General features: G+C 44.4%; 59 protein-coding genes and 1 pseudogene (2 of these 60 running past the window's edge). 30 read left to right on the forward strand and 30 right to left on the reverse strand.

What is annotated here, in order from left to right; genetic code table 11:
* The 18 genes from DXC57_RS00775 to DXC57_RS00860 form a co-directional block, all read left to right on the forward strand.
* On the forward strand, positions 1-832 hold the 3' portion of the coding sequence (locus DXC57_RS00775; RefSeq protein ID WP_118650709.1) for a peptide ABC transporter substrate-binding protein. 830 nt of this gene lie to the left of the window's left edge; the window shows 832 of its 1,662 coding nt (coding positions 831-1,662); its start codon lies beyond the left edge, outside the window; its stop codon occupies positions 830-832.
* Between the two features lie 192 nt (positions 833-1,024).
* Positions 1,025-1,945 carry an ABC transporter permease gene (locus tag DXC57_RS00780; RefSeq protein WP_117795360.1) on the forward strand — a complete coding sequence of 307 codons (921 nt, stop codon included), beginning with the start codon at positions 1,025-1,027 and terminating at the stop codon, positions 1,943-1,945.
* An 8-nt stretch (positions 1,946-1,953) separates the two neighbouring features.
* Positions 1,954-2,964 carry an ABC transporter permease gene (locus tag DXC57_RS00785; protein ID WP_227589504.1) on the forward strand — a complete coding sequence of 337 codons (1,011 nt, stop codon included), beginning with the start codon at positions 1,954-1,956 and terminating at the stop codon, positions 2,962-2,964.
* 13 nt (positions 2,965-2,977) lie between these two features.
* Positions 2,978-4,069: an ABC transporter ATP-binding protein gene (locus tag DXC57_RS00790; RefSeq protein WP_118650711.1), complete on the forward strand. Its 1,092-nt coding sequence runs from the start codon at positions 2,978-2,980 to the stop codon at positions 4,067-4,069.
* Positions 4,053-5,027: an oligopeptide/dipeptide ABC transporter ATP-binding protein gene (locus DXC57_RS00795; RefSeq protein WP_118650713.1), complete on the forward strand. Its 975-nt coding sequence runs from the start codon at positions 4,053-4,055 to the stop codon at positions 5,025-5,027. Before DXC57_RS00790 ends, DXC57_RS00795 begins: the two co-directional genes overlap by 17 nt.
* Before the next feature lie 332 nt (positions 5,028-5,359).
* Positions 5,360-6,541 carry a MalY/PatB family protein gene (locus DXC57_RS00800; RefSeq protein ID WP_118650715.1) on the forward strand — a complete coding sequence of 394 codons (1,182 nt, stop codon included), beginning with the start codon at positions 5,360-5,362 and terminating at the stop codon, positions 6,539-6,541.
* 45 nt (positions 6,542-6,586) lie between these two features.
* On the forward strand, positions 6,587-7,150 hold the full coding sequence (locus tag DXC57_RS00805; protein ID WP_117795366.1) for a cupin domain-containing protein: 564 nt from the start codon (positions 6,587-6,589) through the stop codon (positions 7,148-7,150).
* A gap of 189 nt (positions 7,151-7,339) precedes the next feature.
* Positions 7,340-8,743 (forward strand): HlyD family efflux transporter periplasmic adaptor subunit, encoded by a 1,404-nt coding sequence (locus DXC57_RS00810; protein WP_118650717.1) that lies wholly within the window; start codon positions 7,340-7,342, stop codon positions 8,741-8,743.
* A 41-nt stretch (positions 8,744-8,784) separates the two neighbouring features.
* The gene (locus DXC57_RS00815) at positions 8,785-9,483 is read left to right on the forward strand and encodes a YggS family pyridoxal phosphate-dependent enzyme (RefSeq protein ID WP_118650719.1); all 699 of its coding nucleotides are present in this window, start codon (positions 8,785-8,787) and stop codon (positions 9,481-9,483) included.
* 4 nt (positions 9,484-9,487) lie between these two features.
* Positions 9,488-9,997: a cell division protein SepF gene (locus DXC57_RS00820; protein WP_022358650.1), complete on the forward strand. Its 510-nt coding sequence runs from the start codon at positions 9,488-9,490 to the stop codon at positions 9,995-9,997.
* Between the two features lie 149 nt (positions 9,998-10,146).
* The gene (locus DXC57_RS00825; protein ID WP_243101255.1) at positions 10,147-10,905 is read left to right on the forward strand and encodes a YlmH/Sll1252 family protein; all 759 of its coding nucleotides are present in this window, start codon (positions 10,147-10,149) and stop codon (positions 10,903-10,905) included.
* A 21-nt stretch (positions 10,906-10,926) separates the two neighbouring features.
* Positions 10,927-12,036 (forward strand): 3-dehydroquinate synthase, encoded by a 1,110-nt coding sequence (gene aroB / locus DXC57_RS00830; protein WP_117795370.1) that lies wholly within the window; start codon positions 10,927-10,929, stop codon positions 12,034-12,036.
* Positions 12,037-12,058: 22 nt separating this feature from the next.
* Positions 12,059-12,583: a signal peptidase II gene (gene lspA, locus DXC57_RS00835; protein WP_106999863.1), complete on the forward strand. Its 525-nt coding sequence runs from the start codon at positions 12,059-12,061 to the stop codon at positions 12,581-12,583.
* The gene (locus DXC57_RS00840; RefSeq protein WP_118650721.1) at positions 12,580-13,503 is read left to right on the forward strand and encodes an RluA family pseudouridine synthase; all 924 of its coding nucleotides are present in this window, start codon (positions 12,580-12,582) and stop codon (positions 13,501-13,503) included. The genes lspA and DXC57_RS00840 overlap by 4 nt, the downstream gene beginning before the upstream one ends.
* Before the next feature lie 161 nt (positions 13,504-13,664).
* A complete protein-coding gene (locus DXC57_RS00845) occupies positions 13,665-14,312 on the forward strand; it encodes a cytidylate kinase-like family protein (protein ID WP_118650723.1) in 648 nt (215 codons plus the stop codon).
* A 144-nt stretch (positions 14,313-14,456) separates the two neighbouring features.
* Positions 14,457-16,313 (forward strand): NlpC/P60 family protein, encoded by a 1,857-nt coding sequence (locus tag DXC57_RS00850; protein WP_118650725.1) that lies wholly within the window; start codon positions 14,457-14,459, stop codon positions 16,311-16,313.
* Positions 16,314-16,646: 333 nt separating this feature from the next.
* The gene (locus DXC57_RS00855; protein WP_022358643.1) at positions 16,647-17,486 is read left to right on the forward strand and encodes a tRNA 2-thiocytidine biosynthesis TtcA family protein; all 840 of its coding nucleotides are present in this window, start codon (positions 16,647-16,649) and stop codon (positions 17,484-17,486) included.
* Between the two features lies 1 nt (position 17,487).
* Positions 17,488-18,543, forward strand: coding sequence for a tyrosine-type recombinase/integrase (locus tag DXC57_RS00860; protein WP_022358642.1), 1,056 nt, complete (start codon positions 17,488-17,490; stop codon positions 18,541-18,543).
* Positions 18,544-18,798: 255 nt separating this feature from the next.
* Here DXC57_RS00860 and DXC57_RS00865 read toward each other — a convergent pair whose 3' ends face one another.
* The 7 genes and pseudogenes from DXC57_RS00865 to DXC57_RS00905 all read right to left on the reverse strand — a co-directional run.
* Positions 18,799-19,161 carry a helix-turn-helix transcriptional regulator gene (locus tag DXC57_RS00865; RefSeq protein ID WP_118293712.1) on the reverse strand — a complete coding sequence of 121 codons (363 nt, stop codon included), beginning with the start codon at positions 19,159-19,161 and terminating at the stop codon, positions 18,799-18,801.
* A 277-nt stretch (positions 19,162-19,438) separates the two neighbouring features.
* Positions 19,439-19,729: a DUF4491 family protein gene (locus DXC57_RS00870; protein ID WP_333491337.1), complete on the reverse strand. Its 291-nt coding sequence runs from the start codon at positions 19,727-19,729 to the stop codon at positions 19,439-19,441.
* Positions 19,730-19,901: 172 nt separating this feature from the next.
* On the reverse strand, positions 19,902-20,186 hold the full coding sequence (locus tag DXC57_RS00875) for an Ada metal-binding domain-containing protein (RefSeq protein ID WP_118650727.1): 285 nt from the start codon (positions 20,184-20,186) through the stop codon (positions 19,902-19,904).
* 539 nt (positions 20,187-20,725) lie between these two features.
* Positions 20,726-21,097, reverse strand: a complete 372-nt coding sequence (locus DXC57_RS00885) for a DUF2500 domain-containing protein (protein ID WP_118650729.1) — start codon at positions 21,095-21,097, stop codon at positions 20,726-20,728.
* Between the two features lie 288 nt (positions 21,098-21,385).
* On the reverse strand, positions 21,386-21,988 hold the full coding sequence (locus DXC57_RS00895; RefSeq protein ID WP_007888235.1) for a Type 1 glutamine amidotransferase-like domain-containing protein: 603 nt from the start codon (positions 21,986-21,988) through the stop codon (positions 21,386-21,388).
* Between the two features lie 270 nt (positions 21,989-22,258).
* On the reverse strand, positions 22,259-22,396 hold the full coding sequence (locus DXC57_RS15385) for a hypothetical protein (RefSeq protein WP_181986193.1): 138 nt from the start codon (positions 22,394-22,396) through the stop codon (positions 22,259-22,261).
* Positions 22,397-22,528: 132 nt separating this feature from the next.
* A pseudogene (locus tag DXC57_RS00905) lies at positions 22,529-22,729 on the reverse strand (helix-turn-helix transcriptional regulator); the annotation flags it as partial.
* A gap of 164 nt (positions 22,730-22,893) precedes the next feature.
* Between DXC57_RS00905 and DXC57_RS00915 the strand changes: the two are divergent.
* Positions 22,894-23,208 (forward strand): AraC family transcriptional regulator, encoded by a 315-nt coding sequence (locus tag DXC57_RS00915; protein WP_347501631.1) that lies wholly within the window; start codon positions 22,894-22,896, stop codon positions 23,206-23,208.
* Between the two features lie 366 nt (positions 23,209-23,574).
* On the opposite strand, the gene DXC57_RS00920 is transcribed toward DXC57_RS00915, so the two are convergent.
* From DXC57_RS00920 to DXC57_RS00970, 11 genes are all read right to left on the reverse strand, one after another.
* Entirely contained in the window at positions 23,575-24,006 is a 432-nt protein-coding gene (locus DXC57_RS00920; protein ID WP_022358626.1) for a secondary thiamine-phosphate synthase enzyme YjbQ, read from the reverse strand.
* The gene (locus DXC57_RS00925; RefSeq protein WP_022358627.1) at positions 23,996-24,862 is read right to left on the reverse strand and encodes an amidohydrolase family protein; all 867 of its coding nucleotides are present in this window, start codon (positions 24,860-24,862) and stop codon (positions 23,996-23,998) included. Before DXC57_RS00925 ends, DXC57_RS00920 begins: the two co-directional genes overlap by 11 nt.
* A 33-nt stretch (positions 24,863-24,895) precedes the next feature.
* Entirely contained in the window at positions 24,896-25,696 is an 801-nt protein-coding gene (locus DXC57_RS00930) for a PfkB family carbohydrate kinase (RefSeq protein ID WP_118491397.1), read from the reverse strand.
* 27 nt (positions 25,697-25,723) lie between these two features.
* Entirely contained in the window at positions 25,724-25,912 is a 189-nt protein-coding gene (locus DXC57_RS15820) for a hypothetical protein (RefSeq protein WP_279221060.1), read from the reverse strand.
* A 310-nt stretch (positions 25,913-26,222) separates the two neighbouring features.
* The gene (locus tag DXC57_RS00940) at positions 26,223-27,626 is read right to left on the reverse strand and encodes a glycosyltransferase (RefSeq protein WP_118650735.1); all 1,404 of its coding nucleotides are present in this window, start codon (positions 27,624-27,626) and stop codon (positions 26,223-26,225) included.
* Positions 27,623-28,453, reverse strand: a complete 831-nt coding sequence (locus tag DXC57_RS00945) for a HEAT repeat domain-containing protein (RefSeq protein WP_147354064.1) — start codon at positions 28,451-28,453, stop codon at positions 27,623-27,625. Before DXC57_RS00945 ends, DXC57_RS00940 begins: the two co-directional genes overlap by 4 nt.
* Before the next feature lie 257 nt (positions 28,454-28,710).
* The gene (locus DXC57_RS00950) at positions 28,711-30,885 is read right to left on the reverse strand and encodes a hypothetical protein (protein ID WP_118650739.1); all 2,175 of its coding nucleotides are present in this window, start codon (positions 30,883-30,885) and stop codon (positions 28,711-28,713) included.
* Positions 30,886-30,888: 3 nt separating this feature from the next.
* On the reverse strand, positions 30,889-32,370 hold the full coding sequence (locus DXC57_RS00955; protein ID WP_182457179.1) for a CotH kinase family protein: 1,482 nt from the start codon (positions 32,368-32,370) through the stop codon (positions 30,889-30,891).
* Between the two features lies 1 nt (position 32,371).
* Positions 32,372-33,049: a DUF4956 domain-containing protein gene (locus DXC57_RS00960; RefSeq protein ID WP_118467686.1), complete on the reverse strand. Its 678-nt coding sequence runs from the start codon at positions 33,047-33,049 to the stop codon at positions 32,372-32,374.
* A gap of 11 nt (positions 33,050-33,060) precedes the next feature.
* Positions 33,061-33,756: a polyphosphate polymerase domain-containing protein gene (locus tag DXC57_RS00965; protein ID WP_118538223.1), complete on the reverse strand. Its 696-nt coding sequence runs from the start codon at positions 33,754-33,756 to the stop codon at positions 33,061-33,063.
* Between the two features lie 242 nt (positions 33,757-33,998).
* A complete protein-coding gene (locus DXC57_RS00970) occupies positions 33,999-35,423 on the reverse strand; it encodes a GGDEF domain-containing protein (protein WP_118651302.1) in 1,425 nt (474 codons plus the stop codon).
* 707 nt (positions 35,424-36,130) lie between these two features.
* Between DXC57_RS00970 and cobI the strand changes: the two genes are divergently transcribed.
* Genes cobI through DXC57_RS00990 form a run of 4 tightly spaced genes read left to right on the forward strand, consistent with a single transcriptional unit; the run spans position 36,131 to position 38,972 of the window.
* A complete protein-coding gene (gene cobI, locus DXC57_RS00975; protein WP_207722913.1) occupies positions 36,131-36,826 on the forward strand; it encodes a precorrin-2 C(20)-methyltransferase in 696 nt (231 codons plus the stop codon).
* Positions 36,819-37,661, forward strand: a complete 843-nt coding sequence (locus DXC57_RS00980; protein WP_118467689.1) for an ABC transporter ATP-binding protein — start codon at positions 36,819-36,821, stop codon at positions 37,659-37,661. Before cobI ends, DXC57_RS00980 begins: the two co-directional genes overlap by 8 nt.
* Complete coding sequence (locus DXC57_RS00985) at positions 37,652-38,395, forward strand: ABC transporter permease (RefSeq protein ID WP_243021941.1); 744 nt, start codon at positions 37,652-37,654, stop codon at positions 38,393-38,395. Before DXC57_RS00980 ends, DXC57_RS00985 begins: the two co-directional genes overlap by 10 nt.
* Before the next feature lie 25 nt (positions 38,396-38,420).
* Positions 38,421-38,972 carry a hypothetical protein gene (locus tag DXC57_RS00990; RefSeq protein ID WP_118650743.1) on the forward strand — a complete coding sequence of 184 codons (552 nt, stop codon included), beginning with the start codon at positions 38,421-38,423 and terminating at the stop codon, positions 38,970-38,972.
* A 137-nt stretch (positions 38,973-39,109) separates the two neighbouring features.
* Here DXC57_RS00990 and DXC57_RS00995 read toward each other — a convergent pair whose 3' ends face one another.
* The 5 genes from DXC57_RS00995 to DXC57_RS01015 form a co-directional block, all read right to left on the reverse strand.
* Positions 39,110-41,359, reverse strand: coding sequence for an alpha-galactosidase (locus tag DXC57_RS00995; protein WP_118650745.1), 2,250 nt, complete (start codon positions 41,357-41,359; stop codon positions 39,110-39,112).
* A 183-nt stretch (positions 41,360-41,542) separates the two neighbouring features.
* Complete coding sequence (locus DXC57_RS01000) at positions 41,543-41,845, reverse strand: LysM peptidoglycan-binding domain-containing protein (RefSeq protein ID WP_022359414.1); 303 nt, start codon at positions 41,843-41,845, stop codon at positions 41,543-41,545.
* A 263-nt stretch (positions 41,846-42,108) separates the two neighbouring features.
* Positions 42,109-43,545, reverse strand: coding sequence for an amidohydrolase (locus DXC57_RS01005; RefSeq protein WP_118650747.1), 1,437 nt, complete (start codon positions 43,543-43,545; stop codon positions 42,109-42,111).
* A gap of 30 nt (positions 43,546-43,575) precedes the next feature.
* Positions 43,576-44,250, reverse strand: a complete 675-nt coding sequence (locus DXC57_RS01010) for a hypothetical protein (RefSeq protein WP_118650749.1) — start codon at positions 44,248-44,250, stop codon at positions 43,576-43,578.
* A gap of 12 nt (positions 44,251-44,262) precedes the next feature.
* On the reverse strand, positions 44,263-44,976 hold the full coding sequence (locus DXC57_RS01015) for a DUF5058 family protein (RefSeq protein ID WP_118650751.1): 714 nt from the start codon (positions 44,974-44,976) through the stop codon (positions 44,263-44,265).
* Between the two features lie 313 nt (positions 44,977-45,289).
* On the opposite strand from DXC57_RS01015, the gene DXC57_RS01020 reads away from it, so the two are divergent.
* The 3 genes from DXC57_RS01020 to lexA all read left to right on the forward strand — a co-directional run bounded on the left by DXC57_RS01020 (position 45,290) and on the right by lexA (position 48,528).
* Positions 45,290-46,273: a LysR family transcriptional regulator gene (locus DXC57_RS01020; RefSeq protein ID WP_118650753.1), complete on the forward strand. Its 984-nt coding sequence runs from the start codon at positions 45,290-45,292 to the stop codon at positions 46,271-46,273.
* Positions 46,274-46,813: 540 nt separating this feature from the next.
* A complete protein-coding gene (locus tag DXC57_RS01025) occupies positions 46,814-47,728 on the forward strand; it encodes a hypothetical protein (protein ID WP_118650755.1) in 915 nt (304 codons plus the stop codon).
* 182 nt (positions 47,729-47,910) lie between these two features.
* Positions 47,911-48,528: a transcriptional repressor LexA gene (lexA, locus tag DXC57_RS01030; RefSeq protein ID WP_022359416.1), complete on the forward strand. Its 618-nt coding sequence runs from the start codon at positions 47,911-47,913 to the stop codon at positions 48,526-48,528.
* A gap of 186 nt (positions 48,529-48,714) precedes the next feature.
* Here the strand turns inward: lexA and fliB are convergent, their stop codons facing one another.
* From fliB to DXC57_RS01050, 4 genes are all read right to left on the reverse strand, one after another.
* Complete coding sequence (fliB, locus tag DXC57_RS01035) at positions 48,715-49,869, reverse strand: flagellin lysine-N-methylase (RefSeq protein WP_118650757.1); 1,155 nt, start codon at positions 49,867-49,869, stop codon at positions 48,715-48,717.
* Positions 49,857-50,552 carry a TMEM165/GDT1 family protein gene (locus tag DXC57_RS01040; protein WP_118650759.1) on the reverse strand — a complete coding sequence of 232 codons (696 nt, stop codon included), beginning with the start codon at positions 50,550-50,552 and terminating at the stop codon, positions 49,857-49,859. The genes fliB and DXC57_RS01040 overlap by 13 nt, the downstream gene beginning before the upstream one ends.
* Before the next feature lie 372 nt (positions 50,553-50,924).
* Entirely contained in the window at positions 50,925-52,004 is a 1,080-nt protein-coding gene (locus DXC57_RS01045) for a HAMP domain-containing sensor histidine kinase (RefSeq protein WP_347501638.1), read from the reverse strand.
* Between the two features lie 74 nt (positions 52,005-52,078).
* The gene (locus tag DXC57_RS01050) at positions 52,079-52,759 is read right to left on the reverse strand and encodes a response regulator transcription factor (RefSeq protein WP_022024520.1); all 681 of its coding nucleotides are present in this window, start codon (positions 52,757-52,759) and stop codon (positions 52,079-52,081) included.
* Positions 52,760-52,852: 93 nt separating this feature from the next.
* Between DXC57_RS01050 and DXC57_RS15605 the strand changes: the two genes are divergently transcribed.
* The 4 genes from DXC57_RS15605 to DXC57_RS15390 are packed head-to-tail and all read left to right on the forward strand — an operon-like array spanning position 52,853 to position 55,007.
* On the forward strand, positions 52,853-52,996 hold the full coding sequence (locus DXC57_RS15605) for a CD1871A family CXXC motif-containing protein (protein ID WP_009263530.1): 144 nt from the start codon (positions 52,853-52,855) through the stop codon (positions 52,994-52,996).
* Positions 52,989-53,876, forward strand: coding sequence for a 4Fe-4S binding protein (locus DXC57_RS01060; protein ID WP_118650765.1), 888 nt, complete (start codon positions 52,989-52,991; stop codon positions 53,874-53,876). The genes DXC57_RS15605 and DXC57_RS01060 overlap by 8 nt, the downstream gene beginning before the upstream one ends.
* A gap of 41 nt (positions 53,877-53,917) precedes the next feature.
* Positions 53,918-54,820, forward strand: coding sequence for a TlpA disulfide reductase family protein (locus DXC57_RS01065; RefSeq protein WP_118650767.1), 903 nt, complete (start codon positions 53,918-53,920; stop codon positions 54,818-54,820).
* 28 nt (positions 54,821-54,848) lie between these two features.
* Entirely contained in the window at positions 54,849-55,007 is a 159-nt protein-coding gene (locus DXC57_RS15390) for a hypothetical protein (protein WP_182457181.1), read from the forward strand.
* A gap of 43 nt (positions 55,008-55,050) precedes the next feature.
* Here DXC57_RS15390 and DXC57_RS01070 read toward each other — a convergent pair whose 3' ends face one another.
* The 3 genes in view from DXC57_RS01070 to DXC57_RS01080 are tightly spaced (at most 15 nt apart) and all read right to left on the reverse strand, a layout consistent with a single transcriptional unit that may run on beyond the window.
* Positions 55,051-55,530 carry a very short patch repair endonuclease gene (locus DXC57_RS01070; RefSeq protein ID WP_118650769.1) on the reverse strand — a complete coding sequence of 160 codons (480 nt, stop codon included), beginning with the start codon at positions 55,528-55,530 and terminating at the stop codon, positions 55,051-55,053.
* Between the two features lie 15 nt (positions 55,531-55,545).
* Positions 55,546-57,243, reverse strand: coding sequence for an ATP-binding domain-containing protein (locus DXC57_RS01075; RefSeq protein WP_118650771.1), 1,698 nt, complete (start codon positions 57,241-57,243; stop codon positions 55,546-55,548).
* Between the two features lies 1 nt (position 57,244).
* On the reverse strand, positions 57,245-57,671 hold the 3' portion of the coding sequence (locus DXC57_RS01080) for a DUF1998 domain-containing protein (RefSeq protein ID WP_118650773.1). The gene runs 1,925 nt beyond the window's last position; only the last 427 of its 2,352 coding nucleotides appear in the window; its start codon lies off the right edge, out of view; it ends in the stop codon at positions 57,245-57,247.

Consider the following 57,671-nt stretch of genomic DNA (forward strand, 5'->3'; position numbering starts at 1 on the left):
TCTGGCAGAGGTTCCGACCGAGCTGGCAGCGCAGTATGAAGGCAAGACACAGTCCTACTACAGCGGCGCAGATGATTATGCGGCACTGAACCACCGGAATAAATATCTGGCAAACAAGAACCTGCGTCTGGCGATGAACTACGCAGTCAACCGTGAAGAATACATTCTTCTGACCCACAATGGTTTATATCAGGCTAACCAGAGATATGTGCTTCCGCAGGTTCGCGGTGTGGACGGCGAGTACGGCACCGAGTATCCGTTAGAGGCATTCCCGCTTCAGGGTGATATGGATAAGGCAAAAGAGTATCTGGATACGGCATTATCTGAATTAGGTCTTTCCAGTGCTTCTGATATTTCCCTGAAACTGGTTGTATCCGATTCTGACACAGCGAAGAAAGAGGCAGAGGTTGTTGCAAACCAGTGGAAGAACAACCTGGGTATCAACGTAGATATCAACATGGTTCCGTATGCAACGAGGAACGCACTTCTGGTTCCGGACAGTGATGAGTATGATATTATCATGAGCGGCTGGGCACCGGATTACTCTGACCCGTACAGCTACCTGGAGCTCTGGTACAGCACCTCCGGCTACAACTACTTAAATTACCACAGTGATGAATACGATAAGTATATCGACGCTTCCAAGACAACTTCCGGTAAAGAGCGTATGGACAATCTGTTCAATGCAGAGAAGACACTCCTGGAAGATGGCGCACTGGTACCGCTTCAGTTAAGAGAAGTTCCGTATATGGTATCTGACCGTGTACAGAATCTGGGCGCATACTTTGTTGGACTGAACTATGACTATATGTATGTGGACATCACAAAATAATCCATCATCCATCCAAAACGTATTGAAAAACGTTAGAAGATGATTGAAGTACCTGCGCTTCAGAATCCGGCAGCTACCGGATTTATGAAGCGCAGTACATATCCGGTGGCTGCTTGGCGGATGAATGAGCCGTAACCGGCGGCCGGAACAACCGGATTTGGGATGTTCCCGTAGTTAAAGGAGCGTGAACCTATGAAAAAATATATACTGAAGCGGGTGGGAATATCCATTGTGACGGTGTTTGTTCTCGTATCCGTTGTATTTTTCCTGGCAAGGCTGATGCCGGGCGGACCGTTCAATGATCCGAAAATGTCAGCAACCGCAAAGGCCAATTTAAGTGCCTACTACGGATTCGATAAACCTTTACTCCAGCAGTATCTGACATATCTGAATAATCTGATTCATGGAAATTTCGGTTTTTCTACCAAATATCCGAGCCGTACCGTCAATGACCTGTTAGCAGGCGCATTTCCGTATTCGGCAGACCTTGGTATCCGCGCATTATGTTTTGCGATTTCCTTTGGTCTTGTATTTGGTATTATTTCTGCATTAAACCGTGGCAATAAAATTGATTTAATTTTTGTAATTGTAGCTGTATTTGGTACAAGTGTCCCGGACTTTATCATGGGCGCGCTGCTGCAGCACTTCTTTGCAGTCAAATGGGGGCTGTTCCCGATCGCGCAGTACAAGGGCTTCGCCTACACGATCCTGCCGTCGATCGGATTAGGATTCTACACGATGGCATCCGTCTCGCGTATCATGCGTGCGAGTATGCTGGAGGTAGTCCAGCAGGATTACATCAAGACGGCGCGCTCGAAGGGCATTTCCAAGTTCCGTGTGACCTGGAAGCATCAGATCCGGAACGCGATCATGCCGGTTGTCACGATCCTCGGCCCGACGGTAGCAGCCGTTCTGACCGGTACATTCGTTATTGAGTCCCTGTTTGCGATTCCTGGCATGGGTAAATATTATGTTGAGAGTGTGCAGAACAACGATTACTCCCTGATCCTTGGCATGACGGCGTTTTACGGCACATTCCTTGTATTCTGCAACATGGTAGTTGATATTTTGTATGGTGTGATCGACCCGAGAGTGCGGATCGGTGGAAAGTAGGTGGCAGTATGGGTGAGATGAAAATGAAAGATGGAAATGTGCTGCCTTCTGAGAATTCCGGCGCAGCAGCGGGTACATCCGAAAACCTGACAGATGGACGCACGATTACCCGCGACAAGTTTGAGATGGTAGGTAAAAATATTGAAAAAATGGAATCGATCTCCCGACCAAGCCTGACCTTCTGGCAGGAGGCGTGGAGACGAATCCGGACGAACAAGGCGGCATATTTCAGTCTGATTCTGTTGATTGCATATGGACTGTTAGCGATCTTTGCACCGATGTTCAGCCACTACGGATTTGACCAGCAGGATGCCTACTCGATGAGCAAAGGGATTTCAGCAGCTCATTGGCTGGGAACCGACTCTCTGGGGCGTGACCTCTGGGTACGTGTCTGGATGGGCGCACGTGTTTCTTTGACAATCGGTCTTCTGGCAGCCCTTTTAAATACTGTAATTGGTACGGTGCTGGGCGGTTTCTGCGGCTATTATGGCGGCAAGTTTGATATGATCGTCATGCGTATCATCGATGTTATTTATGGTATCCCATCCCTGATCGTCTGTATTTTGGTTATGGTAGTATTAGGCTCCGGCGTTAAGAGCTTAATCATTGCAATGGTTATTGTTGGATGGACGGGAACCTGCCGTTTTACCAGAGGCGAAGTATACCGCTTGAAAGAGCAGGATTTCGTACTGGCAGCCCGCGTCATGGGCGAGTCGGCGTTCACCATCATCGTGCGTGAGATCATCCCGAATATCATGGGGCTTCTGATCACAAACCTGACAATGGCAATTCCGAGCGCCATCTTCCAGGAGGCGTTCTTGAGTTATATCGGTCTCGGCATTTCCCCGCCGCAGGCAAGCTGGGGCGTTCTGGCAAAAGAGGGAACCCGTATGATGACGGCAGCGCCGCATATGCTGTACGTGCCGGCATTCTTTATCTGTACAACTGTACTGGCGCTCAACCAGCTCGGAAATGGTCTGCGGGATGCATTTGACCCGAGATTGAGAGGAACGGAATAGGAGGTAGGAGACAATGGCTAAAAATATACTGGAAATCAAGAATCTGACCTTCTCGTTCCATACATACGGCGGCGTGGTAAAATCCGTCCGGGATGTCAGTTTTAATGTACGCGAAGGCGAGATTCTTGGAATTGTAGGCGAGAGCGGATGCGGCAAGAGCGTTACCTCCCAGTGCATTTTAAAGCTCAACCCGGAGCCGCCGGGATTTTTTGAGGGCGGTTCGATCAAATATAGAGGCGAGGAGATCATCACCAAGACAGACCGCGAGATGCGGAAAATTCGCGGTGTGGAGATTGGATTTATCTTTCAGGATCCGATGACCTCGTTAAACCCGACCATGACGGTTGGAAAACAGATCGAGGAGGTTTTTGTCGGACGGAAGGGGATGACCCGGGCAGAAGTCAGGGAACGGGCGCTGGAGATCCTGCGTCTGGTCGGCATTAATGAGCCGGAGCGCCGTTATAAACAGTATCCACATGAGCTGTCCGGCGGTATGAAGCAGCGTGTCATGATCGCGATCGCGCTGGTCGGCAAGCCGAGCATCATCATCGCGGATGAGCCGACGACCTCGCTGGACGTAACGATCGAGGCACAGATCCTGGATCTTCTGAAGGAACTGCGCGATAAGATGAACACCTCGATTATCCTGATTACCCATGATCTCGGAGTTATCGCCAAGATGTGCGACCGCGTGCTTGTTATGTATGGCGGCAAGGTGGCTGAAAAAGGAACGGTTGATGAGATCTTCTATGAGACGGCACATCCGTACACGGCAGGTCTCATCAAATCAATCGCTACGCTGGATACCTCCAAGAATCAGAGGCTGGTGCCCATCGACGGAACACCGCCGGATTTGTTCGCACCGCCGAAGGGATGCCCGTTTGCAGCGCGCTGTGAGTTTGCGATGAAGGTCTGTTATGAAGAACAGCCGGAATTTCACAGGCTTTCAGACGAACATATCTGTGCATGCTGGCTGCAGCATGAGTATGCGCCGAAGGTGGATATCATGAAGGGACTGACTGAGGCGCAGAAACAGGAAGAAGAGGAAAATGTTGCGGCTCTGCCGGAAGAGAAACGGAGGGGACACCATGGCAAAACGAATTGATAGGAGCACACCCCTGTTCCAGGTCACGGATCTCTGCCAGTATTTCAACGTCGGCAGGGGAAAAGTGCTGAAAGCAGTTGATCACGTGCATTTTACGATTTATAAAGGGGAAACGTTGGGACTGGTAGGTGAGAGCGGATGCGGCAAGTCCACGACGGGACGGTGCCTGGTAAAGCTGTATGAGCCGGCAGCAGGCACGATCACCTATAAAGGAAAAGATATTTTTAAATACACCCGTGAAGAGGAAAAAGCATTCCGCAAGAATGTGCAGATGATCTTCCAGAATCCGCATTCTTCCCTGAACCCGCGTATGACGGTCAAGGATATCATCGGTTCCGGCATGAAACTGCATGGACTGGCGACGGACAAGGATGTGGATCAGAAGGTAGAGGCGATCCTGAAGCGCGTCGGTCTGAACCGCGACCATATGTCCCGTTTCCCGCATGAGTTCTCCGGCGGTCAGAAACAGAGAATTGGTATTGCCAGGGCATTAGCGGTCGAACCGGAGTTTGTGATCTGCGACGAGCCAATCTCCGCACTGGATGTTTCAATCCAGGCGCAGGTTTTAAATATGTTAAAGGAACTGCAGGAAGAAATGGGACTGACCTATCTCTTCATCGCACATGACTTGAGCGTCGTCAAATACATTTCCGACCGTGTTATCGTTATGTATCTGGGAACGATGGTTGAATTTGCCGATTCCGAAGAGCTGTATGCACATCCGCTGCATCCGTACACGCAGGTGCTTCTGTCCTCGATTCCGGTTGCGGATCCGAGGCTGGTGCGTGAGAAGAAGCGTATCATGGTTAAGGGCGAGATTCCAAGCCCGATCAACCCGAAGGACTGCTGCCGTTTTGCCGAGAGATGTCCGTATGCGACGGAGGAGTGCAGGGCGAAGCTGCCGGAACTCCGGGAAGTGACGCCGGGGCATTTTGTGGCTTGTCATATGGTAAAGTAAATTAAATAGATTCGTGAAGGCGTCGAAGCTGACGGGGACAGGACAGCCTGGCTTCTCAGACTTATCATTGTTCGCTTGCTTTCGCTACAGATGCTCGCCTGATGCGGACTTACATCTGCCTCATTCGGACATCTGTGCTCAAAATGCGTACAATTTGATAAGCTGAAAGCCAGACCGCCCTGTCCTCGTCAGCTTCTTAGTTTTTTGGCTAATTGAGGGAGTAATTGTAGACATTGATCGCCGACTGGTGTAAAATATTAGTTAGAATTTTTTTAAAATTATGGCTGAATTTGGAAAATTTTAACGATATATAACAGAAAGGTGGATTTTCTATGCAGTACGATTTTGATACACCGATCGATCGGACCCATACTTGGTCGATCAAGCATGATTTTAAGAAAGAAAATGGGAAAGCGGATGATATTCTGCCGCTCTGGGTGGCGGATATGGATTTTCGATCGCCGGACAGCGTGGTTGAAGCGCTGAAAAAGGCAGTAGATCACGGGATTTTCGGTTACAGCCGGGCAGATGAGTCGTACTTTGATGCGGTGGCAGCGTGGTATCAGAAACGCCATCATCTGACTCTGCAGCCGGAGTGGATGACCTGCACGCCAGGTATCGTGTTTGCACTCTCGATCGCAGTGCGGGCTTTTACCCAGGAGGGCGATGCGGTGTTGATCCAGCCGCCGGTCTACCATCCATTCAGCCGGGCGATCCTCCGCAATAAGCGGACGCTGGTGGAGAATCCGCTGGTTTTAAAAGATGGACATTATGAGATGGATCTGGAAGAGTTGGAGCAGAAGGTGCTGGATGAGCATGTCAAACTGATGATTTTATGCAATCCGCACAATCCGGTTGGCCGTGTCTGGACGAGGGAAGAGCTGACCGCACTGGCTGACATCTGCCTGCGCCACCATGTATACGTGATCAGCGACGAGATCCATGGCGATTTTGTATGGCAGGGGCATGAGCAGACTCCGTATGCGTCGATTTCAGAGGAAGCATGCCTTCATTCGATGATGTGTACAGCGCCGAGCAAGACCTTCAATCTGGCTGGCATGGCGACATCAAACCTCTTTATCCCGGATCCGGAGATGCGGCGTAAATTCCGGTCGGAGCTGCTGGATGTTGGTCAGGAAAATATGAACCGTCTGGGATTGTTCGCCTGCCGTGCAGCGTATGAAGGCGGCGGGGAATGGCTGGATCAGCTTATCGGCTATCTGGCTGGCAATCTGGCACTGGTGCGCGATTTCTGTAAAAACCGTGTGCCGCAGATTCAGCTGGTAGAACCGGAGGGAACGTATCTGGCGTGGCTGGATTGCCGTGAACTGGGGATGACGGATGATGAATTGATGGCATTCTTCTCGGATGAAGCGAAGGTATGGCTGGATCCGGGCACGCATTCGGGTGAACAGGGATCTGGATTTATGCGCTTTAATCTGGGCAGTTCGCGCAGTGTGATTGCACAGGCGCTCGATCAGATCGAGGCGGCATGGAAAAAACGGAACGCATAATGAATAATAGCAGAACCGTAAAAATAAAACGTTCGGAGGGATTGCATGGAATTTGAAGAAGTGGAGAATATTGGACAGCGGATCAAGGAGATTCGCAAGAGTAAATCTATCACGATCCAGAAGCTGTCCCAGTTTACCGATCTGTCAGTGGGATATCTGAGCAATCTGGAGCGGAACCAGGCAAGCCCGACGCTGAACAATTTGCAGCGCATCTGCGTGGCGCTTGGTATTTCGATCCGGGATCTGCTCAGTCCTTCCGGCGAGGAGAGAACCCTGATTCGCCAGGAGGAGCAGCAATTATATGAATATGATGAGTACAAGCTTCAAATCCGCCGTCTGGATTTTGGAAAGAAACGCGGTATTTATGAGTTTTCAACCTATGATCCAGAGACAAAAGATACACCGCCGTCCTGGGGGCTGCATCCATACGCGGAGGTCGGAGTCATTCTGGAAGGCAAGATGGAGGTCAATCTGGATGGAACGGTTTATCTCTTAGGACCGGGCGATTCGATCTATATCAAGCCGAATCTCTATCACACGATGCGGAATGCGGGCGATACTCCCTGCCGCTCCTTCTGGCATCTGCAGATTATGGATGATTCTGTATAATTGACGGGATGAATTGATCTTGAAATTTGGACAATTCACTCGTATAATAAAGGCTGTACGTTGGGCTATACAGAATATTGCAAAAGTCCATGGCCGGAGACAAATTTGCGTGGATTTTTGTCTGGTAACTGTGAAACAGCAGAAACAGCTGCCAGAGAAGTACATCGGGAAAAGGGAGGATAGAGCTGCATGGCCAAAAACAAGAAAATTGTACGCTACAGAAAGCCATTGAATATCAATGTAGGCATGATCATTTTTGCCATGATTTTCGTCTATCTTTCTTTCAGTGTCTATACATATCTCAGGCGGGATCACGTCCAGTTTTATGAGGTCGTCGAGGGAAGTATTGTAAATAATAAAGAATACAACGGAATCCTGTTTCGGGATGAGACAGTGGAAAATGCACCGCAGACCGGGTACGTCAACTATTATGTGCGCGAGGGAAAGCGGGCAGGTGCTGGGGCGCGCGTCTATTCGCTAGATGAGACCGGCGAGCTGGGGAAATTTTTGGAAGAAAATCAGTCCTCTGGGGTGTCCCTGTCAGCAGAAAATCTGGCTGATTTGAAGAAACAACTCAGTTCGTTCTGTTTATCCTACAACGATCAGCACTTTGAAAGCGTTTACGACGCCAAATATTCTTTGCAGGCTTCGGTTGCAGAGTATATGAATTTCAATGCGCTGGGCGATATGGATGCACAGCTTCAGGCACAGGGTATCAATTACAAACAGATATCGGCGCCCCAGCCGGGTATTATTTCCTATATGACGGATTCTTTTGAGGGGGTCGCGCCGGAGGAGGTGACGGCGGATTCGTTTGACTGGAGTCAATATACGCGGCAGGTGGGACGAGCTGGGGAGCTGATCGAGGCGGGCACGCCGGTGTACAAGATCATCACATCGGAGAACTGGAGTATCGTGTTTCAGATGGATGACAAGGATAAAGAACAGTTTGCCGATCAAGATACACTGACGATCGAGCCGTTGGGAAGTGATATGAAATTCCGGGGAAATTATTCAATGTTTACCGGTTCCGATGGCAATCTGTATGGACGCCTGGATCTGGACCGTTACATGATCCAGTTTGAATCCGAGCGTTTTATGACCTTCGAGATCTCCAGCGAGGAAACGCAGGGACTTAAAATTCCGGTATCATCGGTGATGGAGAAGGAATTTTATACCATTCCAGTTGACTATATGACAACGGGCGGCAACGCTACTGAAGATGAGGCTGGCTTCAATAAAGAAGTTTACGGCGAAGGCGGAAAGGCGTCGATTGAATTTGTCACGCCGGAGATTTACAGCTCGACCGATGAGTATTATTATGTCGAGAAGAGCGACGATGGGCTGTTAAAGAGCGGCGATTATCTGGTGAAGCCGGATTCAAACGAGCGCTTCCAGGTAGGACCGACGGCAAAGCTGACAGGTGCTTACAATATTAATAAGGGATACGCGGTGTTCAAGCAGGTGAAAGAACTTGCAAATAGCGGTGAATATTACATTGTAGAAAAAGGAACCAAATATGGATTATCGGTTTATGACCATATCGTGTTGGATGCCAGCACCGTATCGGATGGCCAGATCGTATATCAGTAATGATATTTCCAAAATATAGAGATAAGGAAGGTGTATCACATATGGTTCAGGAACAGTTAGAAGAAGTACGTCAGAATATACGGAACGCCTGCGAGCGGAGCGGACGGAAGGTGGAGGATGTCACGCTGATCGCGGTCAGTAAGACAAAGCCGGTGCCGATGCTTCAAGAGGCATATGATGCCGGCGCCAGAGATTTCGGCGAAAACAAGGTGCAGGAGATTCTGGAGAAGGAACCGCAGCTGCCGTCTGATATCCGTTGGCATATGATTGGACATTTACAGAAAAATAAAGTCCGTCAGGCAATTGACAAGGCAGTTCTGATTCACTCCGTCGATACGGTGGGACTGGCAGAGCAGATCGAAAAAGAAGCGGTCAAACGTGATCTGGACGTTTCTATTCTTCTGGAGGTCAATGTCGCCGGAGAAGAGTCCAAATTTGGTTTTGCCCCGGAAGAAGTCGAGGAAGCGGCACGCGAAATTGCAAAGTACCCGCATGTCCACATACAGGGACTTATGACGATTGCACCATTTGTAGAGAATTCGGAAGAAAATCGTGGTGTTTTTAAAAAATTATATGAATTATATGTTGACATGAAACGGAAAAACATTGATAATGTTACTATGAATGTCCTTTCGATGGGAATGACCGGAGACTATCAGACAGCGATTGAAGAAGGTGCAACTATGGTAAGAGTCGGTACGGGCATTTTTGGAACCAGGGCAAAGATAGGAGAGAAATAGGGTTATGAGTATTCTGAACAAATTAATGGATACAATGCGTCTCACAGAGAATGATGACGATTACTTCGATGAGGAAGATTACGAAGAAGAAAAACCGGTGATTAAGAAGCGTTCTTTCGGCAAGAGGGACGAAGAGATGGATGATTACCGCCACGAGGAGGAATCTAAGCCGCGTTTTCTGCCACGTTCCTCTAACAACAAGGTAGTGCAGATGCGCCGCAGCATGGAAGTATCTCTGATCAAACCTACTTCCATGGAGGATACGAGAGAGATTTGCGATTACCTGCTGGCTGGAAAAGCTGTTGTTTTAAATATGGAAGGAATCCACATGGAGGTTGCACAGCGTATCATTGATTTTACCTGTGGCGCAACCTATTCGATGGATGGAAATCTCCAGAAGATTTCCAATTACATTTTTATTGCGACACCGTCATCGGTTGAGCTGTCCGGCGACTTTCCCGAACTCTTAGCAGACGGTTCCATGAATGTTTCCGGGATGAATCTCCACTTCTGATACTGATATACTCCCAGGTTCGCTATATATCTGAACCTGGGAGTATTTATTATACAATCGGAAATTTGTGTGATTTCTGATTGTATACAGGCTCTCTGGGCAGGAGCACACTTTATATAAGCACTTTCGAACAGGAGTAGAAACACGCGATGCTGCAGGAAAAAGAAGAACAGCTTTTAAAAAAGAGAATGATAGAACTGGCCGGACTCTGTTATCAGCGCGATATACAGACAAGTACCGGCTTTTTGTCGTTAAATGAACAGGCGATCTTTCACTCGATCGAGAAGATGCTGCCGCCGGTGCGGACTTGCCTGACGGGCGGCTTTGAGGGCGCAGAACGCAAACTTCTTTGTTTTCTGGCTTCGTATGACGATGAGGAGTTTGGACTTCCGATCGCCGTGTTGGAGGTCATTCCGGCAAACCTGCGCTACAGTGAGGCGCTGACGCACCGGGATTATCTCGGGGCGCTCATGAACCTGGGGATTGAGCGCAGCTGCATCGGGGATATTCTGATGAAGGAAAATGGCTGCTGCGTCTTCTGTCAGGAAAAGATGGCGGATTATCTCTGCCAGGAACTCACGATGGTGCGCCACACCTCCGTGATCTGCCGCAGGGCGGACGCGACGGAGCCGATCACACCGAAGATGGAGCGCGTGAGTGGAAGCGTTGCATCACCGCGTCTTGACAGTGTGATCGCGATGGTATTTTCATCCTCCCGCACGAAGATACTGCCGCTCATTGAGGGCGAAAAGGTGTTTATTGACGGGAAACAGGTGACTTCCCCGGCGGTGCAGCTTAAAGAGGGCGAGATTGTATCTGTGCGCGGCATGGGAAAATTCCGCTTTGCCGGGAGCGGGGGATTGTCGAAAAAGGGACGTCTGTATGTTTATGCGGATAAATATGTGTAAAAAAGAAAGGACTGAAAACAAATGACAGAAGTAAAGAATGAGAAAATGAATCGCGTAACCGTTCACCTGGACGAGAAGCCGATCTATGATATTGTAATGACCGAAGATTTTTCGGCACTTCCGGGTGAAATCGAAAAACTCTCCATTTCAAACCGCCGTCTCTGCATCGTGACGGATTCGAACGTAGAAAAATTATATCTGAATGAGGTAAAAGAACTTCTGGCGCCGTGCTGCAAGACGGTAATTTCGTTCGTATTTCCGGCGGGCGAGGAGCACAAAAACCTCGACACCGTCCGGGATTTATATGAGACCCTGATTTTGAACCATTTTGACCGCAACGATATGCTGGCAGCACTCGGCGGCGGAGTTGTGGGCGATCTCTGCGGATTCGCGGCGGCGACCTATCTGCGCGGCGTTGCCTTCATGCAGATTCCGACGACGCTTCTTTCCCAGGTGGACAGCAGCATTGGCGGCAAGACGGGCGTTGATTTTGACGCGTACAAAAATATGGTTGGCGCGTTTCATATGCCGAAGCTGGTATTTACCAATATTAATACGCTTCAGACGCTTCCGGACAACCAGTTTTCCGCCGGTATGGGCGAGGTTATCAAACATGGTCTGATCAAGGATGCGGCATATTATGAGTGGCTGCTTGAAAATGCGGCAGATATCTGGGCGAGAAAGCCGGAGGCACTTCGCAAGACAGTGACCTGGAGCAATGAGATCAAGCGTGCTGTGGTAGAGAAGGATCCGACCGAAAAAGGCGACCGTATGCTTTTAAACTTTGGTCATACGCTGGGACACGCGATCGAGAAGCTGAAAAACTTTGAACTTCTGCACGGTGAATGCGTGGCACTCGGCGCGCTGGCAGCGATGAAGCTGTCGGAAAACCGCGGCATGATCAAACCGGAGGAAACAAACCGCTTCAAAGAAGCACTGGGAGAATTCCATATCGGTACGCAGGTATCCGGGCTTGAGAAAGATGCGATTGTGGCAGCGTCCAAGAACGACAAGAAGATGGATTCCGGCATCATCAAATTTATTCTTATTCATTCCATCGGCGACGCCTACGTGGATCGCACGGTAACCGAGGACGAGATGAAACAGGCGCTCGATCAGGTGCTGGTATAATAGCAGGAAAGGAATCAGGTGCATGAACACGAAATTACGACAGTTCTTTATCTTTTTTATCGGGCTGGGAGTCAGCATCGGACTGGATCAGTTTACAAAACATCTGGCAGTTGTCCATCTGAAAGGGCAGAAGCCATTTGTGCTCATTAAGGGTGTGTTTGAATTTTATTATTCTGAAAACCGCGGCGCTGCTTTTGGAATGCTGCAGGGACGGCAGGGATTCTTCTTCCTGATTGCAGCGGCAGTCATTCTGGCAGTGTTGTGGGCGGTTTACCGGATGCCGGCAGGGAAACGGTATCTGCCGCTGATGTGCAGCTTGTTTCTGCTCGTATCAGGCGCAGTTGGCAATATGATCGACCGTCTGACGCAGAAATATGTGGTGGATTTCCTGTATTTTAAGCTGATTGATTTCCCGATTTTTAATGTGGCGGACTGCTATGTGGTGATCGCGACTTTCTCGCTGATCCTTCTGTTTTTCTTCTTCTATTCGGATGAGGAACTGGAATTTCTTTCTTTTAAAGGTGCGAAAAAGGAGTCGGGGCGATGATGCAGGAATATCTGGTTCCAGAAGAGGCGGCTGGAACCCGCATCGATAAATTTCTGGCGGACGCCTGCCCGGATTTGTCCCGTTCCTTTTTGCAGAAACTTCTGAAAGAGGGCAGCGTGACAGCAGACGGAAAAGCGGTTAAAAGCAGTTTCAAGGTAAATGGCGGGGAAACTATCGCCTTTGAAGTTCCAAAACCGCAGGAGGCGGCGATCGAGGCGGAAAATATCCCGTTGGACATTTTGTATGAAGATTCGGATATAATTTTAGTCAATAAGCCGAAGGGGATGGTTGTCCATCCGGCGGCAGGGCATTATACGGGGACTCTGGTCAATGCGCTGATGTACCATTGCAAGGATCAGCTCTCCGGCATCAACGGAGTCATGCGCCCTGGGATCGTCCACCGGATCGATATGAACACGACCGGTGTGCTGGTGGTGTGCAAGAATGATTTCGCCCACAATTCACTTGCAGAACAGCTCAAGGTGCATTCGATCACCCGCGTGTATTATGCCATCGTATTTGGCAATCTGCGCGAGGATGAGGGCACTGTCCATGCACCGATCGGGCGTCATCCGACGGATCGCAAGAAAATGAGCATCCACTCCAAACAGGGGCGCGATGCGATCACGCATTACCGCGTACTGGAACGCTTCGGGGCATATACATTTATCGAGTGCCGCCTGGAGACGGGACGCACACACCAGATCCGCGTCCATATGGCAAGCATCGGTCATCCGCTTCTGGGCGATGAGGTGTACGGTCCGGCGCGGCAGCCATTTTCACTGGAAGGGCAGACCCTGCATGCGGGAGTCTTAGGCTTTATCCATCCGCGGACTGGGGAATATGTGGAGTTTTCTGCGCCGCTGCCAGCGTATTTTGAAGAACTGCTGGAGAAGCTGCGGAAAAAAGCTGGAAAGTAAAAGTAACGTGAATAGTAAGATCGTTCTGATTCGTATACACATTCTTTTCAGATAGTTTATTCCTGTGTCGCTAAGAAATACCTTTTATTCCGAAAAAATGATGACTTTTCAGATAGCTTGTGTTATAATAAAGGCAGAACTTGAAAGGAGTTGAGGGAGACATGAAAAAAAATTTAGTAATTACAATCGGTCGCGAATGCGGCAGCTCCGGAAGAGCGATTGGACGAAAACTGGCGGAATCATTGGGAATCAAGTGCTATGATAAAGAGCTTCTTGCACTGGCAGCGAAGAACAGCGGTCTCTGTGAAGAGCTTTTTAAGACGCATGATGAGAAACCAACCAACAGCTTCTTATATTCACTGGTAATGGACACCTATTCGATGGGTTATAATACATCGGCTTATATGGATATGCCGATCAACCACAAGATTTTCCTGGCACAGTTTGACACGATCAAGAAACTGGCAGATGAAGAATCCTGTGTCATTGTAGGACGGTGTGCGGACTATGCGCTGGCAGATTATCCGAACGTAGTGTCTGTTTTCATCTGTGCAGATGAGGAAGTGAAGATTCAGGAATTGATGAAACGTCACAATATTACCCGCGATAAGGCAAAAGATGTGATGATCAAGACCGATAAGCAGCGTTCTGGTTATTATAACTATTATTCCAGCAAACGCTGGGGCAGCTCCAAGAGCTATAACCTCTGCATCAACAGCAGTGTCGTAGGCGTCGACGGTGCCGTAGAAATTATTAAGGAATTCGCCAAAAAGAAACAAGAATTTCTTAAGATAAACGAGAACGCATAAAAGTATAATTAAAACCGGTGTGTTTGAATTTCTGGTGAAGAATCAGAAAGGACGCACCGGTTTTTTGCGCCTGGATGCTTTGAAGATGAGATTGCGTTGGGGTATAAAAACAAAATAGTTACTTAAGATTTTGAATGTAGATACATGAAGAAAATGATGATGAAAGAAAAACATTCTTATATAATCCGAACGGCGCTCATGGCGGCATCGGGTATTTTATTGTGCGGGATTGCCGAAGCAGTGCGCCCGGAGGTGGATTTATCAGTCGGTGTGCCTGCTGATAAAGTTGTGATTGCAGATGGGATTTTAGACCAGGAGACACAAAATGATACAGACGAATCTTTCTGTGACCGTCTGATGAAGAAAATGGTACACCCGATTCACATGGCATCCCGGTTTTTAAATGGTCTGGGGGCAGACTCGGAAGAATATGTTCCGTCGGAAACGGAGTATAACCTGATGGCGCTCCGGACGGAAGAGAGCGCTGTTGATCTGTCTGATCCATTGGCGGCATTTGAGTCTCTTCCATGGTATAAACTTGCAAAACAATTCCGGAGTATGGGGACAGAAGATACCTGGGGCGCGAAGATGTACGAAGCGCTTGGAACGCGGGATGCACAGTGGATATCGGAGATCTACGGGTGGATCCAGACGACACCGCTTACGGCTTCCCAGAAAATGGGGCTGCCAGCTGCACAGGTACTCGGCAGCTATGATCCCTCCAATCCAGAGCATAACGCGCAGGACCCGGCGAGCTGGGTAGTTCCAACTTGGAAAAATATCCGTTTCCAGATATGCGACGGAGACGGAAAGCCGACGTCCCTCGCATCCAATGCGACCGATATTTTGTCCATGGCAAACGTATATACATACAGCCTGGACTGGAAAAATACAGACCTGTTCAATACCTATATCAATCAGCTCTGGACCAGTTCCCACCAGTACCACGTGAGCATTAGCAATGTGTATTACTGTGAGGGCTGTACAGAACTGCCGGACGAGCCGGCGACAGAGGAAACAGCAGATGACGATGTGGAGAGCGGCAGTGCAGCAGGAGAGGCATCCTCGGAGGCTTTAGATGCCCAGGGCGCAGGAGACGGTCAGACAGCGGCAGAAGAGCCGTTAACGGAGAGCGAGGCGGCATCCACAGCAAATAATTATGTCAAACCGGCACAGGGACCGGGGGCTTCCACACAGGAGCAGGCAGCCGAATCAAAAGCGGCTGCGTCCCCGTCAGAGGCGACGTTCAGTGCGGAGAGCGCTGCGGCAGTTACATTAAATGAAAACGGAAAATATTGCCCGGGACACGTTGATCTGACCATTACCGTTAAGACAACCGGTCTGAAAGAGAAGCATAATCTGTTTGCGCTCGATGGAACGGGAAATCAGACTGTCGGGAACTGGCAGGGTTGGACGGAAGAAAAACAGACAGCCGCCCAGACACTCGCTGCTCAGGATTGGCAGGAAATGTACGGTCTTGCCAGTTCAGAGTTTGCACTCGGGAATCCGCTGACACCGGCAGAAATTGCGTCTTACCTGGATTTACTTCCAGAGGATTTATCACCGGAGCGGCGTGCCGTTATCACATGCGCGCTCAATTCCGTTGGCAAGATTCCATATTATTATGGAGGAAAACCGAGTACAGCAGGACTTTCCGGCAATCATTTTGCCAGCGTGACAAGCCCGGATTACAAGGGACGGATTTTGTCAGGGCTTGACTGTTCTGGATGGGTCAACTGGGTATACTGGACCGCGCTTGGCAATAGAATGGGTGCCGCCAGCACCTACGAGATTGTGCGGACAGGACGGGCGATCAACAGCGCAGAGCTTCAGCCGGGCGACTTGCTTGTCCAGCTTGGCGGTAATTCGCACGTTGTAATGTTTTTAGGCTGGAACGCAGACGGAACCATACTGGGCGTACATGAATCCGGCAGTGCAAGCAATGTAACGGTCGGAAAGTTCCGTACGGTCTGGCCGTATTACCGGGCGTTTTTAGATTAAAAAGTGAATAAAGAATAAAATGAATATGAATTAGTCATAAGGGATTTTGAGCTGGATGGATGTTGCCTTTGTTTTTTGCTGGAGTGTTTGCTGGTAAATGGCAAAGGCGGCATCCATCCATTTTGTGTTTAGGTTAGTTTTTATGCTGAAATACGATATTGAATAATTCGTAAAATGATTTATTTACAAATAAAGGGAAACATGGTATGATAGGGAGATGGATAAAACTATTCGTGAAAGCCTACTTTATCGAATAGTTTGAAATGCAAATATGCGTATGCACTTAATCTGTTTGCTAAACTATTCATTCGTTATATTTGAAAGGATGTTCTCATGAAACTTCAACGTCTTCTAAGTTTAACCCGCCAGGCGGTTGATGACTATCGTCTGATTCAATCCGGCGATAAAATAGCTATCGGTATTTCTGGCGGTAAAGACAGCCTGACACTTTTATATGCTTTACAGGGGCTTCGCCGGTTTTACCCGGAACCATTTGAACTTTGTGCTATTACAGTTGATCTGGGCTTTCAGGCACTTTCTCCGGAGGTTTCGAACCGGTTGTCGCCGACGCTTTCATCGGATGCGGCTGCATTTGATTTAAAACCGGTTCAGGAGCTTTGTGATGAATTAAACGTGCCCTACACGGTCGTTCCGACGGAAATCGGCAAGATTCTCTTTGAAACCCGTCAGGAATCCAATCCATGTGCGCTCTGTGCCAAGATGCGAAAAGGCGCTTTAAATGAAGCGGCACTGAAACTTGGCTGTAATAAAATCGCCTATGCACATCACCGTGACGATCTGATCGAAACCATGCTTTTATCCTTAATTTATGAGGGGCGTTTCTATTCCTTCTCGCCGAAAACCCATTTGGACAAAACGGGATTGACGCTGATCCGCCCGCTGATGTATGTCCAGGAAGCCGATGTGATCGGATTTAAAAACAAATATCATCTTCCTGTCTGTAAAAATCCATGTCCCGTAGATGGAAAAACAAAACGCGAGTATGTGAAACAATTAACAAGGAAACTCAACCATGACTCACCGGGGGTAAAGGATCGCTTTTTCCATGCGATTATTGATGGAAACAATCCCGGATGGCCGGAACGGACCGATCGACACCTGAAAAATTTGATACATTCGGACCTTTCATCATCACCAAAGGAGGAATTGTGATATGGCTGCACTCTCCTACCACGAACAGGAAGACATCGAAAACACAAAACGAATCCGAGGCATTCTGAAAGAGCTGCCACCGTTCTGTACCGATTTCTTCCGCGGCATTGAACCTCGTACATCAGCGCGCACCCGGCTTGCGTATGCCTATGATTTAAAGACATTTTTTGATTTCCTGAAACAAGCAAATCCAGAGCTCAAATCAAAGAAGCTGCGCGATTTGCCGCTCTCTCTTCTGGATGAAATCAAATTGATGGATCTGGAAGAATATATGGAGTATCTGAAATGTTATTCGACCGAAAAACGTGAGGATCTGATGAATACAGAGCGGGGTATCATGCGGAAAGTCTCGACGGTTAAGAGCTTTTACAACTATTTTTACCGGACCGAGCGGATTCAGAATAACCCCGCTTCTCTTCTGCAGCTTCCCAAGATTCATGAAAAAGAAATTATACGCCTCGATGTTGACGAGGTGGCGCGTTTCCTGGATGAGGTTGAGGATGGAGAATGTCTGACTGAAAAACAGAAAGCCTACCATGCAAAGACCAAGCTGCGAGATCTGGCGATGATGACGCTTCTGCTTGGTACGGGGCTTCGTGTATCAGAATGTGTCGGACTGAATATCAACGATGTTGATTTCCGAAACGGTGGTCTTAGGATTCATCGAAAAGGCGGAAAGGAAGTCATCGTATATTTTGGTGCCGAGGTAGAATATGCGCTTCAGGACTATCTCAGCGAGCGTGAACATATTGTCCCAGAGGAAGGCAGCGAAGAAGCACTCTTCCTCTCCATGCAGCGTAAGCGCATTAACGTACGCAGCGTGGAAAAAATGGTCAAAAAATACGCACAGCTCGTCACACCGCTAAAAAAGATCACGCCCCATAAACTCCGCAGCACCTACGGCACGAATCTGTACCGTGAAACCGGCGATATTTACCTCGTCGCAGATGTTTTGGGACACAGTGATGTCAATACGACGAAGAAGCATTATGCGGCGCTGGAGGATGAACGGCGGCGAAGCGCAAGGAATAAGGTGCAGCTGAGAGAAAAAGAGTAAAGGGCAAAAAGTAAAAAAAAATTTTTAGGTAAAAAAGGCTAATTTCGTACTTTATTTCCGTGTAAAGTGAAAATAGTATTTTGCTAAAATAAAGTTCAAAATTCATATTTGCCAAGTAAAAACCGATGACCTCGACTGCTTATAGTCTATGCCATCGGTTTTCCTAGTTCAAGCACTCTCACTCTGCTTCATCTGTGTCTCAATAACTTCGTCTAAGTTGGCTGCTGTAGTTTGTTCACTCATAGCCTTCTGCCTCTAATAATAAACACTGCAAAGGTTTAAAATATCCTGCAACAGATCATACTCCATCTTTGCCTTATCATTCATTTGATAATTTATCAGAGCATTTTGCGAGTACATCGCATCTACGCTTTGCGTTTTCGTTGAAAATTCCATCAAAGTATCCGGGCCAATGCCCAAACTGGTAAAAATTTTATTCAAATGCTTATCGAATGAGCTTTTACTATCTATCTCGCCATTTAAAATTTTATCTAAAGTAGGTCGAGAAATTTCTGCCTTTTTGCAGAACGATACCTTAGAGAATCCATTGCCACTGATGTAGTCCTTTAATTTTATTCCTGTCAGTTTTCTCATTTCAAAAAGTTCATCAAAACGCACTCTCTATCTCTCCCAGTAACAAATTGTCAATAGTTTTTTAATCACTTTTCTTAAAAAGGAAAAAAATAGAACGTATAGTAAACGCTATGGTGCGTTGACAACGTATAGATTATTTCCATACGCTCTATCTCTCATTTCGTAAACGCTCCATAGCAAGTACCTTGCCAGCCCAAAGTGCTGCAACATGGTTTTGCAAGCAATAATCCGCAACGTTCGCTCCTCCAGTATTCACCTGTAATCTCCATACCGCCATCTTCTCATCTCCCCGCTTTCTTCTTTAGTGCTTATCCACCTTCCGCTTCGGGAACCATCCTTTTTCCACTCTTTTTTCCTGTTCTTTCAGTTCCTTAATGCTCCAAAAGCAACTGACGCCCAAAACACCCAGGGAAACCGACCAAAGTATTTCCTGCATTCTTACGGATAGAATCATACACAAAATGCCCACCAGCAAAAATACCGGCCAACAGCGGCTTCCAAAGTAATACTCCGCATATATAACAATAGGATGGAACAATCCAATCAGAAAAAAGGTAAGCACACCAATCAATATCCCACTAAAATTCATCATAACTCCTTGTCCTTTTCCTTATACAAACAGCACATTATCGCAGACCGGCGCAACTTATCTTCTGCGTGCAACAGTCGCCCTCAACAGCATATCCAATATGCGCAAAGAAGAAGTATTGCAATATAGAACTACAACCTTCCTCTTCCATATTTTTTAAATATCTGACACATTTTTACGGATTGCATTTTTTACACGGATCATAACCTGCAGCAATCAGCGCATCCCTACTCTCTGATGAGGATTTTTTATTGCTCTCCTTCATCTGTTTGACCGATGAACAGGACGGCCGATGAAATTTCTTTGTATTGGTATTGAGGATATAGGATTCCGTGCTGGTCTGCTGAGAAGCTGCCTGCGTAACAGCCTGTGTGGCCTGCTCTGTTTCTGCCGTCTTGTTTGTTCCAGAAGCCGAGCTGTCCCCCGTCGCATAATTGATGTTAAAGGTCGCTTTACCCATTTTGAGGGATGTAAAGTGACCTTCTCTTAGTCAAATATAATGCCGTTCCTTTCTTCGCAAACCTTTACAGAAAGTACAAGCATCCATGTTTCGTTTTTGATAAAGAATCCGTTGCTTTGGTGAGCACTTATAATCGTGTGCACACACTGGGCATGTCCAACAAACAGGTGTTATGCAATTATCCAAAATCTGATCAGGATCACATAACAAATAGTTATCCAAATGGTTCCACTCATTCATTAAATCCGGATGCAATACGGCAAAGGAATTAACACCCGGAAGAACTTCTTTCATTGAACAATACACACAATCCACGTTTCCCGTTGCCATATCTCGAATAGAACTTATATATTCGCCACCACAATCAGGGCATTTCCAGAGTGCTCGGTAACATGAATTATTTAAATAATGTGACATTGGTTCTTCATTATTAGAAGACCATCGCGACATTAATTCTGGATTCGTTAACTTGAATTGACATAAACTTTTTCTTAAAATCACCTCCTCGTCTACTTCCTTTCACACTATCACCTCCAGAATCACACGCGCTCAAATGACAGATATCTCGTTCCCTGAAACGTAAGTTTCCCAATGTCGCCTTCCGCCAGCATTCCATATTCTCTGCCAGAAACCGACAGTTCCATCCGGTCACCGCTCTCTACCTGAAACGTGACATAGTAGCTGGTACTTGAAGTCGAATGGTAGCCATGAGTTCCAGACAGGTCACCCGCATTTGCATGGCTATGATGTGTGATATTTTCACGCTTTGCGATGATGGTTGCACTCACCGACAAACGCGGTGACTGATTGTTTTTATGCCATGTTCCGATTCCTGTCACAAACTGGAAGATGATCATGCCAAAAACCATTACGAAGATAATCGGAAACATAAACTCAAACAGCATAAACATATAGCTCACCTCTTCTTCATCTTTCGTCCAATGATTACTCTGAGCACAAAACATACGACAATCACGAAAAGCGAGGCAGCGATATACAGTAATGCTTCTGTATACCACGGTGCAGAATACGATTCGTATAGTTTCGGAAAGCGCTTATACCCATAGAAATCCATACCCGTTTTAATCACAATTATGTAGAAACTCGCATAGATAATATATTTTAATAAATCGTATAGTCCATCGTCTCCGCGATATTCTGTTTTAACCTTTTAGCATCGGCAAACTGGAATTTTCAAATTAGTCTTTGCAAATAACCTTTGAATCTTCACCATCAATTACAATTCCCTGACGGTTGTTAATTGGGCATAGATTCAAATCCGAAAACTCAGTCATTATTTTCTCGGTAACTTTCTTAAATGGTGCTGTAAGATAATGCGGAAGAACATAGAAATCAATCAAATCAATCCCTGCATCATCTTCTTGTGAGTAGTCCTCCGGCTTTTCATCCATTTGCTCGATATATTGGATGCTTGGAGCGCATATAATTGCGCCTGCCGACTCGCCGATCATCAATTTTCCATTTGCCAATTCCTTTTTCAGCAGTCCATCAGTTCCCGTTTTACGGAGCTGGTCCATAAGAAAGAAAGAATTTCCGCCGGTAAAATATATCACATCTGCTTCTTCAAAAACAGACTGTATCGTTGAATAAGCCTCCGTTGAAATATCAATTTCAGTTACGATTGCTCCCAACTTTTTGAATAATTTTCGAGCCGAGCCGACATAACCGGTGTAGCCTTCACGCAGTGAAGCTGTTGGAATAAATGCGACTTTCTTATTTTCAATTTCTTCCTTTATCAGACTTCCTACACTTGAAAAGTGCGAACATAAAAATAGTTTCATCAATATTCTCCTTTATAAATCCCGACTTGTTACTCACATTATATCATATTTTTTCTTCAGTTACATCCACCAAATTTTAGTACACTGCCATTCGGCTTGCTTCTGTAACCGGCATCCGTTTAATCTTCTCCTGCATTGTTTCCTTTGTATCTTCATTGATTTCTATACGGATTTCCCTTATGTTTTGATTAAGAATACCCTCTCAATGTATGAAAGGCCGGTTCAATTATATGTGTCTATTTTAATTCTGGAAACAGTTTCTCCAATTCTTCATGAAATGTCCCATTCCTTAATGGTTTGCCGCAGCGTCTCGATGGTCTGCGTTTTCTGCTCATTGATGTTCCGGTTTACAGCCTGCATTTCTTCCTCGGTTGTAGTAGATTCCTGCCAGCTTCTGTTCACGATCATTTTTCTGGATCTTCTGTTGGTTCTGGAAGTCTCCGGCTGCTTTTCCTATAACGGTATGGGTTTCCGTCTGAAACTTCCGTTCCGGATTTTCCTTTGTGGATACAGAAAGCTCTTTTCCATTAATAGAACCGTTTATAACAACATATCTTTCACGCATTTACTCCGATAGTCACTCGGCGATATTTTGTATCTTTCTTTAAATGTTCGGTTAAACGTTCTTTGACTTTCAAATCCACTATCCAGACAAATATTTGTAATAGAATCCCTTGTATTTTCCAGACGATAACATGCGTAGTTTAACCTTGCATCATTAAGATATTGATTGAAATTTCTATCGAAATCTTTACATTTACTGGGAAGTAAAACTTCATGTCAAGTTCTACTTTTGCAATCATATCCTCAATTTTTGTTTTTATATGGTAATCGCTGATTGCCTGCTCCGGACGTTTTAAAATGTACACATCCCGGAAAATACCACTCATACGGAATTTCATGAGATGGATATCGCTGTTACCTTTTTCAGTGAAAACTACCATCAGAATATTAATATTGACGATTATGCTGCCTCACGAGGGATGAGTGTCAGCTGGTTTATCCGAAATTTCAAAAAATTCACTGGTTCCACACCAATGCAATTTATTGTAGGAATCCGAATCACCAATGCTCAGATTTTACTTGAAACAACAACTTATTCCATCAATGAGATTTCTAAGATTGTCGGGTATGATAACCAGCTTTATTTCAGCCGACTCTTCCATAAGCTAAAAGGATATTCACCTAGAGAATACCAAAAGATAAGAAATAAGTTCTGAAAACCATAATATTATAAGAATCCAATTTATTTAAAAAGAGGATTAAAAATGTTACATTCCTAGTTTTCTTATCACAAGTTGCTTCTAATACATGATTCCCCTTAAATAAAAGATAATATAAAAAGGTCACTTTACCCATTTTGAGGGGGGTAACGTGACCTTCTCTTAGTCAAATATAATGCCGTTCCTTTCTTCGCAAACCTTTACAGAAAGTACAAGCATCCATGTTTCGTTTTTGATAAAGAATACATTGCTTTGGTGAGCACTTATAATCGTGTGCACACACTGGCATCGAATTCGATGCAGAAGAATAGCGCCTCACTTTGGCAAAGCAGGGCGCTATTCTCTGTTACAGGAAAAATCAGGTTATTCTCCCATGATCTGAACCGTATATTTTCTTATCTTCAGTCCATCGAACTCCACAAAATAAATATCCTGGGCACTTCCGCCCGCTACTTTTCCATCCATTACCGGAAGCACACAATGATTTCCGCAAAGCATTGACTTCAAATGTCCCGGGGCATTTCCGCTGCAGGTTCCATAGCTTGGGAGCATATGGGTATGCACGTAATCTCCGTCTGTTGGTATCAACCGTTCCAGCGTCAGTTCAATGTCCTTTTCCACACAGGGAAGGCTTTCATTTATCATAATCGCCGTAGTCGTGTGCATGGATATGACAAAAACAACTCCTGCTGTGATTCCGCTGGCAGCCACGTCCTTTTGCACCTGATCTGTGATTTTTACCATTTCAAATTCCTGTCTGCTGGCAATTTCATGCGTATAAGATTTAATAATCATAGCCTCTTCCTTTCATTCCCAGAAACACTTCCGCATTCTCTCCCAGGATTTTTTTCAGCACATCCGGACGAAGATTCAGTTTTTCCAGACCGTCCTTTGTTCTGACCTGGCGAAATCTGGGGAGGTTGGATCCATACATCACCTTATCCATCAGATTATTCTGCAGCCATCCCGGAGCCATATTTTTCAAGAAAATCTGTTCATAATAGTTTTTGGGGCTGTCCATAAATACCGTCGCCGTATCTGTATAAACATTGGGATACTTTAACAACAGCATGCACAGCTCATCCACCCAGGGCCATCCCAGATGCGACAGGCAGAACCGAAGCGTCGGATATTCCACGGCGATATCTTCAAACAAAATCGGACGTGTATATTTTGACGGGGAATCCGGTTCCCAGCTGAAGCCGCTGTGAAACAGCACCGGCTTGTCATACTTTGTGCACAGATCTAATAACGGTTTTAACCGTCTGTCATCCGGATACATATTTAAATGGGATAAATTCAGCTTCAGACCCATCAAATTCAGCTTTTCAAACGCGTCCTTCAGTTTTTCTGCCGCACATTCCTCTCGCGGATCGACACTGGCAAAGCCGATAAAGCGTTCCGGAAACAATTCTACGATCCTCTTTACTTCTTCGTTTGACACAATCGGCTGTCCCATCGATGCAGAATAATCTTCCGCAAGAATTACCGCCCGATCCACTCCGGCATGATCCATCACAGCCATGACCTGCTCCATGGGCACAGGAGATGATTTGTACAGGCCAAACGCCTTCTTTCTGAAATTCACCCTGTCCGAATCTGTACAGATCGGACCAAATAACACCGGGTGTACATGTACATCAATAATCACGAAACGACAACTCCTTTCTCTCCAAAGCTTCTTTTACACATGATAAGGTTCAAATATACTAACAATCTCAGCAGCCTTTTTCGCGCCGGAAAGCATACATTCCGGTATGCTCCTGCCCCGAAGAACTCCGCTCATAAAGCCGGCGCCATAGGAATCTCCCGCGCCTACGGTATTCACCAGCTTCGGTGCCGGTATGCACGGCTGTCGATAAAACTCTGTTCCGTCAAAAGCCAGAGAGCCTCCTTCCCCAAACGTGGCAAGCAGCACCTCGGCTCCCATGGAACAGCCCATCCGCAAAAGCTCTCTTACCTCCTCGGTCTCCTCTTCAAATGAAAAAATACCATAATTGATATTTTTTAGAATGGTCGGAACATCCTCATGCCGATACCGCTTGGAAAAATCAAAATAGATCTTCGTTCCCTTGCTTCTCATGTCCTTCAGCAATCCTGTCACATTCCACGAAAGATCGGTATGAATGTAATCCTGTGTCCGGATAAAATCCATATCCTCTCCCGTTGGCTGATATGGAATCATGACTCCTTTTTCCGCCCTGTGATGCACCCGGTCTCTGCCATTTAACAGCATCTCTATCACTGCCGTCTGTCCCCCGGGAACAATGGTAACATGTCCGGTATCTACCTTCCTTTTCTGACACGCTTCCAGCATAGACTGTCCATAGGCATCATCTCCAATCGCCGTCACCACGGACGGCACAAGCTCGGGAACCAAATCCATCAGATTAAACATTAGATCGATTCCATTGCCTGTCGGGTAACTGATATTTAAGTTTTTGTATACATCAATGCAGGTGAATCCTACCGCTGCAAACCGCATAGCTGCTCCTCCCTCTGTTTATCTTCGTCACTGCATATACATTTTTAAATTCCGTACATTTTTCTTATCATATTCAAACGGATTAAAATAATATGCGGCATCTGCTCCAAGCATTCCGGCATACGCTGCAAAATTCAGCGCCTGCCCCCCAGGAAACATGGTTTTTAAATGGATGTACTTATCACATACATTGTCCCCAATCCATATTACCATCATTTCCTCAGTTCCTTTAGTCGAATTCCTCTTCAATCGATTGATTATATATCATTATATAATGTTATGATATCATATTAGTGCTTCTGAATCATTTTGTCAATAGGATTTTATAAAAAAACAAGAAAAAAATGCAGCCACATTGAGCCTGCGCTCAACATGTCTGCATCATTCCTTTTTCTCTTCTTTTATTCCTCTATTCTTCTTCTCTTTTTCTGTTCTTCTTTATGTAACATGGATTATTTAAATAATGTGACATAGGACGCAATTCCTCCCGTCGTTTCGATCAATCTAAATTGACATAGTAATAAAATTATATTCCGTTCATTTTCTTTCTTTCCAGTTTACCCCAGTTCAGTTTGTTCTTCTTGTATCCCACAAATGCAGTCACACGGACAAATGCCAAATAAAAGCGGAGAAAAGTTGTTTCAAAAAAACAAGCAGTAATAGCAAGGATCAGTTCTCGAAAAGAAAGCCTCTGGTCAATGGTATAGATTCTTGAAAAATATGCAGTTAATGTGAGTAAAATACCATACAGGGCATAGCAGGCAAGAAATGCCAGCATAAATTTCACATTCAGCATATCCATCATCACAGATAAAACCATTGTAAGTATACCAAAAAGTTCAATAAATGGTGACAATAATTCGTAAAACAGAAAATAAATATAGGATAAAAGTCCTACAGCTCCGTACCGTGGGTTTGCCAGCATTTTACGGTGTCCCCACATACACTGGAACAATCCCCTCTGCCATCTTTTCCGCTGCTTGCCCAATTCACTTAATTTTTCCGGTGTTTGCGACCAGCAGATGGCATCCTGTGAAAAATCAATCTTATATGGCTTACGATTCATGCGGCTGAATTCATGAAGTCTGACTACCAGTTCCATATCCTCGCCCATTGTACTGCTGTCATATCCGCCTACGGCAATCACTGTTTTTTTCTCAAATAATCCAAAAGCTCCGGATATGATCATGTTTGCATTGATTTTATCCAACAGGATACGTGCTGCCAGAAAAGAACGGTCATATTCCAGGGATTGCATTCTTGCTATTATATTTCTAGGCAGCCTATATTTTATCACATGACCTTTTTTTATGACAACACCATTGGCTGGACGGACACTTCCACCAACGGCTATTACATTTTCGTCCTCCAGAACCGGACGAACGATTTTCTCCAGCGAATCATGCTGTAAAATAGAGTCCGCATCCATGCAGATAAACCAAGGATACCTGGCTGCATTGATTCCGGCATTTAGGCTGTCTGCTTTTCCGCCGTTCTTCTTGCGGATCAAAGTAATGGGTACTTTCTGGTTCGGGCATTCATAAACATCTTCCTCGGGCTGACATTGGATTAGATGACGGATCGGGCGCGCCACTCGCTCCATATGAAATGCATCAATCAGGACCTGAGATGTTTTGTCTTTAGAACCATCATCTATCACTATAATTTCATATAGTTTATAATCCAGGTTGAGAAGTGAAGTAACTGTGTCCTTCACCGTGACCTCCTCGTTATAAGCTGGAACAAGAATGGAAACCGGTATGTAATAGCTTTGCCACAGTTTATTGTGCAGCTGTTCAAGGCGGTATGATTTGTACAGTTCAATTGCTCCTGCTACAACCGACAAAAACAAAAAGCTGGAATATCCAATCAGATATATAATAAAAAACAGATTGACACATTCCAGAAAAAAACGAAATGCATCGGTCATAAACCCGCCCTCCTTTGTGCTTTTGCTGCATCCAACTGGTACTCTAACATTTCTTTTGCATAGCGGTCATTTCCCTGTAAAATATCAGCTAATGCGTCCCTATCTGTATTCAGAACTGCAAGGCTTTTTGCAGCATTATGCCGGACATACCAGTTTTTACTGGAAATCTCTTTTTTCAAAATTTCCAGTGTCTGCGGTCCGGGATACATAGCAAGAGCGGAAATACAGGCATTCTGCAATTCCCAGCTCCCTTCCTTTTCTTCTTTGGCGTGATGAAGCAAAAAAGAAACACTTCTTTCATCCTGATATCTGCCAAAATAGCGGACACATGCGATCTGAATTTCCATATCCTGGCTTGTTTCCAACATAGACAGCATTTCATCCTTCCAGTTTGACGATGCATATCGAATATAATCCAACAGGTTTACCTGCATCCTTGGATGAAATTCACTCAATTTTTCCCAAAGGAGTGGTATCAGTTCTTCTTTTTTATCGAAGGAAAGAAGTCCATCTGCAAGTATTTTTTTATGCGGAAGCAGCTGTTCATTTGCATTCAGGAATTCCAATGCCTGCATAACTGCGTGTATATCTTCTGAACTGTATAACGCCCGCAAAGCATTCTCTCTGCAATAGAGACTTTTATTTCCAAGCAGGTCAAAAAGAAATGGGAAAACAATTTCCTTAGCCTGGAATTTCGTCATATGAAATATGGCAAATACATAAGCCAAGCAGGCCTTTTCCATATCCGATTTTCTTTTATAAACCGGGATCAGTTCTTCCATCAGCCGACTTACAGATGCGATTCCCTGCTGGAATTGTTCCGGCATACTGTTTTCAACTTTATATAATGCTTCACTGAACGTCAGAAGTCTACTGGTTGACTGGAGCTCTTTAACCAGCCTTTTTTCCTGCTTTTTATTTTCCGTTATATTATCTAAAAACAGCTGTCTGTATTCTTCGCAATATCGTTGTTCCCTCCTTTTCAGAACACAGGAACGATATCTTGAAATTATCTCTGTGAAGCAGTTAAACAGAATAATCCCCACACAGACAATAAAATAAAAAACAATCACAAATTGTGCTATCATTCGTGTCCCTTTCCTGTCCAGTATGTCTTCAGAACCTGGTATGCTTCTTTTAATCTTTCATGGTAAGATACTGTATTTTCCCATCCTTTCAGTTTAAGTCGTCCCATCTCGATTGTATTTCCTTCTCTGCCAAGACCTATAAACATCTCTTTGATCCCCACTGCTTCTATGCCATAATTTCCGTCATAATAATCATCATGAATCTGCATTCGGGACGGATCAGAAAAATTCAGCAGCTGCCATGGGATTCTAATTTCCACATCATCTCCGTTACAGATAAAATCTGCTCTGGAATCATAATCAGATGCAGATGGATTTCCATTACCATAATACAGCTTTCCACTTTCAAAAGTTCTTAACGGTGTGGCAGCATCCTGATACTGACCAATAACATCCCGTAATACCATGCAGATGTTTTCGAATACAGCGCTATCCCGAGCCGGTGGATCAATATAAGAATCTTCTCCTGTAATATCTTCCTCATAATTGGCATGAATGGGATTATAACGATCCTGAACCAACAGACGAGTATTATCTTTTCCATTTAAGATCAGTACAAAATCTGTAGGTCTTTCAAATTCTGCTGTACAATTTTCCATACGGGTACTGCCTGTTTTAGGGGTCGTATCAACCGGAACATACAGCGTGTCATTTTCCAGATCAAAGCCCTTTTTATGGAGATATAAATAAACATCGGAGGCATCATACTTCACACTGATGAAAGAGCCGTCTTCATATTGGATCACCATATCTTTATCCGTCCATTCGGAAGTATCCCCGTCCACGTAACAAACACTTTCTTTTTCCCCACAGTCAAATGCCAGCAAGCCAAAATGCTGGTCATTTGTCTGAGCATCTTCCCAGTAAATATTACGGCTTAAATCTACAGCATACATGGTATTCCAGGTATGCTTGAACCATTCATCCTGCCAGGAATAGACACAGCCTCCGGAAAGTCCGGCAGCCATAATGTCTTCATAACAATCTACCAGAATCTTTCCCTGTTCTTTTTCAGAATAGTATCCAAGTCCTCTGCTGGTCACCTGATTCTCCTGAATCTCACCTCGTCCTGTGGCTGCACCAAATTCAACAGCCAAAACCGGCATTGTATGGTGTTCGTTTAAAAGTCTTAAATATGCCCGATAAGTATTCCGTTTTCCGTCAGGAGTGATACAGTCACTAAAGTCAATCTTTTTATCAGACAAACTGTTCCATGTTGTGTATTCCATACAGGAAAGGTAATCCTGATCATATGGAGATGCACTGTAGCTGGCAAACTGACCTGATATAAATTTATCAGTTGCAGTTATATGTTCTGCGTCGATCCGGGCACATTTTCGGAAATATTCTGCAATCTCTTTAGGATAATCAAAGGGATCTGTTGCATTTCCACTGGAAAAGGAGATCAGACGCTGCTCATCATATCTTGTTGATTCATAGTACAGCATCCTGTCACCTGTTTCTGCAAGCAGGGATTCAAAGGCAGAGGCATCTTTTGAAGCAGTAAGATAGGTTCCTTTATACGGTTCCATATCCGGATATTTCTCATCTGTATATGCAACGGTTGTATCTTCCCATCCATTTCCGATAATATATCCCAGCACCCATTTCGAGACATCGTGTAAATAAAGTCCTGTACTTGTATCTGCATCATTATTGATGATCAGTCGTTTTCCATGGATCACATCTACAGTGACCAGGCAATTATCCAGAAGCTTTCCTGCAAAGGAGTCGGCATATGCATCCACTCGGGAGTTCTGTATATAATCATTTACCCAGATTCCCTGAAGTAAATATAACGGCTCCTCATGTTGGGAATTGTATTCATAGAACGCTTTATAAAAAGACGGATTCTGGACAGAATAGACTCTCAGCGTATTTGCTCCTGCTTCCTGGATCAGCTGAAACCAGCGCAGATAGGTTTCTTTGGTGATCGCATAATCGGTAGACCATTCACCTGGAATACCGCTTCCCATGTCAATTCCTCTGACTTCAAATGGTTTCCACTTATCTTTGTCCTTTATAAGGATCTCTTTATTCTCAGTCCGGACAAATGTGTTTACATGATTGTCCCGGCCTGAGTCTACATAAAATCCGCCATAAAACACAGCTATAAATCCAATAAATACAAGCAGAATGATGGCAGATATACTGATAATAAATCGTTTCATATTTTAATCATTAACCTCATTATACTGCTTTACACGGGAGGATGCTGAATACTGACGCAGAGTCTCAATGTTTTCATCCAGCCATTTTCCTCTGTTTCGCAAGTAACCTTTTAACTGTCCTTCAGCGGCAGATCTGCTGTCAAGATTTCTCGATACCGGAACCAGAAGTCCCTTTGCCTGCTGTTCCACACTTCCCCATCGTGCATCGTTTCTTGCAAGAGCTGGTGCGATAAAATCAAGGGTTTCATCGATATAACGATAAAGTGATTCCTCACTTAACAGACCTTTTCGCAAGGAATGATATCGCTGGATGATCCGTTCAGTAAAATCCTCATCTTTGATAAGCATTTCAAACCATAATCGGTTGTTCAGGAAAAATCCTGTATAAGGAAGTTCCTCCTCGAAATAGTTATTGCAGGCATTATTAAAATCCCATACACACATACGATACAGATTATCGGTTCCCTTATAAATATAAGTGGAATAGTTTCCGGCATCTGCATTACTGGAAAGCTCATTGATTATAAAGTAATCTACAAAGCTGTCTACATCTATCATAGAAGTGTAGCCATGTTTTTCCCTGTCATAATCATATGAATACAGAGTTTTTTCAAAATTTGAAAAATCCTGCCGGATTTCTTCTGTCAGTCTGGCATCCCTGTTCCTGCTTCCGGGATATTCTATCTGCAGCAGGAAGGGGGTTTTGTAGGTATACGTTGTAAAGCTGTTTAAAGCTTCTTCGCCCGCATGCTGATGATCCAGGCGAAGCAGGTATCCGGAAAATGCGCTGCGCTTGGCATTTACACGAAGTCCCAGCCTGGCGCCATCTTTTCCGCCGGTTATCATTTCAGTCATTACATATAGACCTTCATATTCATCATTAAGAATTACTTCGCAGAATCTTACATTTGGCGCATAAGACATCATTTCTCCGGCAAGATTGTAAAACATATAATTTCGTATGGCTGTTTTATCGAGCCAGGGACCGTATAATACCCATTCATGGTGCGCATCCATTCCCATAATGGAAAGCGGATTGTTTTCCCCTTTTTTATCTACAAGTCTGATGGCATAGCTTGGCTTATCAAACGTTCTTGAGGAATTACCTCTCATTCGTATACGGATTTCAGAAGATACATCTGCCGTTTCATTTGCATGATGGTACTCTTTGCTGTCATTCCCAATTATATCCATCTGAGCAGCAATTGTAGTTTCCCCATCCGTAGCGCGTGTATAAATGCGGTTGTTTCCATCATCCTTAATGGGTCTTCCCGGGATTTCCATCCCATCTGTATCAATTTTGACAATCGGAAGATATGTACACAGACCGCCATCCGCAGGATCCGTACATGGTTCCTGGGGAATTTCCTGTTCATGCTGATGAATTCTCTCTGTTTTTCGGTAGTCCTTATAAGACAATGGCGCAAAAACGGCAATCAGGATAACCGCAAAGCAGCATATAAATCCTATTATTTTATATTTCATATCAGTTATAAATCTCATCGCTTTGAGCTACAATATTAACACTTTCGATTTGTCCAAGGTTATAGAAATCATCTGTTAAAGCCGGATACTGTTTCTGAACTTTCTCCAGTATTTTTCTGGATAATTCATAAATGTACTCAGCATTTTCCTCTGTCGTATTTTTTACCCGAAGAACGACACCAGTCCCAAAATAACGAAAGACCTGGGATTCTATATTTTCACAGCGGCTTCTTTTTGCACGGATGATCAAAAGCATACGGTTATCACTGCGAATCGCTCCCATGATAAGAAAAATAAGAAAAATAGCAGAACTGCCTACTGCAGCAACCAGATAATCTCCAACTCCACAGCATATTCCCACAATAATCGTCCAGAAAATATATACAGTATCTCTGGAATCTTTTATTGCAGTTCGAAAACGCACAATAGATAATGCACCGACCATACCAAGCGACAATGCAATATTGTTTCCTATGACAGTCATAACTGTTCCTGTCATAACCGTCAGAACGATCAGTGTTACTCCAAATTTTTTGCTGTAAATCGTTCCCTTATGTGAAATCACATATGAAATAAAAATAAACAGACCAATAACAGCACTTACCAGAATATGCATTATAATTTGCTGCCAGGTCATATCCCCCTGTTGGGCAAGCAGGTTATAAATCGTCTCTTTCATTTCCTTTCCTCCTAAAACCTGTAGTTACAGCCAACTTGTCTTGCCATACAATATTTGCTCACGGAAAGCTCGCTTTTCTGAACGGGCAGAAGCATATGCTTGATATAGCTTAACAAAAAGCCATTGTATTTTACTTCCAGCACTACAGCAAAAGGCGACATTACACTGTTTAACACCAGATTTCTATCAAACACATTAAAATTCACTTCATTAGCCCGTATTCCGGAATCAAAGGTTATTCGAATAGAGTTTTCTGGCGCGATAAATGCAAATCTGTCATATTCTACAACTGTTTTAGGACGGTATGCCCACATTTCCATAATTGAATAACATTCCTGTCCAAACTCACTGCCACTGTTTAAAAGTACAGAATAATCACCCTCAATGAGAGCCTGCGCTTCCTTTCTGGATAATCTTAATGACCGCTTTCGCTGATATGGTCCCTGCTTCTGCTTCATTTCAAACAGTGCAAAATCCGCATCAGGACTATATACCCGCAAACGAAACTTCCTTCTTAACTCCAGACCATCTTCTTTTTCCTGAAAATCCCGATTTGACAAAGAATCAAAGTACAAAGAACGTACCTGGTAACCATCGGATCCATTATGTAAATCGGTATGAACCACATTTGACAGATAATTCCGGAGTTTTAAAGCTTCTGCCTGATTCAGCAGAAATTTCTTTTCTTCCCGCAGTACATCGCGCACAGTATTATTTCCTCCTGCTTTTGCTTTTTAGTAAATAGAACTATAGTATACATCCATAAAATTTTTCTGTCTATATATAGAATATAACTTCATACTATACAATGACCTCTCAGTTACTATTCAGGGATTAGCTGGACTTGAGGATAAAAATTAAATTTCCATGTGTTCCCCGTGATTTTTTGTATTATCACCTGATTACCGTTCCAAACACTATGCCACATCTTCATACAAGCTCAACCATTCTATCTTCTATTGACACCACTTTCGTTATAAAAACGTTCCTTACTCTCATACATTCTCTCATCTGCAGCTTTGGAGATTTCGTATATGCTGTCCCAATTTCCCTCTGTACTGAAAACCCATCCATATGAAACAGTCATTGAATCCACAAACTCACCGTGCCAGTTAGTTATGTTGGATTTAAATCTATGTATCATATTTTCAAACTCGTTTATATCCTCTGTAATGATAACAGCAAACTCATCTCCACCGATCCTATAAATCTTTCCATATTCATTAAAACTATTTTTCATACAATCAGCCGCTGCACGTATAAGCTCATCACCTGCCACATGACCATAGGTATCATTTACTCGCTTCAGCCCATTTAAATCTATAGAAATGTACACCCACTCATCACAAATCTTAAGCTTGTTTATATCATTCTCATATGCATGTCTATTAAGACATCTGGTAAGCTCATCTGTATTTGATGTGTATATCAGCTTTTCTTTTTCCAATTTTTCTTTTGCAATTTTGGAAAATGTATATGTTATACAACACGATGCTAATACCATATAGGCACCAACTATACAAATAGCAATAATACTGCCTTGCAAATAAAATGAATCCTCCACCGTTACAGCAACAATATATTTATCATCCTGACGAATTATACATCTGCAATGGCTTCCATCCACTTTGATATGTAGTACAGTTACACCATCACTATTGACACGATCCGATGGTATTCCTATTTCCTCAAGTTTTTTTCCTATTTCACTCCTGTCTGTAGCACCCTCGATAGTCTGTGTATCTACATCTGCCGCAACAATTCCCATCCCTTTATATACTGGCATTCCCGATACTACATTAGAAATGGTATTCTGCTTTATCTCATCGAGAAGTCTTTTGGGCTCAATGCCCACCTGAATCATCTTCGTTCCATCCTCATTCCAAGTGATCGCATACATCATTTCCTTGGCTTCCGAAGTATTAGGGGTAACATCCTGACACATTGTCAACGATTTATTTTCAAGCATTGGCTTAAAATATCCCATCTGCTCGCCAGAATAAAAATTATAACCAAAATACTTTGGCACCGAACCACTATAAATATACCCGTGCTCATCAAACAAATGTATTTCATCAATCGCCATTAATTTCGCTATTTTCTGCAATTCATCAACATCACATTCTATCTCAGGATTGGCATCAATAATATACGACACTGCTTTAGCCCTTATAATATAATCATCCTTTAACGATTTAATAAGTTCGTTCTTGCTCTTATCATTTTTATTAAGCACAGTAATCACACGATCAACAAGTACTTTCGATGTTCCATATGCATTTCTGTCATTGACATATTTCAGAATACTCGCTTCAAGCAGTAATGCAATAACAATTATTACAACAGATAAAGTTACAATTTTCCTCTTCTTCATATTTTCCTCTATCTCTTTGTCATTCGTACCTAAGCGGTTGTTCCCACCACTCATCTCTTCGACTACATTATCTTCAGATTCCCAAATTATGTAGAATGATCCTGCACCATAATCACAATATTATTCTGATAGATCCTGCTCAAATAACAATTTTCAAAAAACGGCTCATTTACTATTAATTAAACTATACCACATTGTTAATCTATTTTCTATACACCTTTACTAGTGTGCCGACAAGTTGATTTCTAACGCAAAGTGCATTACCATAAATTATCCAAATTCATTTATCAAAAAGGAGTTTTTTATGGGACGTCATACGCAATATATAGTTTCTCTTGAAAAATCAGTCATTAAAGGAAGGTGTCATCTGTCATCGGCATCTCTATTTCCTAAAATTGAAATGTGCGGTCAACCACGGGCATTTCCGTGACCGGCCTCATGTGTTTTATATCTACAAACCGGTGAGTAAATTCTGTGATTGTATAAAGATAAAGTACATTTTGAAATTTTTGTACTTTATGCTATAATCCTTGTATCTAAGCCATTTATTAACCACTAACTATAAAGTACAAAATTTTTTACTTTTAAATTTTTCGATGAAAAAGGCTAATTTCGTACTTTATTAAAAAAGCAAAAAAGGCATCGTACAAAAATTTTAAAAGTTGAACACTTAAATTTCTCACAGTTTTCACAGAAAGGAAATGTTTATGATAAAAGGAACCTTATATGGTGTAGGAGTAGGTCCGGGCGATCCGCGGCTCATGACGTATCTGGCAGTTGACACGATTCAGAAGTGCCCGGTGATTGCGGTACCGGCGGATGGAAAGGAAAATGCAGTTTCCTATAAAATTGCCAGCGGGATCGTGGAAAATCTGGATGAAAAGGAATGCTTAAACCTCACTACTCCGATGACAAAAGATAAAGCTGTTTTAAATGCAGCATACCAGGCTGCCTCGGATCAGATTATAGAGCAGCTGGAACAGGGGAAGGATGTTGCCTGCCTCACGCTCGGAGATCCGACGATTTACAGTACCTATATTTATATCCATCGAATTGTAAAAGCACATGGTTATGCAACTGAAATCATCAATGGCATTCCGTCCTTCTGCGCGGTCAGCGCCAAGCTTCAGGACAGTCTTGTTGACCGCTCAGAACAGCTTCATATTATTCCGTCCACTTATGATATTGAGGCGGCGCTGGAACTTCCAGGTACCAAGGTTCTGATGAAAGCAGCTTCCAAGATGCCGCTTGTCAAGGCGACCCTGAAAGAAAAGCATATGACAGGTATCATGATCGAAAATTGTGGTATGCCAGAGGAGCATATTTATCATAAAATCGATGAAATTCCAGAACGGGCAAGTTATTATTCGATTATTGTCGTGAAGGAAGGGAACCATGATTGAATTAAAGCATCTGACAAAAAAATACGATCATTTTCTGGCGGTCGAGGATCTGAACCTGAAAATTGAGACAGGCGAGTTCTTTGGGCTTTTGGGACCGAATGGTGCCGGAAAAACGACCACCATCGGAATGCTCTCCACTCTCCTGCTTCCGACTTCGGGTGAAATCTGGATCAACGGAGAGCTGCTGACCCGTCAGAAAAATCAGCTGAAACAAAAACTCAGTGTCGTTACGCAGGAATACTCGATGCGTCAGGATATGACAATGAACGAGATTATGGAATATCAGGGACGTCTTTATTATATGCCGCTCAGAAAGATTCGGGAGCGATCAGAGGAATTGCTGGAATTCTGCGGGTTGATCGATTATCGGAAGAGAACCGTCCGAAAGCTTTCCGGAGGCATGAAGCGGAAGCTGATGGTCTGCCGGGCACTTTTAACGGAACCGGAAATCCTTCTTCTGGATGAACCGACTGCAGGGATGGATGCATTTGCCCGCCGTCAGATGTGGAATCTTCTGAAAAAGCTGAATCAGCAAAAGCTTACCATTCTTCTGACAACGCATTATATGGAGGAAGCAGAAACGCTTTGTGACCGTGTCGGCTTTATGTGCGGTGGACGTCTGGAGGAAACAGATGCTCCGGGGCATATGATAGAGACGCTGGGGCGGTATGCGGTTGATGAGACTTCACCAGATGGGCTGAAATCACACTATTTTCATGGAAAGGAGGAGGCAATTCAGTATTTGTCCGCGTCAGAACAGGAAACAGCGCTTCGCAGTACGACATTGGAAGATGTATTTCTGGAGACAATCGGGCAGCAGCTGGAATGCCGGTAAAAATGGGTATTCTTACTGTGTTATGGGAAAAATGGGTAGAATTCCGGCGGGATTTTTATAAAATCACGCTGGCTGCCATGATTGCCCCTCTTTTATATATTCTGGTGTTTGGTCTTGGAATCCAGACCATGTCGCACGGACAATCGTATCTGAACTTTCTGATTCCGGGAGTGGTTGCCCTGACGACCATGAACGGCAGTTTCAATGCTATCGCCCAGAATTTAAACGTCCAGAGATTGTACGAAAAAGCATTTGACCAGGTCATCATCTCTCCTACCCCGCTGTGGCAGTTCATCGCGGGACAGATCATCGGCGGAAGTCTCCGGGGATTATATGCGGGAGCCGTGATTATTCTTCTGATTTTGCCGATCGGAACGGGGCTCTGTTTTAACGGCTGGTCGTTTCTTCTAATGTTTTTAAACGGATCTGTGTTTTCCACAATTGGAGTTGTGGTATCTTTTTATGCCAAAAACCATGCCGATGTGCCGCGCTTTTCGAATTACGTGATTATGCCGATGGCATATCTGTGCAATACATTCTTTTCAGCCCGGAGTATGCCGGATGGTCTGCGCCAGGTGATTGAATATCTGCCGTTATCGCAGACCAGTGCGGCGCTTCGCAGCATCGCCAATCATGAGGCATTTTCTTATACAACGATTGGGATCCTGCTTCTGTATCTGGCGTGTTTTTCGGTTGCTGCGTCCTGGTTTCTGTATAAGAAAAAGAATTTATAAACACAGGGGAAGGAGTTTTCTGTCTATGAAAAAAATAGGTTTCATTCTTCTGGGAATCATTTGTATCTTATTTAGCAGCCGGTGGACGTTGACGGCACAGGCAGGTGCTGGAACGCTACTTTCCCTGGAGGATGGTGAATATGCCATCGAGGTAACGATGACCGGAGGAAGCGGAAAGGCTTCGATCCAAAGTCCTGCTCTTCTGACGGTGACAGATGGAACGGCATACATATCCATCACATGGAGCAGTTCCAATTATGATTACATGGTGGTAGATAATAGAAAATATGAGAATGAGAGTGCCAAGGACGCAAATTCTCATTTTACGATCCCTGTTTTGGATCTGACAAAAGAACTTACAGTCAGGGCGGATACACTGGCGATGGGAACGCCTCATGAAATCGAATATACCCTTCAATTCAATACTACGTCGATTGCGTCTAAGAGCACACTTCCGCAGGAAGGGGCGAAACGTGTGCTGATGATGGCAGCCGTTATTATTATCAGTGGCGGGATTCTGAATCATATCGTAAATGAACGCCGGAAGCGGGATTATACGGGGAAACGCCGGACTTAAATTAAAAGGGATTCGTAACTGTTCAGTACCTTCACAGTCACGCGCAGTAAATGCGCAGACCTACTGAACAGTTACAGGGATTCTTCTTTGAAAACCAGCTTCGGGAGAATCCCTTTTTAATGCTTTTATCTTATTTATTATTCAGCCTGCTTTTGTACATAAAACAGGCGAGAATCAAAGTCGCAGCTCTCTCTTCTACCATCCATATACTGTCCGGAAGAGGCGTCACTGGTAATCAGTCCTAAATTCATCAGTTCGTCACCATAGTGGGTGCTTACGGCACTTTCATGTCCTTCTGTATATTCCGTGACATTGTAAAGATCGGATTCTTCCAGTCCCTGTAAATACAGCCGCGTAAACGGACCATTGGCTACATTCAGTGTCCGGTACCAGCCGACCAGGGCTTCTGTGCGGTCTTCACTGACTGCCATCCAGGCAGTGATATTGTTTTCAAACGGACTGGAAAGTCTGTAAAAAGTACCATACTGAATCAGGGACCGGTGCTGTTTCATAAAGGCGGTCTGAATTTTTAATTCAGATAGCTCATCTTCTCCGAGCTGTGCCAGATCCAGTTCATAGCCGAACGTTCCGAAGAACGCGGTATTGGCACGTGTCCAAAGCGGTGTCTGACGATGAAGCTGATGGTTCGGAGAAGCAGATACATGGGATCCCATCGAGCTGATCGGGTAACCATAGGAAGTGCCGTATTGAATCCGCAGGCGTTCAATCGCATCTGTATCATCACTGATCCATCCCTGCGGTGCATAATACAGCATACCTGCATCAAAACGCGCTCCGCCGCTGGCGCACGATTCGAACAGAATGTCCGGAAAGCGTGTTGTCAGCTGCTCATACATCTGATAAACACCCAGAATGTAGCGGTGAAATACTTCTCCCTGCTGTCTGGCGGAAACTCCTCTGCTCCATACATCACTGAGACTTCGGTTCATATCCCACTTAATATAGGAAATGGAGGCGCCTTCCAGAATCGATACAATCTTTTCATAGATGTAATCAAGGATCTCCTGCCGGGAAAAATCCAATACATACTGGTAACGTCCGTGACAAGGCGTTCGCCCTGGAACCTGGAGGATCCAATCAGGATGCGTGCGGAATAAATCGGAATCGGCATTTACCATCTCCGGTTCGATCCAGAGACCAAACTTCATACCGAGCGCTTCTATCTTCTGTGCCAGTCCGGAAAGACCGTTTGGCAAACGGTCACGGTTTGCCTCCCAGTCGCCCAGTCCGGCTTTTGAGCTGCTTCTGGCACCAAACCAGCCGTCATCTAAAACAAACAGCTCTATGCCGCATTTCTGCGCTCTGGAAGCCAGCTGTAGAAGTTTTTCTTCGGTAAAATTGAAGTAAGTTGCCTCCCAGTTATTGATCAGGATTGGGCGCTCGCGATCACGCCAGTACCCCCTTGCCAGTCGGCGCCGATACAGCCGGTGAAAAGTCTGGCTCATGTCGTTAAGTCCCTGAGAGGAGTAAACAAGCACTGCCTCCGGAGTCTGGAAGGTTTCACCAGGGTTCAGCTCCCAGCTAAAGCCAAACGGATTAATTCCTATCATAAGACGGGTGGTTCCATGTGACTCCACTTCTGCCTGAGCCAGAAAATTACCGCTGTAAATCAAGCTGCAGCCAATGGCTTCTCCCTGAAATTCGTCAGCCGAAGGGCGTTTTAAAATAATGAACGGATTCTGCTCATGGGAAGAATGTCCCCGGGTGCTGTCAATCGCCTGAATGCCATACTCAAGCCTGCGTGTGTGGAGTGCGCGCTCTCTCGCCCATGCCCCAGAAAACTGCATCCACTCATAATCGTGGTCAGGAAGATCCAGGCAAAGACTCATCGCGGTCTGAACCTGTACAGAAATGTCTCCCTGATTGGAAATAGAAGCACTTCGGGCAATGACACCGCCCTCGACAAATATTGTATATAAAAGATGCAGCTCCAGATTAGTATGGGTATCTTTTAACGTAATAATAAGAGTTTCAGCTTCCCCGTCCTGTTCAGTATAAGTAGCAGGAAGTCCTGGCAGTTTTGGCTTTCCGGATGTAACCTGATATCCAGTAAATTGAAAATCTGAATAGGTACTTCCATCATTCTGGAGAATCTCTACTGCCGGATGCCGGTAATCACCGCTTCCGTAAGTACCGTACTCCAGCTTAATATGTCCAAGTGAAAAGGTGCGATCGTTTTCATAGAGATAAGATGCCATGTCTCTGGGAGCTAATTCAAGAAGGTATGAGAAATCTTCCTTGTCACGAATCTTTTTCCCATAATACAGCTGTCCCATATGTCCGTTTGGAAGAACCATCATGATATAGCTGATGGTCTGGTTATATAAATGAAATATCTTCGATGATTCGTGATATACAATACTCATATCCTTATTTCCTCCTGTTCATCTGTCGCTTGTCATTTAATCAGATATAGACTGCTTGCTAAACTTTATTCTACCAGAAAATAGATTAAATGAACAGACTACGGACAGGAATATGGAAAATTCTATAAATTTGATTCTGCCTCTGTTATCGGTTGTGTGTACGTGTATGTGAACGGTAACGATTTATTTATAATAACGAATAGTCAGGTAATGCCCTGCGTCAATATGGTCATCCGAAAGACTGTTCATCTGGCGCAGCTCCCGTACATACTCTTCAACTGACTCCTCCGAATCTGCACAATATGTCTGAGCAATGCTCCAGAGCGTATCTCCATCTTTCAGATGAATACTGGTATAGTACTTTTCCGGTCTAGTATCTGCTTCTTCCTCAGCCATCACATACATCAGACTCCGTCCAAAAAAGCCCGAAAGCAGCATGATGAAAACAACAGCTAAAACCATAACACCTTTTTTCAACGTATACATTTGCAATCTTCTCCTCTCGTGTTTTGTTGGAATCGTCTTTTTGTATTCAAATCTGTTCTTAAAGAATGAGAAGAGATTTGAATATTATAAAAATGTCAGGAACATTTGTTCTGCATGGCTACATTATACGATACGAACAAATGTTTGTCAATGATATATGATGAATTTTGCAAACATCTGTTCGTAAAAACTTTTGTAAAAAAGAACCAAACAGAGGGGGAAACTCCATTTGGTTCTTCTTATTCATTATATATTGGATATAGTTAGCCTTCCAGTCTCGGACCTACCTCCGGTGGAATCGGGCATTCGTATTCGCCGTTTGTCTCAGCCATCCATTCATCATGGGCTTTCTGAAGGATTTCCGGGTTTTCCATGGTCTTTAAGGCAGCTAATGCCAGTGACTGTCCTGCTCTTAACATGGCTTTATGACCGATAGCGGTATTGCCATGGGCAGTCATCTGCCAGGTATGCGGTGCGGTACCAAGGGTCGTGCCTGCCATTTTGCACATAGCGGTTGGCATGACATAACTTGCGTCACCTACATCGGTAGAACCGGATGTGACTTTTCCGTTCCACACAAGAGGCGCGATCTCTGTATGAAGCGGATGTGCCTCTACTTCTTTTGCCTGTTCCGCACCGAACATACGGCGGAGCAGGTCGCGTTTGCCATCTAATTCCTCCGGAGTTGCTGTCTCATGAAAGAATCTGGATGCCATAGCAAAATCATCCGCATCGTAGTCCGGGGCCCCAAGCTCTTCCATGGATTCATGAAGAACCTCGGAAAGTACATGGTTCGGGATGTAATCAGAAAGTCCTGCATAGAGCTCGTAGGACATCTCTGTTCCGGTCATAAGGGCTGCACCTTTTGCTACATTGATGACACGCTCATAAATCTCTTTTACTTGTCTTGATTTTGGAGCGCGGATAAAGTAATGTACGGTACTGCTTCCCTGTACAACGTTCGGTGCAATGCCGCCCACATCGCGGTATGCATAATGTACTCTTGCATCGGAGATGATGTGTTCACGCAGGTAGTTGACACCGACACTCATGAGTTCCGCTGCATCCAGGGCGGAACGGCCCAGTTCCGGTGCTGCAGCAGCATGGGAGGTTACTCCCTTAAAGCTGAAGAACACGCTGACATTTGCAAGGGTGGATTCACTCCAGATCTCATTTGCATCGAATGGATGCCAGGTAAAGGCGGCGTCTACGCCGTCAAACACGCCTTCCCGTGCCATAATCGCCTTGCCGTCACCCTTCTCTTCGCTAGGACAGCCAAATAATACGACGGTTCCGGCTTCTGGATTCTCTTCGATATAAGCCTTTACAGCGAATGCGGCTGCCATGGAACCGGTTCCCAGAAGGTTATGACCACAGCCATGACCATCCGGATTCGCTCCGGCAGCAGGTTTTCTCGTGGTACAACCGCCCTCCTGGGAGAGAGACGGAAGAGCATCATACTCAGCCAGAAAGCCGATGACCGGCTTTCCTCTTCCATAAGTGGCTTTAAATGCAGTTGGCATGCCGCCGACACCCATTTCCACCTGAAATCCTTCCTGATTCAAAACTTCTTCGAAGAGCTTCGCAGTTTTGAATTCTCGAAATCCAACTTCTGCGTAGTCGAAAATTTGATCGCTTACTTTAAGGAGCAGATCCTTTTTATCGTTGACTGATTTTAAAACAAACTCTTTTTTATCCATATCTTCCGCCTATAGCATCCTTTCGTTCTATTACGCGTTGATTTTTCCCTTTTTGTGAAGTGCCAGGGAATAAAGCACGGACAGTACAATCACACCGATCATGATGTAGCTCTGATTGGAGGAAAATACTTTACGTCCTACTGTAAGGATTGCAATGATCGGAAGCAGAATCGGAACGATAGACTGCTTCGGAGCCTTCAGAATAAACGGGAATAACAGTGCGCCGATGAGGGCCGGTACCATGTTCTGGAATGCTGGCTGTAAAAATGCATTGTTGTAAATCGGTGCAAACAGCGGTGCTAAAAACATCATTCCCAGGAATACGATGATGATTGTTACAAAGGTGGAGGCAGATACGGCAATCATGGATACAATATCACCTTTTTCGCTTCCTGCAGTATATCCTGCTACTTCCATTGCATTAACAGCTGCCGGAACCTTCATATTGCTTACATTTCCGGTTACGCAGGCCATGTAGAGGGCGCCGCTTCCGATGATAGGCATAAAGGACAGGTTCTCACAGATTCCCTGGATGCTGAAAGTTAAAAGAAGCGGAACCGCATTTTTAAGTACTTCTGATACATGAACCGGAATTCCGTTTGCAGCTGCAAGACCGAACGGAACGCCCATGAATGCAACCAGGGCACAGATTACAGTGATTCTTCCAAGTAAATGAATTTTATCATTAAAGCTTTTCTCTTTCATCTTGTTCTCCTCCTAGATAAGTAAATTCGCAACACAGGCACCAAGCATACCTACGATCATGCTGAGCGGGAAAGCAAATTCTTTCAGCTTTTTATGCTGTCCGGCAAATTTGTTTACGAAAATAGAGGTAAAACCAGCTACCAGAATAGCTGCAATTGCCGGAATGTTTGCAGTGTTCGTAAAATGTGGTGCTGCCATGGTTCCGTACAGAGCCAGGAACATAGCGGTTGTGATGATCGGAACAAGGGATGCGTTGCTGTTTTTGATAGACTCAATCTTTTTATCATATGCTTTCAGGAAGAAAACGTTGAAAATGTTTCCTCCAAGAATACCGATGGTAACTACGAACAGGATAAAAATGAAAATGTCCGCCGGAATGTTCGGAACCGTGATGGATTCAAGGCCAAGTGCCTCGGCTGCCATGTTTGCCACCATGGTCTCATAAGCAGCAGAACCAACGACGCTCAGACGAAGCCATGGGAAGTAACGGCCAAGAGCCGGTACTAAAAGCAGATAACTTACGATAATCGGTAACGATGGGATGATGGAGAAAATAGCACTGCTTCGCGCTGCCTCTTTCATCTCGGTGGTTGTCATGTTCAGTTCTTTTCCCCTTCTAAATGCAACAATCATGAAAATGATCGGCTGAAGAAGAACGATCAGAATCGTAATTCCGCAAAGAACCGCCATCGTTGTACTGTTTGCTAACTGCAGATGCGTACTCATTAAATATTCCTCCTTATATATAGCCCGGAATGTCTACGTGGGTAAGCTAGCCACACTTTTCAGTTCAGAAAATTCCTATTTGTGAATAGTTACCACAGATCCATGCCTCTTTGGTTTGACATATCCGATGTTTTGATATAGACTATGTTAAACGATAGCAAGGGATTTGACAAATAAACAGTTATCATCACGTTATAACGAAAAGATTATGGATGCTATAAATTCTGGCTTAACCATATCCGTTTTGTTATGACATCATAGGGAAAATATCCTATATTCCTACATCATGAATTGAAAGGAACCGAAGAAAGATATGAACTTACAAAATATTGAATATCTCATCGAAATCTCCAACTGCGGCTCTATTTCAGCGGCTGCGAAACGTCTCTTTGTAACCCAGCCTTACCTTAGTAAAATTCTTCGTGAGACCGAAAAGGAATACGGACTTACTATTTTTACCAGAGGCAAGAGCGGCATCGTGCCGACGGAATCAGGGCGTCTCTTCCTTGATATGAGTCGGGACTTAATCGAACATGCGAATCATTTCAAGCTTACTTTTCAGGAATATTCTGACTCCTATCGCCTGCGTATCTCCTCTTCCAGCTGTTCCCATGCTAATGATGCTTTTATCCGTATGGTAAATTCTTTGTCAGATACATCCTTCCGTTTCTTTTATCGTGAGATGACCAGCTTAGAGGTAATCGAGGATATTTATACAAACCGGGCTGATGTTGGTTTTATCATGTATCCGGCCCATAAGGAAGCGGAGATTCAGGATCGCCTGATGCTTCGTCATCTCGAATTTCACCCACTCTTCCGCTCTCCTACCCAGTTTTTCTGCCGGGTCGGCCACCCGATCTTAAATGAAAGGGAAAATCTGACTCCGGAAAAACTGTATCAATATAATTTTGTACTTTATCCAAGTGAAAACACGCGGAATCGTGCGGTAGAAAGCCTTTATAATGATGAGACTCTTCAGCTTATCAACTGGAACCTGGTTCCTCAGGTAATCTATGTCAACAGCCGAGCCTCCCTTCATAACCTGATTCAGCGTTCTGATTATATCGGTATCGGCATGATACCGGTACGGGAGCAGGAAGAAAACTACAACATCGTCTCTTTCCCTCTTCCTGACTGGATGAAACCGGAAGCGGACCGCTGTGGTGATTTTGTAGCTGCTTATATCCACCAGAAAAGTTCTTCTCTCCCAAAAGCAGCCAAGGCGTATATAACTTTTCTGGAGCAATACTACGGACCGGAATCCGGCTACAAAGAGAAACTGGAGCTAAAGGAATAAAATCAAATTACCGGAATACAACTTTGCATTTAACAATCTTATACCAAATGCAAGATGCCATATATTTCGAAATATGTATACCATAATATTCTTGAACAACTTGAATAATATGTGATTTTTGCACAAGAACCACTTCTCTATTTTGTGCGGAATTACGTCAAATTATGCATCAACTATTCGCGAAAGCATCCTTTCACGAATAGTTGATAGTTTCATTCCTATTTTTGCTACTGAAATCATAATCTATGTATAACAATAATCATGTATAACACATATATAACATACCACAGAATCAGATTGACGCCCTTGTGGTTTCATGATAATCTATATACATAAAATAAAGTATGACGCAATTTGAAATTTCAGTTTAAATCGAACGTTATAAGACTTGGCGCATGATCTTTGCAAAGCACTTCTTTGAAATCAGTTTGATAAGCAGCGTATTATATCGCGTAACTGTCTACATGAGTATGAACAGTTACCATCTCGCAGCAAGAATTAAATAAACAGTTACAAAAAATAGATTGGAGAATATAGAATATGGGAGAAATTAAACAGGCAAACTTTCGAATCGATTCCGATACAGCGGATGCTTTCCGTGCATTTTGCGAACAAAAAGGAATGAACCAGGCCCAGGGCTTTGATCATGTGATGCAGGTGTTTGAGTTAAATCAAGCCAAATCCTCAATACCGGGGAGAAGTGTCGAGATTGAGGAGTTTGAAACCATGGTTAAGTCCATCACCTCCGCATATCTGTATAGCTTGGAATTGAACCAGAATGCAGAAGCCAGAGCACGGGAGGAGTTCTCTTCTGAACTTCAGAGAAAAGAACTGCGCCTCACAGAGTTACAGAAAAAAGTGGAACAACTTCAAGCAGAAAAGAAAAAAATGGATGCGGAGTCCGCTTTGCTGACCAAGCAGGAACAGACACTCACCGAACAGCTAGAATCGCTCAGAAAAGGTGCTGCTGACCAGGAACAGATCAACCAGATGCTGAAGGAGAAACTAGAAGAGGCACAAAATCAGCTGAAGAAAAATGAACATTCAAAAGAATCAGAAGAAATGCTTAAGAATGAGCTTTTGCAATGCAAACAGGAGCTTCATGATACTGTACTTGCTCTCTCTCACTCTCAGAAGGAACAGGAGATAAAGTCAGAGTCCTATCAGCATGCATCCGAGCGGATTCTGGCACTTGAAACTGAAAATAAAGAACTACAGCAGAAACTCACAGAACTTACCCAGGAATTATCAAAACAAAAAGCGGATGCTGATATGGGTATTCAGCAATGCAAAGCCCAGGCGGAGCTTACGATGGAGCGCGCACTATTCAAAAAAGAACGGGAAATGCAGGAACTCCTTCGTCAGGCAGACAAAGAAAATGCCCGTCTGGAAGTGCTGCTTGAGCAGGCAAGAGAACAGCTTAAAAAAGAAAACATTGATAAAGACGAACAATAGTTTGCATTTTGCCCGAACATATGTTACTATATATAATATAATAAGGGCTTACTATAGGCCAAACCTTTCAGTGATTCAGCTGCTGGTCCCATCAGGTGGGCGTTCGACTTGTATCCTGCCAGAATCACTGTATATCTGATATTAAAAACATTTTATATACTTCATCGACAGGAGGAATCTATATGGCACAGGGACGTATTACAGATAAACAGAAAGAGATCTTGGAATTTATTAAAGCGTGCATTTTAAAGAAAGGTTATCCGCCGACGGTACGTGAAATTTGTGAAAAGGTACAGCTTAAGTCTACCTCTTCTGTCCACTCTCATCTGGAACAGCTTGAGAAGAACGGATATATTCACCGGGATCCGACGAAACCGAGAGCCATCGAGATCGTTGATGACACCTTTAACCTGTCCCGCCGTGAACTGGTGAATGTACCACTTATCGGTACTGTAGCAGCCGGTGCGCCGATTCTGGCTGATGAGAATGTGGAGAACTATTTCCCGATTCCGGCAGAACTGCTTCCGAACAGCGAAACTTTTATGCTGAAGGTCCGCGGCAATAGTATGATCGATGTGGGCATCTATGACGGAGATCGTGTTATCGTGGAACAGACCAGTGTCGCAGAGAATGGCGAGATCGTGGTTGCACTCATTGATGATTCAGCTACCGTTAAGCGTTTCTTCAAGGAGAACGGTCACTATCGTCTCCAGCCAGAGAATGCAACCATGGATCCAATTATTGTGGATAAAGTACAGATTCTTGGCAAAGTAATCGGTCTGCTGCGCCTTATGCGGTAACCTCTTGGTTTACTGACGCTTACCTTTTGCTTATTACCATGAAAATGACAGAAGCATTATGCGGCAAAAATTAACTCAAAAGCTCTATGCTATTCGTTGACGTCCGGAGATACGGTACGCTCAATTTTATAGAATAGAGCTTTTTTGTTCGTATGATTCATTTTTGCAATATGCTTCTTTCGGTGATTAAACCGGTGCATACCGCTCAAAAAGCCAGTCTTCCAGTGCATTTAAGTTATCATCGGAATGTTCTACTTCCCGGGCATATCTCCAGGAGATTTCTTCCACATCCTTCATGGAAAGTTTCTTTCCATTTTCCAGCCATCGGACCATCAGAAATTCCTGTATCCAGCGAACAGAGAACAATGCCAGTTCCATCTTGGAACAGACCATATCGTCGTAGACAGCCCCGCAAAAATAGGTATAGACAAAAAACATTAAAAGCTGCTCGCCCAGATTTTCCCATTCTTCTTTGTGACTTCCTAAGCTTCCATATGCCTTATGAAATTCTTCGCAAATTTTATGATAGGTTTCCTCACTTCCCTGATACAGCCACTTTTCAGCACCATCCAGCACATCATCCCATTCCGGACGCAGGCGTTCCAGACCGCGTAGTACCTGCAATTCTTCTATCTGGCGTGCCCACTGATGGAGAGATGCTGCATCAATGCCTTTTTCAGCAAGACTTTCTGATACAAATTCCTGGAGTTTTTTTCTCTGATGATGAGCTTCACAGTTTCGCAGAAGTTCATCAATTTCATATTCCTTCTGCTCTTCCACCCGGATCTGATATTGTTCTGTCAGCTGTTCGGATGCCGACATTCGGAGTGTCAGAGGAAGGGATCGATCCTGTAAAATCGAAAACAGAACATCTCTTGTATCTTCCAACTGGGAAAACATCATAAAATCGAATTCTTCAAAATCGTCCTCCAAATCGTCCTCTTCTTCCAGAAAACGGACCGGTTCTTTACAGGAAAGAATGATTCTAGCCGCCTCCGGACAGGACAGGGAAAGAGATAATTCCCGAAGTCCCTCGTATTCTTCCGTATGTCTCGGGTACATCCGGCAGGTATCACAAAGAGAATCTGGTCCCAGTGCTTTATAAAGATCGCAGAGATTTTCTTCATTTAAAAATGCACAGCGCCGATTGTTCTGGTAAAAACATTCTTCATCCCAGTCAATAGAATTGCGTAATCGCGTTCCGAACTCGCTCTTTTCATTTCCATATCGCTCCAGAGAGGTTTCATCAATCATGATCTGCCATCCGGCACAGCAGCTATCTGGACAATCTCCTGCTGTACAGACAAATTTATCATAATAATGTGGTTTTAAATATCGCATTTATTTTCCTTCTTTCTTTTTATATAGATCCAGGCACATAAGGCAGTAAAAATAACAGCCGCAGCAATCCATACCGACCATACCGGAATCGGACAGACTCTTGCGTTCATCATGTTCAGTCCCTGATAAAGTGTGAAAGCACCAAATATGGAAAAAATAACAAATGCCAGTGTATTCAGCAGCCCATCGGGAGTTTTGCTCTTTAAAAGATATCCAACCAGCATTCCGAGAATATCCGCTGCAAAAAGTCCCAGAGAGCATCCAATCCATACAACAAAGGATGATTTCATGCCTTCATTGGCTCCGAACGTGATGGCTGTAAGCTGAGTCTTATCTCCCAGTTCTGCCACAAAAAATGTACAAAAAACAGCTAAGGGTGCGAACTGAATCTTTGATTTACCGCCCTCCTCCTCTTCTTCGTCATCATCACCGGCAAGAGTCGATGCGGCGAAATACAGAAATGCAAGTGCTGCAATCATCTTAATAAGCCAGTCAGGAATAAATTCACTGACAAGTCCGCCCGCCAGAACCGCAAGACCATTCAGAACAAGAATCGCCGCCGCAGTTCCTAGTATAATATCTCTCAACTTATATTTTGAAGTGAGAGCAATCAGCATAAGCTGGGTTTTATCACCCATCTCTGCGATAAATTCTGTAAAAAACACTTTAAAAAACAGCATCATTTTTCATTTCCTCCTAGATGTAATGCATGTTCCCTCACCGCTCACTGTCGATTATGATGTCCTCCCTTTTTTGCATCAATGCACAAAAGAAAAACTCATGTATATCAACTGACAGCTATGCATGATACAAAAACTGTCCATCGATATACATGAGTCTCATTATTTAAGATTTGCCAGATTATACAGTTGCTATAATCAGAATGTTGACAAACCACACTTTCGCGCTAACTACTCCCTCATGGAATATTGAATTTACTTGATAAATAGTATCAAATAAAGAATGTGTTGTCAACGGAATTTAATGCTTTTACCTACGATTGTCTCATTCGGGTTATGATCTCATAAGCGATGACAAATGTGTAAAATGGAACGCTACATTGAATGCTGTGCAAATGTCACCTCGAAAATCGTTCCCCCAGTCTTGCCTGATTTGATACAAATACTGCCATCATGTACTCTAACGATTTCACGGACAAAAGCAAGACCTAGCCCTACGCCACCCAGCTCCCGGCTTCTGGATTTATCCACACGGAAGAATGGCTCGAACACTCTCTCCCTAAGCTCCTTTGGTATTCCGCTTCCCGTATCTTCTACAGACAGATAAACATGCTTGTTTCTCTGATATGCGGTTACTGTAACCTGTCCGAGCGGATGATTATATTTGATGGCATTCTCAACCAGATTGTATACAAGCCTGTAAATAAGGATATCACTGCCTATCATAGTGGCATCCTCACATTTTCCAATCAGCTTTATATTCTTTTCCACGGCAAGAGGCTCAAGGTCTGCCAAAACCTCTTCAACAATAGCATCCAATATAATTTTATCATCCCTTCCCACCGTCTGAAGCTCACTCATGTCAAGAAGAGTCTTTACCATCCTGTTTAATTTATCAGTTTGTTCCGTAACCATTTTTATGGTCTGCAAAGTGTCTGCATCATTTCCAGGGTGAGAGGCAGAATTATATAAATCAAGCTGTACCTGCATTAACGCTAATGGAGTACGAAGCTCATGTGCTGCATTTGCAGTAAACTGTCTCTGTATCTCAAATGCTTCCGACAGACGCTCAAGCATCTTATTATAAGAAATACCCAGCTGGTTCAGTTCCTTAACATTGTTTTCCTCTATTCTTGAATCAGACAGATTCTGAGCCTGTACCTCTTCAATTTTATCTGAAAACACCCTGATTGGTCTGAGTGCATGCCCGCTTATAAAATAAGTGACGACACCTCCCAAAAGCGCCAGCAAAACCGTGATTATCAGACTGTTTCTTTTATAGTCGGTCTTATTATTGTACACCTGAACCGAAAATTCATCCGCAAACTCATCCCACTTATCGTCCGGTATGCTGATATATATTTCATCTGATTTGTTTCCTTTTTCATCCCCCTGTGACTCTACCGCATCCTGCAGAGCATCGATGTAATGCACACCATTTTTATAGACAAACATAGTCAGGCAGCCACATATAATAGCAATACACAATGTAGTAATGCACGTAAGTCTCCACTGTAGCGACATTCTTTTCATCTGTCAGACTCCTCCCGTATTTTATAGCCTTCACCTACCTTGTTCTGAATGGGATCATATCCCAGCTTCGCCTTAAGCTTTTTTCTAAGTGAAGACATATGTACCCTGATTGCTCCGCTAAAGCTGTCTGCCGTGGCATCCCACACATGCTCTATCAGTTCCTCCTGACTCACCGGTCTGCCTATATTGATAAGTAAATATTCCAAAATACCATTCTCTTTTCTTGTCAGTGGAACCGGCTCTTCCTTTGCATATGCCTCGCGTTTAATCGTATCAAACTTTATTTCTCCGCATTTAAGACATATATCATTCTGTACAAATTTCCTTCTTGTCAGGCTTCTGATACGTGCCTCAAGCTCCTGCAGATGGAATGGTTTTTCCATGTAATCATTTGCTCCTGCATCCAGTCCCTCTACCTTATCAGCAATCTGACCTCTTGCAGATAATATCAAAACCTTAGTTTCATCATTGTATTTTCTAAGCTCCTTAAGAAGCTCCATGCCATCCATCCCCGGCAGATTCAAATCCAAAACTATCAGATCATAATTCTCCGACAGTATACATTCAAGAGCCTCTTTCCCATCATAACAGGTATCCACCTCATAACCGGCAGCATACAGACTCTTTGCAACCATATCACATATTTGTTTCTCATCCTCAACAATTAATAATCTCAAAATGTTCTCCTGCTTCTTAACAATAATTTTACAACCTATATTGTATAATATCAAAGTCAGCTGGTCAACAATACAACAAAAGGGAGCAACATTATGTTGAAATACCAAAAAACATGTCAAATCATTCTGCTTATCCTTGGTGTATCCATGATAAGCTATGGTGCAGTCAGAGGTGAGGCGGCTACAGTGCTTGGTAAAGCAATAAAACTATGTCTGGAGTGTGTCGGAATTGGATAAGGAAAAGAAATTACGATCAAGAAAACTGGCAAAAATACGCGGCTGGATACAGGCCGCAGCAACGCTGCTGACCAATATTCATATTCCAAATTTATTTAAGGGTAAAATATATCAGGGCAATGCAAAAACAGTATGCGTACCCGGATTAAACTGCTACTCCTGCCCTGCCGCGACAGGAGCCTGTCCAATAGGGGCATTTCAGGCAGTTGTCGGATCATCAAAATTTAAGTTTTCATACTACATAACCGGATTTTTTATTTTACTCGGTGTAACTCTCGGCAGATTTATATGTGGTTTTTTGTGCCCATTTGGATGGTTTCAGGATTTACTTCATAAAATCCCCGGAAAGAAATTATCCACAGCCAAACTAAAGCCTCTTAGGTACCTAAAATATGTCATTCTTATTGTTTTCGTTATACTTCTTCCGATGCTTGTAACGAACTCTATAGGAATGGGAGACCCGTTCTTCTGCAAATATATCTGTCCTCAGGGTGTTTTAGAGGGTGCTATACCGTTATCTATTGGAAATGCTGCTATCCGTTCTGCGCTGGGAAAGCTTTTTTCTTTCAAGTGTATGATTTTAATTGCAGTGATTGTACTAAGTATCTTATTTTACAGGCCCTTCTGTAAATGGATTTGTCCGCTTGGAGCAATCTACTCATTATTTAATAAGGTCAGCCTGCTCAAAATCACCGTTGATAGCAGCAAATGTGTCGGATGCGGTCAATGCTCAAAGGCATGTAAGATGGATGTGGATGTGTGTAAGACACCGGATCACCCCGAGTGCATACGCTGCGGTGCCTGCATAAAGGCCTGTCCGAAGGACGCCATCTGCTACCGGTTTATGGGAAAATCATGTCAAAAAAATGACAACAGATAGCTATTAAACATTTTACTATTATTTTAAAGGAGAAATTACTCATGAAAAACAAATTATCATTTATTTCTATTTTTACACTCTGCATAGCATTATCACTTACAGCATGTGGCGTAAAGCAGGCTTCCACAACAGATTCTAAGAACACTCAGACTGAAGCCGGCTCAGAAGCATCCGGCAAATCAGATCCCAGGCTTGATGATTTATATCAGCAGGAAAATCAGCTTTTTGCAGATCACGCTGATGTGTGGAACAAGGCATTTGGCATGATGAACAAAAGTGACGCCGCTCCAAACGGAAATTATGCTGATTATCTTGCCGGTACCGTAGAATCAAACAAGAATTCATTCACAGACGATGAGCTTAAAACACTTAATGAGGATATGGAAACCATACGAAAAATCGAGGAACAGATAGCAGAGCTTGAAAACAAAAATACATCATCAGACGATAACAAGAAGGACAGCTCTAAAGCCTCATCTGTATTCAGTGATTTTTCCGGTGAGGATTTTGATGGCAATAAGGTTGATGACAGCCTGTTTTCCGGTAATGCAGTAACAGTCGTCAATTTCTGGTTTACCGGCTGCAAACCATGTGTCGCTGAATTATCCACGCTTAACGAATTAAATGATGCTATCAAATCAATGGGCGGAGAAGTTGTTGGCATCAACATTGAGACCTTCGATGGCAATAAAACAGCTATCAAAGAGGCTGCCTCTGTTCTTGAAAGCCAGGGTGTCAAATATCGTAATCTGTCAATTGACTCCTCTAGTGCTGCCGGTAAATATGCCTTAGAAATCATGGCCTTTCCAACAACTATACTTGTTGACAGAAATGGCAATATTGTAGGCGAACCAATGCTCGGTGGAATTGATAACAAAGACAACTATGATGCCCTTATGAAGCAGATTCAGTCTGTAATTGATGCAGACAGCACAAATAAATAAGAATGCACTGTCACTATGAGGAGGAGCTATGTACTCAACTGATTTGTTATTAAATATTGTGAATGGAGACATGGAGGATTATGACATCAAGGCTCTGGCGGAGCACATTCAGGAACTGTATGATAATGGCGAAATGTCTTCGTCACAGTATGATGATCTCATGAGCTACATACAGGATTTACAGTAATTTCAAGAAATCGAGCGCAGATACACCTGCGCTCTTTTGATTTTTATACATTTTTTTCTTCTAACACTTCCGTGTCATCTCCGGCGGAATTCCCTTCCGACATCATATTATCAAATATCGTTTCCTCTATCACTTTCAGACATTCATCCGGCTTTTTTATTATATCCTTACCCCAAAACCGAATGACCGTCCATCCACGGAACAGCAGCGCTTTGTTCACCTCATCATCCCGCTCCATGTTTCTTGCAATCTTTTTTACCCAGAACGGTCCGTTGTTTCCGCGCTCCAGCTGAGGTTTCAGCAGCTCCCAGTCTTTTCCGTGAAAAAATTCGCTGTCGCAGAAAATCACAATTTTATACTTCGTCAGAACAATGTCCGGTTTTCCGGGCAGTTCCTCCCAGTTTTTCCTGTATCCGTATCCGTGCTCTCTCAAAACCTTCCGCAGGACAAGTTCAATCTTTGTGTCTTTTGCATGGATCCGGCGCATGTTTTCACTTCTCCGCTCGCTTACCGGCTTCGGCATGACCGCTCACTCTCCTTAATAATGCACCAGTGCCGTGCATTTCAGCATGGAGGCCAGATCCCTCATGGGTCTGCGCCCAGCACAGGCTCCTTCCGTCCGTTCCAATGCATTTCGGCATGATTCATTGTCCATGACGGTCATAATCTCCAGCCGGATGCGCGCCCTGGATGCTCCGACATAAAACAGCATGGCATCATCGGTCACGGTCCGTTCCGTGAAATCAACCAGAATGACCGCGTCCGCTTCAAGTCCCTTGAATTTTCTGCAGCTCATGAATCTGCACTCTCCGTAAAAACCGTTCTTCGCGGCTTTATTCACAAGGCTGTCTGTTTCCGTTGACAGGGTCAGAATCACGATGTCATTGATTTCGTCCCTGTGCAACCCGTCAATCACGGTATCCATGTCTTTCAAATAGGTTTCCTTACTGCTGAAATGGATGCACGGGATTTTTCCCGCAATGCCGCGCAAAACCTCTGTCCTTCCGTGTTCCGGCAGAAGACTCAACGCGGTCCTGCATATGTTCTCCGTGTTCCTGCAGTTTTTGTGCAGGGCAAGACGGCATTCCGCATTCCGTATAAGCCACGGAACCTGATCGGACTGCACCGTCTGGAGTTTGTCGTAAAACACGTAAAAGGATGATTTTGAATCCGGACGGGCCATCACGGCGTCGTGCAGCAACTGAAGCAGTCCCGCATTCTCCATCGAGTCACGTCCGAAGTCCTGTCCCTCGTCCACGATGACATGATCATACGGGAAGCTGCCGTATGCCGCAAAATCCTTCAATTTCCGTTCCACCCGCCCATAATCCGAAACCGGAACGCCGCAAAGCCTGCACGCGTATCCGTCCAGGGTCATGAAGTCAATAAGCAGATTTTCATAATGAAGCGCAAGGAACTTTTTCAGTTCCGAATTGTAGCAGAGGAAAAGAACCCTTTCTCCGTCCGCGGCATGACGCACGGCTTTTTCAACAGCTATCATGGTTTTCCCCGTTCCGGCGGCGCCGTTTATGACCGCACTTCTCTGCTCCGTGAGGAAATTCAGAATTCCGCTCTGTTCGCCCAACATTCTGTGGAACACGGCGTGTTTCAAGTCAATGTCAAATCCGGGCGGAGGAAATATGTTAAATTCCGGGCAGAGAATCTCACGTACCAGGGCACGGAAATCCACGTCCGAAACATCGGTGACTATACCGGCAGGGACCTCCAGTGCAAACAGGCGGTCAATATACGGTGTGGGATTGGCAAGTGCTTCACTGCCCAGCGTAATTTCCCTGTCCGCTTCCAGCGACATGTCAATCGCATCAATCCGGGCATCGGAAAGGGATGGAAACCATACCCCGTGCAGGAATTTGATTTTTTCCGTCAGAGAGCCGAGGCGGCTGTTTCCGATCAGTTCCATTAGTTTCCATTTGTTTGCCGACGCCTGCCGGAACGGACCTCCCGAACGCATCGGTGCCCCGTTTCCGTACATCCATCGGCCGTCACGAAAGGAAACAGACCCCGCTTTCGCTTCCAGGCACAGGATTCCCTTCTCCCTGTCGAAGATGATAAAATCCGTCTCGCTTTCATTCAGAATCCCATCCTTCACTTCCGTAAGTCGGAAGGAATGGAAAACCATGCAGGAATCCAGCAGTTTCCTTAACGCCTCGAACATCACGTCTTCAAGACTTCCTGTCTGAAACGGGTTCGGTATTTCCGGAATCATTACGGCCATCTCATTCCATCCCCCTGATTATACCCTGATTGTTTTCATCTGGCCCGTCCGGTCCGTAAATGCACTTCATGCCGTTGGCTGTCGCGGTTTCCATGGCTTTTTCCTGACCGGAAGCAAAATACATGATTTCCGAATCCTGCCAGTAATAATCACATTCCCAGGTACCGGAGTTCCCGGGCACGCTGAATTTCACATCCCGAAGCGGCATCCGTTTCCCAGCAAGCACGCCGCTGCTTTCAAGCCATTCGGCGAAATTCCGCTCTCCGTCGGTTTCCGAAAACTGTGCAATGTCGGAAACCACCGTTTTCCAGCTTTCCCCGCGCATGTCCGTTCCCGCGGTGATGAACACGCATTCGTCCTTCCGTTCGTTTTTCACCGTCTTCCCTTCCGGGACTCCGGTCACATGTTTCCACCCGTCATTTCCGTAT

Source organism: Clostridium sp. TF06-15AC (assembly GCF_003481165.1).
Lineage (GTDB): Bacteria > Bacillota > Clostridia > Lachnospirales > Lachnospiraceae > Otoolea > Otoolea fessa.

Coding starts and splice junctions, on each gene's coding strand:
- DXC57_RS00895 (WP_007888235.1), bottom strand. CDS start 21,988: ATGAAACTATTTTTATGTTCGCACTTTTCAAGTGTAGGAAGTCTGATA.
- DXC57_RS00955 (WP_182457179.1), bottom strand. CDS start 32,370: ATGAAATATAAAATAATAGGATTTATATGCTGCTTTGCGGTTATCCTG.
- fliB (WP_118650757.1), bottom strand. CDS start 49,869: ATGCGATATTTAAAACCACATTATTATGATAAATTTGTCTGTACAGCA.
- DXC57_RS00820 (WP_022358650.1), top strand. CDS start 9,488: ATGAGTATTCTGAACAAATTAATGGATACAATGCGTCTCACAGAGAAT.
- DXC57_RS00840 (WP_118650721.1), top strand. CDS start 12,580: ATGATGCAGGAATATCTGGTTCCAGAAGAGGCGGCTGGAACCCGCATC.
- DXC57_RS01015 (WP_118650751.1), bottom strand. CDS start 44,976: ATGAGTACGCATCTGCAGTTAGCAAACAGTACAACGATGGCGGTTCTT.
- DXC57_RS01020 (WP_118650753.1), top strand. CDS start 45,290: ATGAACTTACAAAATATTGAATATCTCATCGAAATCTCCAACTGCGGC.
- DXC57_RS00810 (WP_118650717.1), top strand. CDS start 7,340: ATGGCCAAAAACAAGAAAATTGTACGCTACAGAAAGCCATTGAATATC.
- DXC57_RS15820 (WP_279221060.1), bottom strand. CDS start 25,912: ATGATGGTAATATGGATTGGGGACAATGTATGTGATAAGTACATCCAT.
- DXC57_RS01025 (WP_118650755.1), top strand. CDS start 46,814: ATGGGAGAAATTAAACAGGCAAACTTTCGAATCGATTCCGATACAGCG.
- DXC57_RS00970 (WP_118651302.1), bottom strand. CDS start 35,423: ATGAAGAAGAGGAAAATTGTAACTTTATCTGTTGTAATAATTGTTATT.
- DXC57_RS00980 (WP_118467689.1), top strand. CDS start 36,819: ATGATTGAATTAAAGCATCTGACAAAAAAATACGATCATTTTCTGGCG.
- DXC57_RS00985 (WP_243021941.1), top strand. CDS start 37,652: ATGCCGGTAAAAATGGGTATTCTTACTGTGTTATGGGAAAAATGGGTA.
- aroB (WP_117795370.1), top strand. CDS start 10,927: ATGACAGAAGTAAAGAATGAGAAAATGAATCGCGTAACCGTTCACCTG.
- DXC57_RS01045 (WP_347501638.1), bottom strand. CDS start 52,004: ATGTTTGTCTATAAAAATGGTGTGCATTACATCGATGCTCTGCAGGAT.
- DXC57_RS00990 (WP_118650743.1), top strand. CDS start 38,421: ATGAAAAAAATAGGTTTCATTCTTCTGGGAATCATTTGTATCTTATTT.
- DXC57_RS15605 (WP_009263530.1), top strand. CDS start 52,853: ATGTTGAAATACCAAAAAACATGTCAAATCATTCTGCTTATCCTTGGT.
- DXC57_RS00795 (WP_118650713.1), top strand. CDS start 4,053: ATGGCAAAACGAATTGATAGGAGCACACCCCTGTTCCAGGTCACGGAT.
- DXC57_RS01010 (WP_118650749.1), bottom strand. CDS start 44,250: ATGAAAGAGAAAAGCTTTAATGATAAAATTCATTTACTTGGAAGAATC.
- DXC57_RS01000 (WP_022359414.1), bottom strand. CDS start 41,845: ATGTATACGTTGAAAAAAGGTGTTATGGTTTTAGCTGTTGTTTTCATC.
- lspA (WP_106999863.1), top strand. CDS start 12,059: ATGAACACGAAATTACGACAGTTCTTTATCTTTTTTATCGGGCTGGGA.
- DXC57_RS00790 (WP_118650711.1), top strand. CDS start 2,978: ATGGCTAAAAATATACTGGAAATCAAGAATCTGACCTTCTCGTTCCAT.
- cobI (WP_207722913.1), top strand. CDS start 36,131: ATGATAAAAGGAACCTTATATGGTGTAGGAGTAGGTCCGGGCGATCCG.
- DXC57_RS00845 (WP_118650723.1), top strand. CDS start 13,665: ATGAAAAAAAATTTAGTAATTACAATCGGTCGCGAATGCGGCAGCTCC.
- DXC57_RS00825 (WP_243101255.1), top strand. CDS start 10,147: ATGCTGCAGGAAAAAGAAGAACAGCTTTTAAAAAAGAGAATGATAGAA.
- DXC57_RS00860 (WP_022358642.1), top strand. CDS start 17,488: ATGGCTGCACTCTCCTACCACGAACAGGAAGACATCGAAAACACAAAA.
- DXC57_RS15385 (WP_181986193.1), bottom strand. CDS start 22,396: ATGATCGTGAACAGAAGCTGGCAGGAATCTACTACAACCGAGGAAGAA.
- DXC57_RS00785 (WP_227589504.1), top strand. CDS start 1,954: ATGGGTGAGATGAAAATGAAAGATGGAAATGTGCTGCCTTCTGAGAAT.
- DXC57_RS00995 (WP_118650745.1), bottom strand. CDS start 41,359: ATGAGTATTGTATATCACGAATCATCGAAGATATTTCATTTATATAAC.
- DXC57_RS15390 (WP_182457181.1), top strand. CDS start 54,849: ATGTACTCAACTGATTTGTTATTAAATATTGTGAATGGAGACATGGAG.
- DXC57_RS00945 (WP_147354064.1), bottom strand. CDS start 28,453: ATGCCGGAACAATTCCAGCAGGGAATCGCATCTGTAAGTCGGCTGATG.
- DXC57_RS00805 (WP_117795366.1), top strand. CDS start 6,587: ATGGAATTTGAAGAAGTGGAGAATATTGGACAGCGGATCAAGGAGATT.
- DXC57_RS00915 (WP_347501631.1), top strand. CDS start 22,894: ATGGATATCGCTGTTACCTTTTTCAGTGAAAACTACCATCAGAATATT.
- DXC57_RS00960 (WP_118467686.1), bottom strand. CDS start 33,049: ATGAAAGAGACGATTTATAACCTGCTTGCCCAACAGGGGGATATGACC.
- DXC57_RS00800 (WP_118650715.1), top strand. CDS start 5,360: ATGCAGTACGATTTTGATACACCGATCGATCGGACCCATACTTGGTCG.
- DXC57_RS00930 (WP_118491397.1), bottom strand. CDS start 25,696: ATGCGGTTTGCAGCGGTAGGATTCACCTGCATTGATGTATACAAAAAC.
- DXC57_RS01075 (WP_118650771.1), bottom strand. CDS start 57,243: ATGGCCGTAATGATTCCGGAAATACCGAACCCGTTTCAGACAGGAAGT.
- DXC57_RS00875 (WP_118650727.1), bottom strand. CDS start 20,186: ATGGGTAAAGCGACCTTTAACATCAATTATGCGACGGGGGACAGCTCG.
- DXC57_RS00815 (WP_118650719.1), top strand. CDS start 8,785: ATGGTTCAGGAACAGTTAGAAGAAGTACGTCAGAATATACGGAACGCC.
- DXC57_RS00940 (WP_118650735.1), bottom strand. CDS start 27,626: ATGACCGATGCATTTCGTTTTTTTCTGGAATGTGTCAATCTGTTTTTT.
- DXC57_RS00920 (WP_022358626.1), bottom strand. CDS start 24,006: ATGATTATTAAATCTTATACGCATGAAATTGCCAGCAGACAGGAATTT.
- DXC57_RS01070 (WP_118650769.1), bottom strand. CDS start 55,530: ATGCCGAAGCCGGTAAGCGAGCGGAGAAGTGAAAACATGCGCCGGATC.
- DXC57_RS01005 (WP_118650747.1), bottom strand. CDS start 43,545: ATGGATAAAAAAGAGTTTGTTTTAAAATCAGTCAACGATAAAAAGGAT.
- DXC57_RS00885 (WP_118650729.1), bottom strand. CDS start 21,097: ATGTTTATGCTGTTTGAGTTTATGTTTCCGATTATCTTCGTAATGGTT.
- DXC57_RS00870 (WP_333491337.1), bottom strand. CDS start 19,729: ATGATGAATTTTAGTGGGATATTGATTGGTGTGCTTACCTTTTTTCTG.
- DXC57_RS00850 (WP_118650725.1), top strand. CDS start 14,457: ATGAAGAAAATGATGATGAAAGAAAAACATTCTTATATAATCCGAACG.
- DXC57_RS00780 (WP_117795360.1), top strand. CDS start 1,025: ATGAAAAAATATATACTGAAGCGGGTGGGAATATCCATTGTGACGGTG.
- lexA (WP_022359416.1), top strand. CDS start 47,911: ATGGCACAGGGACGTATTACAGATAAACAGAAAGAGATCTTGGAATTT.
- DXC57_RS00950 (WP_118650739.1), bottom strand. CDS start 30,885: ATGAAACGATTTATTATCAGTATATCTGCCATCATTCTGCTTGTATTT.
- DXC57_RS01065 (WP_118650767.1), top strand. CDS start 53,918: ATGAAAAACAAATTATCATTTATTTCTATTTTTACACTCTGCATAGCA.
- DXC57_RS00855 (WP_022358643.1), top strand. CDS start 16,647: ATGAAACTTCAACGTCTTCTAAGTTTAACCCGCCAGGCGGTTGATGAC.
- DXC57_RS01040 (WP_118650759.1), bottom strand. CDS start 50,552: ATGATGCTGTTTTTTAAAGTGTTTTTTACAGAATTTATCGCAGAGATG.